This is a genomic window from Streptomyces sp. LUP47B, assembly GCF_001746295.1.
Classification (GTDB): domain Bacteria; phylum Actinomycetota; class Actinomycetes; order Streptomycetales; family Streptomycetaceae; genus Streptomyces.
The window spans coordinates 399,179-456,849 of record NZ_MJAH01000005.1 but is presented as its reverse complement, the minus strand read 5'-3'; the positions used below and the strand labels follow the sequence as shown (position 1 = coordinate 456,849).

Genomic DNA, 57,671 nt, shown 5'->3' with positions numbered 1-57,671 from the left:
CCAGCCCGAGATGAGCGGCTTCAGGCCCGAGGTGCTCCTCGACATCACCGAAGTGTGGGAGACCAAGCGCAAGGCCATGGAGTGCCTCGGCGCCCAGCAGCACCTGTGGGACTACTACACCGACCTCGCGGTCCGCCGGGGCGTCCAGCTCAAGCGCAACGCGGGCCCGAACCTGGGTCTGGCCCACAAGACCATGGCCGAGGCGTACATGCGCCCCTACCCGCAGATCGCGAAGGAGCTGGCGTGATGGGCGTGATCGTCACCAACCCGCCGAAGGCGGACCTGAAGGACGTCGACGCGCTGGCGCGGTACGGCGTGGCCACCGTCAGCGAGGTGATGGGCCGAACGGGCCTGCTGGGCCCGGCCGTTCGCCCCGTCCAGCAGGGCGTACGGGTCGCGGGCACGGCCGTCACCGTGATCGGCTGGCCCGGCGACAACCTCATGATCCACGCGGCCGTCGAGCAGTGCGGCGAGGGCGACCTCCTCGTCGTCACCACCACCTCGCCGTGCACGGACGGCCTGTTCGGCGAGCTGTTCGCCACCGCCCTGCAGCAGCGCGGGGTGCGCGGGGTCGTCACCAACACCGGCATCAGGGACACCCAGGAGCTGCGTGACATGGGCTTCGCCGCCTGGTCCCGCGCGGTCTCCTCGCAGGGCACGGTCAAGGCCACGGGCGGCTCGGTCAACGTGCCGATCGCCATCGACGGCCAGGTGATCCGCCCGGGCGACGTGATCCTCGCCGACGACGACGGTGTCGTGGTCGTCCCGCGCGAGCGGGTGGCCGAGACCGTGGAGAGGTCCGAGGCCCGCGAGGCCAAGGAGGCCGCCACCCGCGCCGCCTTCGTCGAGGGCCAACTGGGCCTGGACCGCTACGGCTTGCGGGAGACGCTGAAGAGGCTCGGGGTGGAGTACCGGACGTACGAGGAGTACGAGGGGGAGCGGCCGTGACCGAGGGGGTGCCCTGTCTGCTGATGCGGGGCGGCACGTCCAAGGGCGCCTACTTCCTCGCCGACGACCTGCCCGCCGAACCCGCCCGGCGCGACGACCTGTTGCTGCGGATCATGGGCAGCCCGGACGAGCGGCAGATCGACGGCCTGGGCGGCGCGCACCCGCTCACCAGCAAGGTCGCCGTGATCTCCCGGTCCGTCGACCCGGAGGCCGATGTCGACTACCTCTTCCTCCAAGTAGCGGTCGACCGGCCAGAGGTGAGCGACCGTCAGAACTGCGGGAACATCCTCGCCGGCGTCGGCCCGTTCGCCGTCGAGCGCGGACTAGTCCCGGCGGGGGAGCAGGAGACCTCCGTGCGGATCCGTATGGTCAACACCGGCGACCACGCGACGGCGACCTTCCCGACCCCCGGGGGCCGGGTGCGGTACACGGGGGACGCCGAGATCTCGGGCGTGCCGGGGACGGCCGCGCCCGTGGTGATCGAGTTTCCGCCGGGCGCCGGGGAGTTGTTGCCCACCGGCAAGGCCGTCGACGTCATCGACGGTGTCGAGGTGACCTGCGTGAACAACGGCATGCCGACCGTCCTGATCGCGGCGGCCTCCCTCCAGGTCACCGGCTACGAGCGGCCCCGGGACCTGGAGGAGGACCTCGCCCTCGCCGACCGGCTGCACGCCATACGGCTGACGGCGGGCCGTCTGATGGGCCTCGGGGACGTGTCCGACGCCACCGTCCCCAAGCTCACGCTGCTCGCACCGCCGCGTGACGGCGGTGCGGTCACCACCCGCACCTTCATCCCCGTGCGCTGCCACACCTCCATCGGAGTCCTGGGCGCGGCCAGTGTTGCCGCGGGCCTGCGGATCGAGGGCGGTGTGGGCAGCGGCCTCGCGGCGATCGATCCCGGCAGCGAACGCGTCCGCATAGAACACCCCACGGGATTCCTGGACATCGAGAGCAGGCTGGCCGCCACACCCGGCGGCCTGCCCTCCGCCCGGCGCACCGCCGTGGTGCGCACGGCCCGCAAGATCTTCGACGGCACCGTCTTCCCCCGGGCCGCGGACCGACCCACAGGAGGTCACCGATGACTCCGCCGCTCGGCGACATCGCCCACATCGGCCACACCCAGCTCTTCACCCCGGACCTGGATGCCAGCGTCGCCTTCTTCACCGACTACCTGGGCCTGACGGTCAACGGCCAGGACGGCGACACGGTGTATCTGCGGACCTACGACGACTACGAGCACCACAGCCTGGTCCTCACCGCCCGCGAACAGCCCGGCCTCGGCCGGCTCGCCCTGCGCACCTCCAGCGAGGAGGCACTTCACCGCCGTATCAAGGCCGTTGAGGAGTCGGGCGGCACGGGCAGGTGGGTCGAGGACGAACCCGGCCTGGGAAAGCTGTACGTCACCACCGACCCGGACGGCCATGAACACGCCCTCTACTGGGAGAGCGAGTACTACCGGGCCCCCGAGGAACTCCGGCCGGCGCTGAAGAACCAGCCGCAGGCCAAGCCCAACAGGGGAGTGGGCGTACGGCGGTTGGACCACATCAACTTCCTCGCCGCCGACGTGCTCGCCAACGCCGAGTTCCAGCAGAACATCCTCGGCGCCCGGCCCACCGAGCAGATCCGGCTGGACAGCGGGGCGATCGCGGCGCGCTGGCTGACGTACACGAACAAGTCGTACGACGTCGTCTACACCTCGGACTGGACCGGCAGCGAGGGACGGCTGCACCACATCGCCTTCGCGACCGACACCCGTGAGGACGTCCTGCGCGCGGCCGATCTCGCCATCGACACCGGCGTGTTCATCGAGACGGGCCCCCACAAGCACGCCATCCAGCAGACGTTCTTCCTGTACGTCTACGAGCCCGGCGGCAACCGCGTCGAGCTGTGCAACCCGCTCACCCGGCTGGTTCTGGCGCCCGACTGGCCGCTCGTCACCTGGACCGAGGAGGAGCGGAAGAAGGGACAGGCCTGGGGGCTGCAGACCATCGCGTCGTTCCACACGCACGGGACGCCGCCGGTCGGCTGACGGTTCGGAGCCACCCCCGCGTCGAAGCCTGAGCATCGACGGGGGTCTTCCTCAACAGTGCCCAGACGATGATCTACGCGACGATCTCGATCAGCTCCGACGCGGACAACCGGGCCACCGCGGTCGGCTGGACCTCCGGCATGTGCCGCTTCGGCGCCGTCTTCGGTCCGTGGCTCGGCGGCCGGCTCCTCGCCTCCGGCAACGGCGACTGGGGCTTCACCGCCTTCGCCATCGCCGGCCTGTCGTCCATGGTCTTCATCGGCATCGCCGCCCTGCGCGGCTCCCGCAGAACTGCCACCGACAGCGAGCGGGAACTGGTCGCCGCGCACTGACCCGCACTGCCGCCCCGGGGGCGAGGACGAACGCCGGCCACCGCGAGGACGCGGGAGCCGGCGTTCGGCGCGCCGGATCAGGTTCGGGGGCGCCGAGGGTGTCGTCGGCCGGTGGGGCGCCTCTCCTGCTCGCTCCCGCCCGCTCGGCCGTCCCTGTCGTGGGCCGCGTGGTCGCTCTCGCGTACGAGCTGCGAATCCGCGTGACTTGACGGACCGCGCTTCCGAACCGGGGGTCCCGGCGCCGGGTTGGGGGCGCGGGGAACTGCGCGGGCAGCTCCACCACCCGCACCCGCCGAACGGCCGGTCGCCCCGAGTTCTCAGGCGCTGACCGGCTCAGCGCGACACGCGCACCCCGTCCAGCGCGATCGACAACACCCGATCGCGCTGGGCGTCGTCGTCGAAGGCCGTCGCCGTGATGCCGGCGACCATCCGCAACAGGTCCACGAAGTCCATGTCCCGCCGCGCCTGACCAGCCTCCTGCGCCCGCTCGAGCAACGGCCCGCCCGCCGCGTACATCGAGTCCCGGCAGGCCGCGAAGATCTCCGACTCGTCGTTGAGGGCCTCGCGGACGGCCCGCTTGGTCACCATGTAGCCCGCGAACCGGTCGAGCCAGGCGGTAAGGGCCTGCCAGGGCTCCTGGTCGGCGACGTCCTGAGCCACCTGCACCAGGGTGTTCACGTCGTCCGCGTAGACCGTCTCGAAGAGATGGCGACGGGTGGGGAAGTTCCGGTACAGCGTGCCGATGCCCACGCCCGCCCGGCGCGCGATGTCCTCCAGCGAGGCCTCCGCCCCGTGCTCCGCGAACGCCTCGCGCGCGGCGGCCAGCAGGGCGTCGTAGTTGCGGGCGGCGTCCTTCCGGTGGGGCCGGCGGGACGCGACGATCTCGGTGACGGGGAACGACGGGGCGGTCACGGCTGCCTCCCGGAAAGGAAACGGAGGTGCACCTCCGGTACGGGTTGAAGCGGAGGCTTGCCTCCGCTAGAGTGGAGGCGTACCTCCACTTTAGCAGTCGAGGTGCCTCCATCGTCCTTTCCGCGACCGCTTCCCACGAGGCTCCGGCCGCACTCTGTGTTCGGAGAGGCTCTTCATGCCCCGCACGTCCACCCGCCTCACCTTCGCGGTCCTCGCGACCGGTGCCGGCGTGTTCTCCATGCTCCAGTCGCTGATCGCGCCGGCCCTGCCGACCGTCCAGCACGCGCTGCACACCTCGCAGTCCACCGTGACCTGGGTGATGACCGCGTATCTGCTGTCCGCCTCGATCTTCACGCCGATCCTCGGCCGCGTCGGCGACCTGATCGGCAAGAAGGGCACGCTCGTCGCCGTCCTCGTGACCGTGGCGGTCGGCTGTCTCCTCGCCGCGCTCGCGCCGAGCATCGGCGTACTCATCGTCGCCCGGGTCGTCCAGGGTGTCGGCGGTGCCCTCTTCCCGCTCTCCTTCGGCATCATCCGGGACGAGTTCGCGGCGTCCCAGGTGAGTGGCTCCATCAGCAACCTCTCCGCCGTGATCGCCGCCGGCGGTGGCGTCGGCATGGTGGCGGCCGGTCCGATCGTGACCGCGCTCGACTACCGCTGGCTGTTCTGGATCCCGGTCGCCATCGTGATCGCCGCCACCCTCATCGCCGTACGGTATGTGCCCGAGTCGCCCAACCGGGCGCAGGGGAACATCAACTGGCTCGGTGCCGTCCTGCTGTCTGCCTGGCTGGTCGCGCTGCTGCTGCCGCTCAGCCGGGCGGGCACCTGGGGCTGGGGCTCGGCCAGGGTGCTCGGTCTGTTCGGTGCGGCCGTCGTGCTGTTCGCGCTGTGGCTGTACTCCGAGGCCCGCTCCCGCAGCCCGCTGATCGACCTGAAGGTGATGCGCCTGCCCGCCGTCCGGACCACCAACGCCGCCGCGCTGCTCTTCGGCGCCGGGATGTACTCGATCTGGTCCTTCCTGCCGGGCTTCGTCCAGACGCCGTCGTCGGCCGGGTACGGCTTCGGCGCGAGCGTCACCGCCGCCGGGCTGCTCATGCTGCCGATGCTGGTGGCGATGTTCTTCTCCGGTGTGCTCAGCGGCCGTCTGGAGCCGGTCGTCGGCGCCAAGTCCCTCTTGGTGACCGGTGCCGCGCTGGGCGCGGTGGCCTGCGGCTTCCTCGCCCTCTGGCACGACGAGCAGTGGCAGATCGCCGTGGTCGCGGGCCTGTTCGGCCTCGGCATCGGGCTCGCCTTCGCCTCCATGGCCAACCTGATCGTGGGCAGCGTCCCGGCCGACCAGACCGGCGCCGCCACCGGTATGAACGCCAACATCCGCACCATCGGCGGCTCCATCGGCGCGGCCGTCACCAGCGTCCTGGTCACCGGGCAGCTGCAGTCCTCGGGACTGCCGTACGAGTCCGGCTACACCCACGGCTTCACCCTGCTGGCGGTGCTGTGCCTGGCGGCGGCGCTGGCGGCCCTGCTGGTTCCGGTACGGTGGGCCGGGCGCCGGGTCGTCACCGGGACCACGGAGCTTCGCGAGCCGGTCACCACCCGGGGCTGACCTTTCCGCCAGTCGGTCCGGCCGCGCGTGTGAGGTAGGGTTCACCTGCGCGATCACACGGAACATCCGTGGGAGACGTGGCCGGGACGTGGCGCAGCTTGGTAGCGCACTTGACTGGGGGTCAAGGGGTCGCAGGTTCAAATCCTGTCGTCCCGACGGTCGAAGGGTCTTCGCAGGCGGGAGCCTGCGGGGGCCCTTTTCACATGCGTCGGGACCGGCCCTCGGCTGCCTGTGTGCGACCGTCCACGAGGCCTCTTGTCGAGGCGAGTTCAACAGCTCGTCCAGTGGAGCCGCCAACCGGCCCTGAGGCTTCCGAGACTCCCGTCGTCGCAGGTCACGAGGTCCGCCTTGGTGGCCGAAGTACCCGCTGTGGTGATGGCTTCATCGGCCAATCTTCAAATCGTAAGCACATATTCCACACATGCCCCTCTGCAGACGGGTGTCCATGGTCTAGATTGACCTTGCTGCCCATGCTGGGACACGAGCGACAAATAGCGATCTATGGGCCTAGTGCTGCGGACGAATAAGCAGAAACGTCTCAGCTCCAGGCCCGGGGGTGATCAGTTTTTGGAGCCCGAGGGGGGCTTCGGGTGCGGGGAGCATCCGAGGTTTCGGTGGGTTCCCGCGCAACTCGAGACGCTGGCGGTACGCGCAAGTGCGCTGCCGCCAGGGTGAGTTGCTCACGTGGCGCTGAAGTGTCCGGCAGGTCATGCGCGGGGGTGCGGTGTCTCCCGGGAGAGGAACAGCGCGGCGTGGGGCGGGGGGCCCTGCGAGGGGCGGAACTTTGCGGGGGGCGGGGGCTCCCGGGGGGAGGAACGGTGTTTGGCATCCACGTCGTACCACTGGGGACCTGGGGGGTTCTGTGCGGCAGGGGGGAATAGTCAGCCCCTTTCCGTCGGCGCACGAGCGTCTGACGAAAGGGGCGATCAACCGGTCGGCAAACGACTGGGAGCAGCGGTACCGCCGTACCGTGATCATCAGCGATACCTCGGCCACCGCCTTCGTGGTGGCGGGGATCGGCAACTTCTTCGGAGCCCGGGACGCGGCCAACTGGCACGAGAAATGGGGGATACTCGCCTTCGGCACCGAACTGCTGGTGCTGGGAGCACTTGCGGTGGGCCGGGCGTGGGCTCCGGCCGTACTCGGCCAGGGTGCCGAGGAATTCCGCCGGCTGGGGCGCTCGCTGTTCGCGGCGACCGTCGTGCTGGCGCTCGGCGGGATCGCCCTCACCTCACGCAACATCAAGCTCTGGATCTTCGTCGCGATCCCCGCTATCGCGCTGGTCACCATGACCGCGCGGTATGTGCTCCGCCTCAGGCTGCACAAACAGCGTAAGGACGGACAGTGCCTGAGACCGGTGCTCGCTGCCGGGAGCCCGGCCACCGTGCGTGACCTGATCGCCCGCACCCGCAAGTTCCCGCACCTCGGCTGGCGCGTGGACGCGGTGTGCACCACCGACGGTCTCGGCATCGAGGGCGACGAACTGGACGGAGTGCGGGTCATCGGCGTGCTCGAGGACGTCGCCAAGCACGTCCACCACGACGGCTACCGGGTCGTCGCGGTCACCCCGGACCCGCACTGGTCACCGGACCGGCTGCAGCGGCTGGCCTGGAACCTCGAAGGCAGCGAGGCCGAGATGGTCGTCGCCCCCGTGCTGATGGAGGTGGCCGGCCCGCGCCTGCACGTCGACGCGGTGCTCGGGATCCCGCTGCTGCGGGTCAGCATGCCGACCTTCACCGGGGGCCGCCGGGCGATCAAAGGGGTCGTCGACAGAGTGGGCGCGGCGATCCTGTTGATGCTGTTCGCGCCGCTGATGGTGCTCGTCGCGCTGCTCGTGCTCGCGGACAGCCGGGGCGGAGCGTTCTACCGCCAGCGCAGGGTCGGCAAGGACGGCCGCGAGTTCACCATTCTCAAGTTCCGCACCATGGTCACCGGGGCCGACACGGCACGTGCCGAGCTCATCGAACTCAACGAGGGCGCGGGGCTGCTGTTCAAGCTCCGCCGGGATCCGCGGGTGACCCGGGTGGGAACGGTGCTGCGCCGGTACTCGCTCGACGAACTCCCGCAGCTTTTCAACGTATTGACCGGATCGATGTCGCTCGTCGGTCCGCGGCCTCCGCTGCCGGAGGAGTCCGCCGCGTACGGCCCGGACATCCGGCGGCGGCTGCTGGTCAAGCCCGGGCTCACCGGCCTGTGGCAGATCAGCGGACGCAGCGACCTGCCCTGGGACGAGGCGGTCCGCCTCGACCTGCGGTACGTGGAGGACTGGTCGCTGGCCCTGGACACAGTGATCCTGTGGAAGACGCTGCGTGCGGTGCTCCACGGCCAGGGGGCGTACTGATGCGCGGGGGCCGTAGACCGGTCGGCGCGCGAACCGCAGGCCACAAGGGCCTGCCTGGGGGAGGGGACGCGTCATGAAGGTCAGCGTTTTCGGGCTCGGCTACGTGGGCTGCGTTTCGGCCGCGTGCCTGGCCGGCATGGGTCACGAGGTCATCGGCGTCGACGTCAACCAGGTGAAGGTCGACCTGGTCAACGACGGCAAGGCCCCGGTGGTCGAGGAGCGGATCGGCGAGCTCATCAGCGACGTCGTGCGGACGGGAGCGCTGCGCGCCACCGCCGACGTCCGTGAGGCGATCATGGACAGCGAGGTGTCGCTGGTCTGCGTGGGCACCCCGTCGGAGCCCAACGGCAGCCTGTGCACCACCTACTTGGAGCGGGTCACCGAGGAGATCGGCGCGGCGCTGGCCGAGCGGGGCGGGCGGCACACCGTCGTGTTCCGCAGCACCATGCTCCCGGGCACCTGCCTGAACCTGCTCGTACCGATCCTGGAGAAGTACGTCGGCGGCACGGCCGGGGTGGACGTCGGGGTCGCGGTCAACCCGGAGTTCCTGCGCGAGGGCACGAGCGTGCGGGACTTCTTCGACCCGCCCAAGACCGTCATCGGCGAACTCGACCCGGCCAGCGGCGACGCGGTGCTGGCCCTGTACGACGGCCTGCCCGGCGAGGTGTTCCGGGTCCCGATCCCGACGGCCGAGGCGATCAAGTACGCGGACAACGCGTTCCACGGCCTCAAGATCGGCTTCGCGAACGAACTGGGCGCGGTGTGCCAGGCGCTCGGGGTGGACTCGCACCAGGTGATCGACGTCTTCCTGGCCGACCGCAAGCTGAACATCAGCCCCGCCTACCTGCGGCCCGGCTTCGCCTTCGGCGGCTCCTGCCTGCCCAAGGACCTGCGCAGTCTGGTCCACGCGGCACAGCGGGCCGACGTCTCGGTGCCCATCCTGGCCCATGTGCTGCCCTCCAACGCCGCACATCTGCAGCGCGCGGTGGAGCTGGTCGAGCGCACCGGCAAGCGCCGGGTGGGCCTGTTCGGGCTGTCCTTCAAACCGGGCACCGACGACCTCCGCGAGAGCCCGCTCGTCGAGCTGGCGGAGAGGCTCTTCGGCAAGGGTTACGACCTGCGGATCTACGACGCCAACGTGAGCCTGTCCCGGCTGATCGGCGCGAACCGCGAATACATCGAGACCCGGCTGCCGCACCTCGCGCAGCTGCTGGCGAGCTCCGTCGACGAGGTGCTCGAGCACGCCGAGGTGTGCCTGGTCGGGACCAAGGATCCGGCCGTCCTGTCGGCGCTGCCCCATGGCGACGGCCCGGTGATCGTCGACCTCATCCACCTTCCCGACGCCGAGAAGCGCCGGACCGAACCGGGGTACATAGGCCTTGCTTGGTAACACGTCGTTTGACGACACAGCCGGCGGCGACGGGTCGAACCGTCGCGCGCTGATCCTGGTGGAGAACCTGTCGGTGCCGTTCGACCGGCGGGTGTGGCAGGAGTGCACGACGCTGCGCGACGCGGGCTGGACGGTGCACGTCATCTGCCCCCAGGGGGAGAAGCGGGACACCGAACCGGAGGCGGAGATCGACGGGGTGCGCATCCATCGCTACCCGTTGCGCGCCGCCACCGGAGGCCCCGCCGGCTACCTGCGGGAATACGGATCGGCGCTGTGGCACACGGCCCGGCTGGCCCGCAAGGTCGGCCCGGTCGACGTGGTCCACGCCTGCAACCCGCCCGACCTGCTGTTCCTGCCGGCACTGTGGCTGAAGCGGCGCGGCGCGCGGTTCGTCTTCGACCAGCACGACCTGGTGCCGGAGCTGTACCTCTCCCGGTTCGACCGCGGCGAAGACCTGCTCTACCGCGCCGTGTGCGCGCTGGAACGGCGGACCTACCGGGCCGCGGACATCGTCCTCGCCACGAACGAGAGCTACCGGGACGTCGCGGTGCGCCGTGGCGGCCGACGCCCTGAGGACGTCTTCGTGGTGCGCAGCGCACCCGCGATCGAGCGGTTCCAACCGGTGCCGCCCGAGCCCCAATTGAAGCGCGGCAAGCCTCATCTGCTGTGCTATCTCGGGGTCATGGGCCCGCAGGACGGCGTCGACTACGCCCTGCGCGCCCTCGCGAAGCTGCGTGACGAGTTCGGGCGGACCGACTGGCACGCGGTGTTCGTCGGCGCCGGCGACGCCTTCGACGCGATGGTGGAGCTGTCCCGGCAGCTCGGGCTCTCCGAGCAGGTGCAGTTCACGGGGCGCATTCCGGACGCCGACCTGGTGCGCTACCTGTCGACCGCGGACGTGTGCCTTTCTCCCGACCCACGCAATCCGCTCAACGACGTGTCGACCATGAACAAGGTCCTGGAGTACATGGCGATGGGCCGGCCGATCGTCTCGTTCGACCTGAAGGAGGCGCGCGTCTCCGCCGGTGACGCCGCCGTCTACGCGCCCGCCAACGACGAGGCCGAGTTCGCCAAGCTCATCACGGTGCTGCTCGACGATCCGGAGAAGCGGGCCGGGATGGGCAAGATCGGCCAGGAGCGGATCAGCGGTCCGCTCTCCTGGCGGAACTCGCAGGCCTCGCTGCTCGCCGCGTACGCCGCCGCCTGCGGCACCCCGGGCTCGGCCGGCAAGGCCGTCCGGACAAGGAAGAGGCCGGGGCGTTGAACGAAGACACGATTCGTCTGGCCACGATCGGGCGGATACTCCGTCGGCGGTGGCGCCTTCTCGCCACCCTCGCATTGGTGGGCGCGCTCGTCGGCTACGGCGCCTCCGTGCTGTTCCCGCCGCGGTACACGGCCTCGGCATCGGTGCTGTTGCCGGGGCAGTGGGAGGAGCGCGAGCTGCTCACCCAGGTGGATGTCGCGACCAGTTCGACGGTGGTGGACCAGGCGGCCACCGCGCTCGACTGGAGCGGTGTCAGCGGCACCGATCTGCGGGATCGCGTGAGCGCCAAGGCCTCCGACGGGAACATCATCAAGATCTCGGGTACGGCCGACACCCCGAAGCGGGCCCAGCAGCTGTCCGACCAGGTCGCCCAGCAGTTCGTGAAGTTCGCCGCGCGGGTCTCGGGCGGCGCCGACTCCGCGGCGGCCACGGGAGCCGAGGCGCTGCGGCAGAAGGTGGCGGAGACCAACCGCCGCATCAGCGACCTGGCCAAGGCGGCCGATCCCGGGCAGACCGTGGAGAGCGTCCAGGCCCGCACCGCGCTCGAGAACCTGCGCACCTCGCTGGAGGATGCCATGCAGAAGCTGGACCAGGCCGACCCGTCGACCAACAAGGCCGGCATGGTCGTCATGGGCCCGGCACCCCGCCCGACCGGCGAGGCGCCCCCGACAAGGGTCCAGCTCGTCGTGGCCGGAGCACTGCTGTTCTTCCTGCTCGCGGTCATCGGCCATCTCGTCGCAGCCCGGATGAACCGCCGGCTGCGCACCGAACCCGAGATCGCCGCGGCGCTGGGCTCGGCGGTCCTCGGCACCGTCGACGTGCCCGGTGACTGGAGCGCGCACCGGCCGGAAGGCGGGGGCCCACGGGCCAGGATCCGCCGGTTCCTCGGTGTCGACACCCGGTGGGACCTGCCCGTCCCGCAGCGGTCCGGCGACGAGGCCGACAGGCGGATCCGCTATCGGCGGGTGTGCGCTCGACTCCGGGAACAACTGCCCACCCCTCGACGGCTGCTGGTCGTCGTACCGGACGGCGACGAGATCGCCCGCCGGGCCGCCGGACAGCTCGTCGCCGAGGCCAAGAGCGATCCGCTGCTGCGGATGGTGGAGGTCTCGGTGGACCGGCCGACGGTGCAGGACCGAGTCAACGAGTCCGGTGCCGTGGTCGTTCTCAGCGCGGGCAGCTGGACCGCGGAGGAGCTCGCCGGCATCGCCGAGGCGTGCGCGGACGGCAGGCACGAGGTCGTCGGCGTCGTCGTCGCCGGCCTGGTCCAGGCCCGCCCCACACGGTCGGGCAGCCAGCTTCCGGACGACGCCACCCTGGCGCTCGCGATGCCCGGCCACGCGACGGGAGGCTCGGCGTGACGACAAGTACAGCTTCGGAGTCGTCGGCGGCCACTCCGCTGCTCGATCTGCAGTCCCTGGTGGTGTCGGTGCGCAGGCGCCGCCGCCTCTGGTCCGCCATGGCGCTGCTCGGACTGCTGGCCGGCGCGGCGGTGGCGGTCCTGATGCCGCCGCCGCCGACCGCGGTGACCAAGTTGCTGGTCGCGCACGAGGAGGACCAGCCGAACGACCCGGGAACCCTGATCCGCACCGACGTCCAGCTGCTGGGGACCACGCGGATCGCCGAATCGGCCCTGCATTCCCTCAAGTCCTCGGAAAAGCCGGAGGACTTCATGCGGGACTACCGCGGAGCCGGCTTGACCAACAACCTGCTGCAGATCACTGTGACGGGCGACAGCGACGCGCAGGCGGTGGCCCGGGCCAAGGCGCTGGCCGACGCGTTCGTCGCGGACCATGTGAAGCGGGTGCGGGACACCGCGAAGGCCGAGGCCAACGCCCTGGTCGACCAGGAAACCCGCATGCGGAGCGAACTGGCCGAGGTCAACAAGCAGATCGGGGACCGGTCGCCGGACAGCGACCCGCAGGCCTCGGCGAGCATCGAGTCGCTCTTCGCCCGCCGCGCCGAGCTCAACTCGCGGATCGCCGACTTCGACCAGCGCGCCGCGGAGGCACGCATCGGCACGCCCAACGTCATCGCCGGCACACAGATCGTGGACGCCCCGCGCGCCGTGCGGCAGTCGCTGCCCAAGGCGGCCGCCACCGACGCCGCGATCGGGCTCGTCCTCGGGCTCGTCCTCGGGCTCGCGCTGGCCGCGGTCGGCGTCGTGGTGGCCGATCGCCCCGTGCTGCGCCGGGACATCGCGGCGAACCTGGGCGCCTCGGTCCTTGCGGAGCTGCCCCGCCGGTCGGGCAGGCTGGGGCGGCGCCGACGGACCAGGGCGACCCGCGAACGGCTCACCGCGACCCTCGCCCGCACCGTGCGCGGTTCCACGGAACCGGTGTCGCTGCTGGAACTGGGCTGTGCGCGCAGCGCGAGCGTGATCGCCCTGGACCTCGCCAGGGCGATGACGGCGGAGGTGCCCGTCTTCGTCGTCGACGGTCTGCCCGGCCCGCACCTCGCGAACCACCGCCCGAAGCCGGGAGACCCCACCGTGGTCAGCGGCGAGCGCGCCGCGGCCCTGCCGCCCGAGGAGCGCCGGCTCGGCGTCGGCTCGGTGGCGCCGGGCACGGCGTGGACCGATCTGCAGTACCTAGGCACCCAGACCGTGCTCGTCGTACGGGCCGGGCACGGCAGCGCCGCGTGGCTGCACACCGTGGCACGGCAACTCGCGGACCAGCGCATCCCGGTGATCGGTGTGGTGCTGATCGACCCCGATCCGCGTGACCGTACCGACGGCACGCTGTGGGACGGGCTGCACACCGCGCTGCGCGGCCGGAGCGAGCGGCCGTCCCGGCAGAACGGGACGGGCCGGCGGCGGTTGGAGCGGGAGCCGGTGTGGGCCGCACAGGGCCCGGACAACGACCAGGAAGCGCGGTAGGACATGTGTGGCATCGCAGGTACTTACCGATGGCCGGACGGCAAGGCCGTGACCGACCGGCTCACCGACACCCTCGCCCACCGCGGTCCGGACGGGGCCGGCCGGTACGGCCACCCCGCCGGTGACGGCGAAGTCCAGCTCGGGCACCGCCGGCTGGCCATCATCGACCTGTCCGAGACCGGCGCCCAGCCGATGGTCTCGGACGGCCTCGCCCTGACGTACAACGGCGAGCTGTACAACGCGCCCGAACTGCGTGCCGAGCTGGTGGCCGCCGGGGTGCGCTTCCGCGGTACCTCCGACACCGAGGTGCTTCTCGAGGCCTGGCGGCGTTGGGGCACGGACTGCCTGCCCCGGCTGCGCGGCATGTTCGCGTTCGGGATCTTCGACGAGCGCACCGGTGAACTGGTGCTCGCCCGCGACCAGCTCGGCATCAAGCCGCTGTTCCTGCTCCGGCGCGGCGGGGGCCTGGTGTTCGCCTCCGAACTCAAGGCGCTCGCCGCCGCGACCGGCGGGACGCTGGAGGTGGACCACGCGGCGCTGGTGGCCTCGCTGCTGTACTACTGGGTGCCGGACTCACGGTGCGCGTACCGCGAAGCGGAGAAACTGCCGCCGGGGAGCTGGCTCAGGTGCCGCCCCGACGGCCGGGTGGAGCGCGGCCGGTACTGGAACCTGAAGGACGTCGCCGCCGAGGGCCAGGAGCGGGCCCGGGCCGGCGACCAGCCGGACATCGCCGCCATCGTCGAGGAGTCGACCCGGCGCCACCTGCTCTCCGACGTACCCGTGGCGACCTTCCTCTCCGGCGGCCTCGACTCCAGCTACCTGACCGCGCTGGCGGCCCGCGACCATCCCGGGATATCCGCCTACACGATCGGGTTCCGCGCCGAGGACGCCAAATTCGAGGCGATGCCGGACGACCTGCGCTACGCCCGGCAGGTCGCCGAGCAGTTCGGCGTCGACCTGCACGAGATCGAGATCGCCCCGGACGTGCTCGACCTGCTGCCGAAGATGACGCAGCACCTGGACGAGCCGATCGGCGACCCCGCCGCCATCAACACGTTCCTGATCTGCTCGGCCGCCCGGGAGGCCGGGGTCAAGGTGATGCTCTCGGGGATGGGCGCCGACGAGCTCTTCGCCGGGTATCGCAAGCACCTGGCCAACCTGCTCGCGCTGCGCTACCAGCGCGTGCCCCGGCCCCTGCGCCGCGGGGTGTCCGCGGCCGTGGGCCGGCTGCCGGTCGCCACGAGCCGCCGGGGGCTGCGCTCGGTGCGCTTCGCGAAGCGGTTCCTGTCCTTCGCCGATCTGCCGGAGGAGACCGCGTTCCGGCGCAGCTACACCATGTACGACCGGAACGAGCTGCTCGCCCTGGTCGATCCGGACCTGGCCGACACGGTCGACGACGTGCTGACCGAACACGCGGACGTCTACCAGGACAACGACCTCGACGACTTCGTCAACCGCATGTGCCTGGGCGATGCCCGGATGTTCCTGCCGGGCCTGAACCTCGCGTACACGGACCGGTCCAGCATGGCCGCCTCGACCGAGGTGCGGGTGCCGTACGTGGACGTCGAGGTGGTCAAGGCGGCGTTCGCCGTGCCCGGTGATCGCAAGATCGTCGGACGGCAGGGAAAGGCCGTACTCAAGGAGGCGGCCACCTCGATCCTGCCCCGGGAGATCGTGTACCGGCCCAAGGGTCTGTTCAGCGCCCCGCTGCGGGCCTGGATGAGCCGCGATCTGGCACCGCTGGTGCGCGAGGTGGTGAACGACGGAGTGCTCGTCAACTCCGGGATCCTGCGCCGCGACGCGCTGGCGCGGATGGTCGCCGAGGACGCCGCGGGACAGCAGGACTTCTCCAAGCATCTGTGGCATGTGCTGACGCTCGAGTACTGGTATCGCGACGCGACCTCCGGCTCCGGCCGGAGCCAAGCCGCCTGACGACGTGGAAACAAGAGGAGCTCGGGTGAAGCAGGTTGTTCAGAACTACAAGAGCGGCGAGCTGGCGGTGCTCGACGTGCCGGTGCCGGGGTGCAAGCCGGGCGGTGTGCTGGTCCGCAGCGCCTACTCGCTGATCTCGACCGGGACCGAGCTCATGAAGGTGTCCGAGGCCGGCATGTCGATGCTGGGCAAGGCCCGCTCCCGGCCGGACCAGGTGGCCAAGGTCATGCAGAGCGTGGCCACCAACGGGGTGCCCGCCACGTACCGCAAGGTGATGGGCAAGCTGGACTCCTACACGCCGCTGGGCTACTCGCTGTGCGGGGTGGTCGAGCAGGTCGGCGCCGGTGTCGACGACGTGAAGGTCGGCGACCTCGTGGCCTGCGCCGGCAACGAGCACGCGCTGCACGCCGAGCTGAACTGGGTGCCGAAGAACCTCTACGCCCCGGTGCCGGACGGCCTCTCGCCGCGGCATGCCGCCTTCGGCACCGTCGGGTCGATCGCGATGCAGGGCGTCCGTCAGGGCGAACCGCAGCTCGGCGAGGTGGCGCTGGTCATCGGCCTCGGGCTGATCGGGCAGCTCGTGGTGCAGCTCCTGACCGCCTCGGGAGTCCGCGTCGTCGGGGTCGACCCCGACCCGGCGCGCTGCGAACTGGCCGAGCGCCTGGGCGCCGCGGCCTGCGGCGATCCCGAGTCCGCGGCCGTGGAGGCCGCCGTCGCCGAGCTCACCGACGGTCACGGCGTGGACCAGGTGTACCTGGCCGCCGGCGGTGGCAGCAACCAGCCCGTCGAGCTGGCCGCCCAACTCTGCCGGGACCGCGGCCGGGTCGTCGACATCGGCAAGTGCCGCCTGGACCTGCCGTGGAACGCGTACTACGAGAAGGAGCTCGACGTCCGGTTCTCCCGCAGCTACGGCCCCGGGCGCTACGACCCGGCGTACGAACTGGAGGGCCGGGACTACCCGATCGGCTACGTGCGCTGGACCGAGCGCCGCAATCTGGCCTGCTTCCTCGACCTCGCCGCCCGCGGCAAGGTCGACGTGGAGCCCCTGATCTCCCACGTCGCCGACTTCGACGACGCCGTCGAGACCTACCAGAGCCTGAAGAACGGCGACCTGAAGGCCATCACCGCGCTGTTCCGATACCCCGAACAAGAGGTGGAAGCGGAATCTCCGGCGGTGGCCGTGCCCACGGTGAACGTGAAGCCGAGTCCGGCCCGGTCCGCCAAGACGCCGGTGCGCCTCGCGTTCGTCGGCGCGGGGAACTACGCCACGTCGATGCTGCTGCCGCACCTGACACAGCGCGAGGGCGTCGAGTTGTCGACCGTCGTCACCACGACCGCACTGTCCGCGGCCAACGCGCAGCGGAAGTTCGGCTTCGCCGAGGCGACCACCGATCTCGACGCCGTGCTCGGCGACAAGTCCATCGACGCTGTGTTCGTGGTCACCCGGCACAGCTCGCACGCCGACCTGACCCGGAAGGCGCTCCTCGCCGGCAAGACGGTGTTCGTGGAGAAGCCCCTGGCGCTCACCGAGGACGAGCTGGCCGGTGTGCTCGCGGCGGTGGAGGAGTCCGGCAACGACCGGCTGCAGGTGGGCTTCAACCGCCGGTTCGCGCCGCTGCTGCAGGAGGCCAGGCAGCGGTTCGGCGCCCGGACCGGTCCGGCGAGCCTGCGCTACCTGGTCAACGCGGGCACCCTGACGCACGGCAGCTGGTACCTCCAACAGGGCACGGAGGGCTCGCGGTTCGCCGGCGAGGGCGGACACTTCATCGACACGGCGAGCTGGCTGCTCGATGCCGATCCGATCTCGGTGTACGCGGTCGCCCCGGCCGGCAACGAGGACCTGCAGATCGTCCTGCGCTACCCGGACGGGTCCACCGCCGCCATCAGCTACGTCACCACCGGCGCGCCCGGCTTCCCCAAGGAGACGCTGGACCTGGTCGCCGACGGCAAGGTGCTGCGGCTCGACGACTTCGTCCGTGCCTCGGTCTACGGCCGCAAGCGCTGGGTGAGTTCACGGCTGCCCAAGGCCCGGGACAAGGGCCAGAACGCCGAGCTGGCCGCGTTCATCAAGGCCGTGCGGACCGGCGGCCCGATGCCGGTGCCGCTGGAGTCGCTGGTCGCCACCACGGCGGCCACCCTCGCCGTGCAGGCCGGCCTGGCGGGCGGCGCGCCGGTGACGCTGGCGGGGGCGCGATGACTGTGAGTTCGGGGAGTGCGGGCTGGTACCTGCGGCGGCTGTCCCGGATGGGACCGCGGGAGGTCGGCGGCCGGGTGGGCGACACGGTGCGCAGGCGGCGGTGGCGCTCGGCGCCGCCGAACTGCCCCGACATGCCCGGCGCCCGGTTCACCGCGGTACTGCCCGCGGGGACGATCGCCGCGATACCTCCGGACGCCGCGAAGCGCCTCGTCGCCGAGGCGGACCGGCTGATGGACGGGCACGCCGAGTTTTTCGGAGTGGTCCGCGACGACCTGACCGACCCGGACTGGTGGCGCGACCCGAAGACCGGTCGCCGGGCTCCGGCGGGCTACGCCTTCGACGTGCCGTACCGGAACGAGGACGCGGTCGGGGACATCAAGCAGATCTGGGAGCCGTCCCGGCACCAGTACCTCACCGTGCTCGCCGCCGCCTACGCGGTCACCGGGGACGAGCGGTACGCCGAGCGGGTGGCCGCGCATCTGCGGTCGTGGTGGGAGACCAACCCACCGCTGCGCGGCGTGCACTGGATCAGCGGTATCGAGCTGGGGATCCGGCTGCTGTCCTGGGTGTGGATCCGCCGGCTGCTCGACGGCTGGTCCGGTGCGGCCGGTCTGTTCGAGGGCAACCCGGTGGCCCTGAACCAGATCTGGCACCATCAGCGCTGGCTGGCGGCCTTTCCCAGCCGGGGGTCTTCGGCGAACAACCACGTCATCGCCGAGGCCGCCGGGCAGTTCGCGGCGGCCTGCGCGTTCGACTGGTTCCCCTCGTCGGAGCGTTGGCGGGCCGGCGCGCTGCGGTCGCTGGAGCGGCATCTGCGCGGCAACACCTACCTCTCCGGCCTCAACCGCGAGCTGGCGACCGAATACCACGGGCTCGTGCTGGAGCTCGGCCTGGCCGCGGTGGCCGAGGCGGACGCCGCGCGCGTGCCGATCCCCCCGACCGTCCGGCTCGTACTCCTGCGGATGACCGACGCGCTCGCGGCCGTCGTGGACAACCGGCTGCGGCCGCCGCGCCAGGGAGACGCGGACGACGGACACGGTCTGATCGTCGACGGCGCGGGTACCGACCGCTGGGCCTCGCTGCTGGCCACCGGGGACGCCGTGTTCGGCCGGCTCGCCTGGTGGCCGACGGTGACCGGCACCGATGTGCGCACCCCGCTGCTGGCCGCGCTGATCAAGCCCGGCGGACCGGCGGTGGCCCGCCCTGAGGGCCGCCCGGCCCACTTCGCCGACGCCGGCATGACCATCCTGCGCGGCCCGGAGGAGATCTGGTGCCGCTGCGACGGCGGGCCGCACGGCTTCCTGTCCATCGCCGCGCACGCCCACGCGGACGCGCTGTCCGTGGAGGTCCGGCACGACGGCGTCGACGTGCTCGCCGACCCGGGGACGTTCTGCTACCACGGGCAGCCCGAGTGGCGGCAGTACTTCCGCTCGACCCTCGGCCACAACACCCTGCAGCTGGACGGCGGTGACCAGTCCGTCTCCGGCGGCCCGTTCCTGTGGACCCGGCATGCCGAGAGCCGCGTCCTGGTCAGCGACACGTCAGGCACCTCCGACGGGGGAACCGCCCGCTGGTGTGCCGAACACGACGGTTACCAGGGCAACGTGCACCGCCGCACGGTGGAACTGAGCGCTGAGCGCCAGGAGTTGCGGGTGGTCGACGAGGTGCGCGGCCCGCGCCGGGACGTACGCCTCGCGTTCCACCTCGGTCCGGCGATCGCCGCGGACCTGGTGGGGAACAGGGCGGTGCTCACCTGGATCGTGGACGGCGAAGGACGCTCCGCGGTGCTCGACCTGCCCGGGCAGCTGTCCTGGCGGGCCCACCGCGGCGAGACCGACCCGCCCCTCGGCTGGTACTCCGCCGGATTCGGGCGCAAGGAACCCTCGACGACGCTCGTCGGCACCGGTGTCACCGACGGCACGGGGGGCTTCACCACCGTGCTCGGGTTCCGCGGCTTGGGGGTGTCGTGAAAGTCCTGCGCCATGCCCGCGGTGTCCGGTGCCTGCCCTCGGCGTTCCGGACGAAGGCCCTCGACGGCGGCCCCTCGCTTCGAGTGAAGCCGAGAGTGGGGGAGACGCTGCTCGGGTCTCTGACCGGTGTGGCGAGGGTGCGTGCCGGGCGCCGTGGGCGCTGTACGGGACTTTCACAGCAGGGGCGCGGGGGGAGGATCACGGTGCGGCACTGGGCGTGGGCCGTGGCACCGCTGACGCTGGCCCTGCTGGCGACCGGCTGTGACAGCACCTCAGGCGCCTCGGGCGCCCGGGGCTCGGAGCCGACCGTCACGCCGTCCACGTCCGGCGTCCGAGCCGTGGCCCGGGTGTGCGCCGACCCCGCGGCCGGGCCGGCGACGGCTCCGGCGGGCGCCGTGACGGTCGACCCCGCGGTGATCGGTGACCTGGCGGCGAAGACCAGGAGCAACCCCCCGCACACCACGTTCTGGCTTCGACCGGGCAGACACAGGCTCGACCCGGACCGCTACGCCCAGGTCTTCCCCAAGGAGGGGGATCGCTACCTCGGTGCGCCCGGTGCGGTGCTCGACGGCCGGAAGAAGAACCAGTACGCGTTCAGCGGCACCGCCCGCGACGTCACCATCAGCTACCTGACCGTGGAGCGTTTCGTGGCACCGCCGGACGAGGGCGTGGTGAACCACGACTCGGCCGACGGGTGGGTGATCGAGCACGCGACCATCCGGGACAACTCCGGCGCCGGACTGATGGCGGGCGCCCGCCAGCAGGTCCGCGCCAACTGCCTGCGTGACAACGGCCAGTACGGCATGAACGCGTACAAGGCCACAGGCCGTATCACCGGTCTGGTGGTCGAGGACAACGAGATCGTGGGCAACAACACCGGCGACTGGGAGCGGCGGCGCAAGGGCTGCGGCTGCACCGGAGGCATCAAGTTCTGGGCCGTCGACGGCGCCGACGTGCGCGGCAACTGGGTGCACGACAACCGCGGCACCGGGTTGTGGGCGGACACCAACAACAACGACTTCCGCATCGAGAACAACGTGATCGAGGCCAACGACGGCGCCGCACTGATCTACGAGATCAGCTACAACGCGGTCATCCGGAACAACACGATCCGGCGGAACAACTGGGTCGAGGGCCGCGCTGCGGCCGAGAGCGGCGACAACTTCCCGTTCGCGACCGTCTACCTGTCCGAGTCCGGTGGTGAACCACGGATCAAGGCCCGCACGAACAAGATCGAGATCTATCGGAACCTGCTGGAGGATAACTGGTCGGGGATCACCCTGTGGGAGAACGCCGACCGGTTCTGCAACAGCCCTGCCAACACGTCGTCCGGTGACTGCACCCTGCTGGTGAAGAACACCCACCGCTGCGCGAAGGCGGCGATCGCCAAGCCACCGCTCTACGACGACTGCCGGTGGAAGACCCAGCGGGTGGACATCCACGACAACCGCTTCGTGCTGGACGAGTCCGTCGTCAAGTGCACGGAGATGTGCGACCGCATGGCGGTCCTCTCCAACTACGGCACCTATCCCGACTGGTCGCCGTACAAGGGCGAGAAGGTGGCCGAGGCGATCACCCAGAAGCAGCACAACCGCTGGCACCACAACGTCTACCTCGGACCGTGGAAGTTCGTCGCCCACGACCCGAGCCAGGTGCTCACCTTCCAGGAGTGGCGGGGCACGCCGTACCAGCAGGACGTGGGCAGCACCTTCCGCGTCCGGGCAGGTGGTTGAGATGGGCGAGGACCTGCGACGCGGCGCGCTGCCGGGCACAACGGACCCGGCGGGCACGCGGCCCGGCGCCGAACCGCGGCCGGCCGGCACACCGAAGATCGTCGGGACGGTCTGGGGGCTGCTGATCCTCAACACGCTCGGCTCCGCCGGGGCGAAGACGATCATCCCGCTGCCCCGTTCCCTCATCCAGATGGTCACCATGGGCGCACTGGTCGCCGCGTTCGCGCTGGCGCTCGCGGTCAATGCCCGGCTGCGGATCCGAGCCAGCGCCTACGTGCTACTGCTCACCCTCCTCCTGGTGGCGAGCGTGATCTCCAGCGCGCACCTGGAGTCCGGGTTCGGCGCACTGTTCCGCTGCTTCCGGCTGGCTCTGTTCGTCGGCACGCTGTGGCTGCTCAGCCGCTGGTGGGACGGCGGCCTGACGTTCGTCCGGCACCACATCCGGATGTACTTCGCGGTGCTCGGATCGGTGGCCGCCGGCCTGGCCGTCTCGCCGGGCGCGGCCTTGCCCGACATCTACGGCGGACGCCTCGTCGGCGCCTTGTGGCCGCTCACCCCGCCGCAGATCGGACAGTACGCCGCGGTGATCATCGGCCTCACCGTGCTGCTCCTGCTGGGCCGCCGGACCGACCGGGTGAGCGCGGCGGTCGTCATCGTGCCGTCGCTCGTCCTGCTCGCGTTGACCCATACCCGTACGGCCACGCTCGGCCTGCTCCTGGGGCTCGTGCTGGCGATCGGCTCGCTCATCCTGACCAGCGCCGCCGCCCGCCGGTTCTTCACCTGGGCGGTGCTGATCGCCACGGTGTCCGCGGTGGGGTTCGCCTCCGCGCTGCAGGCGTGGTTCCTGCGCGGGCAGAGCAAGGAGAACTTCTCCAGCCTCACCGGCCGGGCCAAGGTCTGGGACGCCCTGCTGGCCGCGCCCCGGTCGACCTCGGAGCAGTTGTTCGGCGTGGGCCTGGGCGACAAGTCGTTCGGTGGGCTGCCGATCGACAACAGCTGGCTGGCCGTCTACAACGAACAGGGCCTGATCGGTGTCAGTCTCGTCGCGGCGATCATCATCGTGCTGGGCGGCGTCGCGCTGCTGCGGCCACCGTCGCTGCAGCGGGCCTGCGCCATCTTCCTGATCAGCTACTGCGCGATCGCGTCGTACACCGAGGCCGGCCTCGGCGACGCGTCACCGTATCTGCTGCACCTGGCTCTGGCCGCCTCGCTCCTCGCGGCACCCGCCGAGCCCGCTCCGCTCTCGACGCCCGACGTCCCTCGACGACGCGTCCCGCGCTGGGCCCAGAGATCGGAGGCGATCTGAGCATGCACGTCCTCGTGGTGCACAACCGTTACGCCTCGGCGCAGCCGAGCGGAGAGAACAAGGTCGTCGACCAGGAGGTGGAGCTGCTGCGCGCGGCCGGCCACCGGGTCGAGGTGTTCGAGCGGCGCAGCGACGACATCGGCGACCGGTCCCTGCTCGGCAAGGTCGCGGTGCCGCTCCTCGTGCCGTGGAACCCGGGGGTCCGCAAGGAGCTCACCGCCAGGCTCCGCGCCGAGCGGCCGGACGTGGTCCACGTCCACAACGTCTTCCCGCTGCTGTCGCCCGCGGTGCTGGCCGCCTGCGCCGACGCCGGCGTGCCCGTGGTCGCCACGCTGCACAACTACACCCAGGTCTGCCCGCCCGGCACGCTGCAGCGGGACGGCCGGCCGTGCACCGAGTGCGTCGGCTCCACGCCGCTGCCCGCCGTCCGGCACGGCTGCTACCGCAACTCCCGCCTGGCGACCGTGCCGCTCGCGGTCAGCCTCTCGGTCAACCGGCGGCGATGGTGGTCCGGCGTGGAGCGGTTCTTCTGCATCTCCGCGGCGCAGCGCGACGTCCTGGTGCGGTCCGGCATGCCGGCCGAGAGGCTGGCGGTGAAGCACAACTTCGTGCCGGAGCCGGACATGTCCCGAGCGGGTGACGGCGAGCACGTGCTCTATCTCGGCCGGCTCGCCGAGGCCAAGGGCGTGCGGCTGCTCATGACCGCGTGGGACGAGATCGCGGCGGGCGGCGGGGTGGGCGTGCCGCTCGTGATCGCCGGTACGGGTCCGCTGGAGCGCGAGGTGACCGCCTGGGCGGCGGGCCGGGACGACGTGCGGTACGCCGGTCTGCTGGACACGGCGGAGTGCCGGAAGGCCATCGCGGGGTCGGTCGCCGTGGTGGCTCCCTCGACCTGGCTCGAGGCGTTCGGCCTGGTGGTCGTCGAGGCGATGGCGGCAGGGGTGCCGACCGTCGCCGCCGGTCACGGCGCGTTCGTCGAACTCGTCGAGGACGGCGTGACCGGACTGCTGCACCGGCCGGGCGAGGCAGCCTCGCTCGCGTCCCGCATACGCCGGATTGCGGCCGAGCCGGCCCGCAACCGGGAGATGGGCCAGGCGGCCCGACGTCGTTACGAGCAGGGCTTCAGCCCGGCCGTCGGCCTCGAGCGCCTGGTGGAGGGGTACCGCACCGCGATCGCGGGTCGGACGGAATCAATGGGGGACGAATCAATGGGGGGCCGTAAATGACACGATGCCGACTCTGCGGCTCGACGACGCTGGCGAGCGTCGTCGATCTGGGGGCGACCCCGCCGTGCGAGAGCTTTCTCGCCGCGGACGAACTGGACCTGCCGGAACCGGCGTACCCGCTGCACCTGCGGGTCTGCACGGACTGCTGGCTGGCGCAGATCCCGCCGCTGATCACACCGGAGGAGACGTTCAAGGAGTACGCGTACTTCTCCTCGTTCTCGACCTCCTGGGTGGAGCACGCGCGCACCTTCGTCGCCGATGCCGCACAGCGGGTGGGTCTCGGCCCGGACGCTTTCGTGGTCGAGGTCGCGAGCAACGACGGCTATCTGCTGAGGCACGTGGTGGACCAGGGGATCCGCTGCCTGGGCATCGAGCCGTCGGTGAACGTCGGCGCAGCGGCGCGGGACGCGGGTGTGCCCACGCTCACGGAGTTCCTGAGCCCGGACACCGGTGCGGCCGTCCGCGCGGAGCACGGCCCGGCGGACCTGGTCGTGGCCAACAACGTGTACGCGCACATCCCCGACGTGGTCGGCTTCACCCAGGGACTGCGCGCCCTGGTCGCCGACGACGGCTGGGTCTCCATCGAGGTACAGCACCTGCTGACCCTGATCGAGGAGAACCAGTACGACACGATCTACCACGAGCACTTCCAGTACTACACGGTCGCGTCCGCGATCCGAGCCCTCGCGAGCGGCGGACTCGCGCTCGTGGACGTGGAGTTGCTGCCCACCCACGGCGGCTCCATCCGGCTGTGGGCCCGGCCGGCCGAGGTGGCCGGTGAGCCGACCGAGCGGGTGGCCGACGTACTGGCCCGCGAGAAGGCCGCCGGGCTGCAGGAGCTGTCCGGCTACACCGAGTTCTCCGCCCGCGTGGCCAAGGTGCGCCGGGACCTCCTCAAGTTCCTCATCGAGGCGGCCGAGCGCGGCGAGACGGTCGTCGGCTACGGCGCCCCGGGCAAGGGGAACACCCTGCTCAACCACTGCGGCATCCGGCCCGACCTGCTCGCGTACACGGTCGACCGCAACCCCTACAAGCACGGCAGGTTCACCCCGGGCACCCGCATCCCGATCCTGCCGCCCGAGCAGATAGCCGCCGACAAACCGGACTACGTCCTCGTCCTCCCGTGGAACCTGCGGGCCGAGCTGGTCGAGCAGCTGTCCTTCGTGCACGACTGGGGCGGCCGGCTGGTCTTTCCCATCCCGGAACTGAGCATTGTCGACGTCGCCTTGAAAGAGGTCACAGCATGAAGGTCGTTCTGTTCTGCGGCGGTTACGGGATGCGGATGCGCAACGGAACCTCCGACGACGTGCCCAAGCCGATGGCGATGGTCGGCCCCAGACCGCTGATCTGGCACGTCATGCGCTACTACGCGCACTTCGGGCACACCGAGTTCATCCTGTGCCTCGGGTACGGGGCGGACCACATCAAGAAGTTCTTCCTCAACTACGAGGAGACCGCGTCCAACGACTTCGTGCTGCGCGGCGGGCGGACCGAGCTGCTGTCCACCGACATCTCGGACTGGACGATCACCTTCGTGCAGACCGGCATCGAGTCACCGATCGGCGAGCGGCTGCGCCGGGTGCGCCACCACCTGGACGGCGAGGAGATGTTCCTCGCCAACTACGCCGACGTGCTCACCGACGCCCCGCTGGACGAGATGATCGAGAAGTTCGCGCAGCGCGACGCCGGTGCGTCGATGATGGTCGTACCGCCCCAGTCCTCCTTCCACTGCGTGGAGTTGGGCGAGGACGGCCTGGTCGGCGGCATCACCGCGGTGAGTGAACTGCCGTTGTGGGAGAACGGCGGCTACTTCGTGCTCCGCCAGGAGGTCTTCGACCACATACCGGAGAACGGCGACCTGGTCGCCGACGGATGCGCCCAGCTCGCCAAGAGCGGGCGGCTGGTGGCGCACCAGCACCGCGGCTTCTGGAAGCCGACCGACACCGTGAAGGAGCGGGCCGCGCTCGACGAGGCCTACGCCCGGGGCGACCGGCCGTGGGCCGTGTGGGAGCGGGACGACGCCGGGGTCGGCGCGTGATCCGCCTCGGGGCCGGCCGCCTGGACCGGATCGTCGCGGTGGGCGCGCACTGCGACGACATCGCCATCGGCGCCGGCGGCACACTGCTGACGATGTGCCTCGCGCACCCCGGTACCCGCGTCGACGCGCTGGTGCTCACCGGCGGTGGCAGCGAGCGCGAGCAGGAGGAGCAGGCCGCGCTCGCCGCCTTCTGCCCGGGCGCCGACCTGCGGCTGACCGTGCACAAGCTGCCGGACGGCCGGCTGCCCGTGCACTGGGACGAGGCCAAGGCCGCCGTCGAGGAACTGCGCGCGCAGACCGACCCGGATCTGATCCTGGCCCCGCGTACCGATGACGCGCACCAGGACCACCGCGGCCTGGCGAAGCTCATTCCCACCGCATTCCGCGACCACTTGGTCCTCGGCTACGAGATCGTCAAGTGGGACGGCGACCTCGGCCGCCCGACGGCGTACCAGCCGCTGTCGCCGGAGATCGCCGAACAGAAGGTACGGCTGCTGCAGGAGCACTACCCCTCGCAGCGGCACCGGCCCTGGTACGACCGCGAGGCCTTCCTCGGCCTCGCACGGATTCGCGGCATCGAATGCCACGCCCGCTACGCCGAGGCGTTCGCCGCCGGCAAACTCACGCTCAACCTGGGGGACTGAACCTTGCGTGTACTACTGACCGGACACCAGGGATACCTGGGCACCGTCATGGCCCCTGTCCTCACCGCCGCCGGGCACGAGGTCGTCGGCCTCGACTCCGGCCTGTTCGCCGACTGCGTGCTGGGCGAGCAGCCCGCGGACCCGCCGGGGCCCCGGGTGGACCTCCGCGACGTCACAGCCGAACACGTGGCCGGGGTGGACGCCGTGATCCACCTGGCCGCGCTGTCCAACGACCCGCTGGGATCGCTGGCGCCGGACCTCACCTACGACATCAACCACCACGCGTCCGTCCGGCTGGCGCGGCTGGCCCGCGACGCCGGAGTGCGACGCTTCCTGTACGCGTCGACCTGCTCGGTCTACGGCGCCGCCGGCGGCGACGACCTGGTCGGCGAGGACGCCCCGTTGCGCCCGGTGACCCCGTACGCGGAGTCCAAGGTGCGGGTGGAGGACGACCTGCACGCACTGGCCGACGGCGACTTCACCCCGGTGTTCATGCGCAACGCCACCGCCTTCGGCTACTCGCCCCGGCTGCGCGCCGACATCGTGCTGAACAACCTGGTGGGCCACGCCCTCCTGTCCGGCGAGGTCCTGGTGCTCTCCGACGGCACCCCGTGGCGCCCGCTGGTGCACGCCGCCGACATCGCACGGGCCTTCACGGCCGCGCTGACCGCGCCGCGCGAAGCGGTGCACGACCGGGCGTTCAACATCGGCAGCGAGACCAACAACGTCACGGTCGCCGAGATCGCCGAGCAGGTCGCCGAGGCGGTGCCCGGCTCCAAGGTGCGGATCACCGGGGAGAACGGGGCCGACCCGCGCTCCTACCGGGTGGACTTCTCCCGGTTCCGCGCCGCCGTCCCCGGCTTCGACATCGAGTGGTCGGTCAAGCGCGGCGCACTCGAACTCGCCGACGCCTACCAGAAGTTCGGGCTGACCAAGGAGGACTTCGACCAGCGCTTCACCCGCCTCGCCGTGCTCCGCGCGGCCTCCGACGCCGGCACCGTCGACGACACCCTGCGGCGGCGCCCGTGACCCAGATCGGCGAGGAGATGTACGCGCTGGTGGAGCGGCTGTACCCGCTCTGCCGGAGCATCACCGGCGACGGCGTGCGCGCCACCCTGGACATCGTCGGCGAGTACATCCCGCTGCAGGTGCACGAGGTGCCGACCGGCACGCAGGTGCTCGACTGGACGGTGCCGCAGGAGTGGAACATCCGGGACGCGTACGTCGCCGACGCCTCGGGCAACCGGGTCGTCGACTTCGCCGCGTCCAGCCTGCACGTGCTCGGCTACAGCGTGCCGGTGTCGGCGACCATGCCGCTGGCCGAACTGCGCGAACACCTGCACACCCTGCCGGACCACCCGGCCTGGGTGCCGTACCGCACCAGCTACTACAAGCCGGACTGGGGGTTCTGCCTGGCCCAGGACACCCTGGACGCCATGCCGGACGGCGAGTACGAGGTACGCATCGACTCCACCCTCGCCGACGGTCACCTCACCTACGCCGAGCATGTCGTGCCCGGGCAGGTCGCCGACGAGGTGATCGTCTCCTGCCACGTCTGCCACCCGTCGCTGGCCAACGACAACCTGGCCGGCATCGCGGTGGCGACCTTCCTGGCCCGGGCGCTGGCGGAGCAGAACCCGTACTACACCTACCGGTTCATCTTCGCGCCCGGCACCATCGGGGCGATCACCTGGCTGGCCCGCAACGCGGAGCGGGTGGAGCGGGTCAAGCACGGGCTCGTACTGGCCTGCGCCGGCGACCCGGGCCGGCTGACGTACAAGCAGAGCAGGCGCGGCGACGCGGAGATCGACCGGGTGCTGCGGCACGTGCTGGCCGCCTCCGAACGCCCGCACCACATCACCGAGTTCACTCCGTACGGCTACGACGAGCGGCAGTACTGCTCGCCCGGGTTCAACCTCGGGGTGGGTTCCCTCACCCGGACCCCGTACGCCGGCTACCCCGAGTACCACACCTCCGCGGACAACCTGGACTTCGTCTCCCCTCAGTCGATGGCGGACACCCTGGCCGTCTGCCGCGAGGCGTCCGCCGTCCTCGACCGCAACCGGCAGTACGTCAACCTCAGCCCCTACGGCGAGCCACAGCTGGGCCGGCGCGGGTTGTACGACGCGGTGGGTGGCCGCAGCGACACCAAGCAGGCCCAGATGGCCATGCTCTGGGTGCTCAACCTCTCCGACGGCGAGCACAGTCTGCTGGACGTCGCCGAGCGGTCCGGGCTGCCGTTCGGCGCCGTCGCCGACGCGGCCGACGCCCTTCACGAGGCCGGGCTGATCAAGACATGACGTCGATGCCCGTCGAGGGGGAGAATCCGCAGACCGCGGCGCCACCGGCCCGGTCCGCCAAGCGTGCCCTCGTCGGCAGGCTGTCCTGGGGACTGGCCGACCAGGCGGCCTCCAGCGTGTCCAACTTCGCGGTGGGCATCTACGTGGCCCGCTCGCTGGGGGTGACCGCGTTCGGTGTGTTCAGCCTGGCCTGGGTGACCTACGGCGTGGTGCTCAACGTCTCCCGCGGCCTGTCCACCGACCCGCTCGTGGTGCGCTTCAGCGGTGTGCCGGACGCGTCCTGGCGCGGGGCGGTGGCCCGGTCGACGGGTACCGCACTCGGCGTCGGTACGGCCATAGGTGCCGCGTGTCTGGCGGTCGGACTCGCTCTCGGCGGCCGGCTGGGGCCCGCGTTCGCCTGCCTCGGCGTCATGCTGCCGGGGCTGCTGCTGCAGGACGCCTGGCGGTTCTCGTTCTTCGCCGCAGGCGCCGGGCGCAAGGCGTTCGTCAACGACGTCGTGTGGGGTGTCGCGCTCGTCCCGGCCATGGTCGTCGCGGACCGCATGGGCAGCGTGGCCGCTTTCGTGCTCGCCTGGGGCGCGTCCGCCACGGTGGCGGCGGGCTACGGCTACGTCCAGTCCGGCATCCGGCCCCGGATGACCGAGGCGCGCGGGTGGCTTCGCGAACAGCGCGATCTCGGCTACCGCTACCTGGTCGAGAACGTCAGCCTCAGCGGCGCGAGCCAGCTGCGGGCGTACGGGCTCGGCGCGATCGTCGGGATCGGCGCCGTGGGCGCGGTGCGGGGCGCCGAGCTCCTGATGGGTCCGTTCCTCGCCGTGCTGATGGGCCTGTCGCTGGTCACTGTCCCGGAGGCGGCACGGGTGCTGCGACAGGCCCCGCAGCGACTCGGGAAGTTCTGCCTGCTCCTTGGTGGCGGACAGGCCGCCGCCGCGCTGCTCTGGGGCGGGGCGCTGCTGCTGATGCCGGACCGGCTCGGCGAACTCGCGCTCGGCAACGTCTGGCACTCCGCCTCGCAGCTCATCGCGCCGATCACCTTCAGCGTCGCGGGCGCCGGCCTCGGCACCGGCGCGGCGGCCGGGCTGCGCGCGCTCGGCGCGGCCCGGCGCAGCCTGCGCACCCAGCTGTTCGCCTCGGCCTGCTATGTCAGCGGCGGGCTCGGCGGGGCGGCCGTGGCCGGCACGGTCGGCTCGGCCTGGGGTGTCGCCGCCGCGACCGTCAGCGGCTCGGCCGTGTGGTGGCTGCAGCTGCGGTCCGCCCGGCGCGAGCGCCACCACAACCCCGTCCCCGAAGTGAGGACCCCATGACCGCTCAACCCCGGCTGAGCATCGGCCTGCCCGTCTACAACGGCGAGGAGTACCTGGCCGAGTCGCTCGACGCCCTGCTCGGCCAGACCTACGCGGACTTCGAACTGGTCGTCTCCGACAACGCCTCGACCGACGGGACCGAGGAGATCTGCCGCAAGTACGCCGCGCAGGACTCCCGCATCCGGTACATCCGGCTCCCCCGCAACGTCGGCGCCACGCCGAACCACAACTACGTGTTCACCGAGTGCCGCGGTGAGCTGTTCAAGTGGGCCTCGCACGACGACCTGTACGCCCGGGATCTGCTGCGGCGCTGCGTCGAGGCGCTGGACGAGCGGCCGGACGTCATCCTCGCGCACGCCGACCAGGCGGTCATCGACGCCGACGGCCAGGTGACGGTTCCGTACGAGTACACGCTCGCCACCGGCTCGCCGCACGCACCGGAGCGCTTCCGCAGCCTGCTGTTCGAGCCCGGCGGTGACGACTTCTACGGGGTGATCCGGGCCGACGCGCTGCGCCGGGTGAAGCCGATGGACAGCTACCACCACGCGGACCGCACGTTCGTCGCCGAGATCGCCCTGCACGGGCGCTTCCACCAGGTGCCCGAACTCCTGTACTTCCGCCGCGACCACCCCACCCGCGCCGAGCGGGCGAACCCGTCCAAGCGCTCCCGGTGCGTCAACCTGGACCCGCGTCGGGCAGGCCTGCTGCACCCGACTCCCCGGCTGCTGGCGGAGTACGTCTGGGGCTTCGCCTCGGCGATCCGGCGGGCCCCGCTGTCCGCGGCCGAGCGGCGTGAGTGCTACCGCCACCTGGGCGCGTGGATGACCAGCCGGGTCCGGCCGGGCGCCGGTGAGCGGGTCGAGGACCGCGCCCCGGTCGACCCGGCCAAGCTGACCGTCTCCGTCGACGCCCTGGTCGCCGGCCGTGAGGGGAGGCGGGCATGACGTCGACGGACGAGACCCCGGTGCGCGTCGGGGTGTTCGGCCTGCTCGGCTCCGGCAACCTCGGCAACGACGGATCGCTCGAGGCCGTCCTCGGATACCTCCGCGCCGAGCATCCGGAGGCGGTCGTGGACGCGCTGTGCGGCGGAGCCGAGACCGTCACGGCCCGGTTCGGGATCCCCGCGACACGGCTGCACTGGTACCGCGGGGAGTACCGGACCGCGTCACGCGCGGCGGCCATCGTGGGCAAGGGCGTGGGCAAACTCGTCGACGTGTTCCGCACCGCCGCCTGGGCGCGCCGGCACGACGTGGTGATCGTGCCGGGGATGGGCGTCCTGGAGGCCACGCTGCCGCTGCGGCCGTGGGGCTTCCCGTACTCGCTGTTCCTGCTCTGCGCGAGCGGCCGGCTGCTGCGCACCCGGGTCGCGCTGGTCAGCGTAGGCGCCGCCGAGATCGGCAACCGGCCGACCCGGGCCCTGATGCGCTGGTCGGCGCGGCTGGCCACGTACCGGTCGTACCGGGACACCCAGTCCCGTGACGCGATGCGGGCGATGGGCGTGGACACCGCGCGCGACGAGGTCTACCCGGACCTCGCGTTCTCGCTGCCCGCGCCCCGGGCGAGCGCGCCCTCGGGTTCGCCGGGCCCGGTCTGCGTCGGTGTCATGGACTTCCATGGCAGCAACGACGACCGCGCCCGGGCCGAGGAGATATACCGGCGCTACCTCGACGGGACGATCCGGTTCGTCCGCGCACTGGTCGAGGAGGGCAGGCCGGTCCGGCTGCTCACGGGCGACCAGTGCGATCTGTCGGTGGTCGCCGCGATCCTCGACGCCGTCGACTCACCGCTGGTCACCGCGGCCGAACAGGCCTCCCTGGCCGACCTGATGAAGGAGATGGCGGCCGCCGACACGGTGGTGGCCGTCCGCTACCACAACCTGATCTGCGCGCTGCGGACCGGAACACCCGTGCTCGCCGTCTGCTACGCGGCGAAGAGCAACGCGCTCATGGACCGGATGGGCCTCGGCGCGTACTGCCACCCGGCACGCGAGGTCGACGCCGACCGGCTGCTCGAGCAGTTCCGGGACCTGGAGAAGCACTCGGCTGACCTACGGCAGACCCTGTCCGGGCGAAACGAGGTCGTCGCACAGCAACTCGCCCAGCAGTTCACCGCCCTGACCACGACCTTGTTCCCCGCGAACACCCACGCCCCGCGGAAGGCTCCATGAAAGCGACCGAAGTCCCCGAGATCGCCGGCGCGTTCCTCTTCGAGCCGACGCCGTACGCCGACGAACGCGGCTTCTTCTGCCGCACCTTCGACGTCGACGTGGTCCGCTCGGTGGGTCTCGACCCGCACGCCTTCGTCCAGGACAGCCTGTCCCGGTCGGTCCGGGGCGTGCTGCGCGGCCTGCACCTGCGTTCCGGCGCCGGCGAGGCCAAGCTGGTGCGGTGCTCGTACGGGCAGATCTTCGACGTCGTCGTGGACCTGCGGCCGAAGTCGCCCACCTACCTGGGCCGGGCCTTCTTCGAGCTGTCCGGCGAGACGCAGAAGACCGTGTACATCCCGGCGGGGTGCGCGCACGGCTTCCAGGCGCTTACCGAGACCGCCGACACCTCGTACCGTATCGACCGTCCGCACGATCCGGCCGAGGACGTGACGATCGCCTTCGACGACCCGGACCTCGCCATCCCCTGGCCACTGCCGGCCACATCGATGTCCCAGCGGGACCGGGAGGCACCGAGCCTCGCCGAAATCCTCAAGCACATAGAAGGGTGAAGTCGGCTTGCACAGCGAAGACTTCCAACTGCCCCGGTCGCGTGCGGCCAACGAACGGCTGCACGCCCTGATCCCCGGCGGCGCGCACACCTACGCCAAGGGCGACGACCAGTACCCCGAGAACCTGGCCCCGGTCATCAGCCACGGCCGCGGTGCCCACGTGTGGGACATCGACGACAACCGCTACATCGAGTACGGGTCCGGCCTGCGGTCGGTCAGCCTCGGCCACGCCCACCCCCGCGTGACCGAGGCGGTGCGGCGGGAACTCGACCGCGGCAGCAACTTCGTCCGCCCCTCCATCGTGGAGCTCGAGGCCGCGGAACGCTTCCTGGCCACGGTACCGACCGCCGACATGGTGAAGTTCGCGAAGAACGGCTCCGACGTCACCACCGCCGCGGTACGCCTCGCCCGCGCCGTCACCGGGCGCCCGCGGGTGGCCATCTGCGGCGACCATCCGTTCTTCTCCGTCGACGACTGGTTCATCGGCACCACGCCGATGTCCGCCGGCATTCCGGCGGCGATCACCGAGCTCACCGTCGGGTTCCCCTACGGAGACCTGGCCGCCACGGAGGCGCTGCTGACGCGGTACCAGGACGAGGTCGCCTGCCTGATCCTCGAACCCGCAGGCCACAACGAGCCGCCGCCCGGATACCTCGCGGGCCTGCGCGAACTGGCCGACCGGCACGGCTGCCTACTGATCTTCGACGAGATGATCAGCGGCTTCCGCTGGTCCGAGGCGGGCGCCCAGGGCCTGTACGGCGTGGTCCCCGACCTCTCCACCTTCGGCAAGGCGCTGGGCAACGGGTTCGCCGTCTCGGCGCTGGCCGGGCGGCGCGAAGTGATGGAACCGGGCGGACTGCGTCACTCCGGCGACCGGGTGTTCCTGCTGTCGACCACGCACGGCGCGGAGACACACTCCCTGGCGGCCGCGATGGCCGTGCAGGCCACCTACGTCGAGGAGGGCGTCACCGCGCGGTTGCACGCCCTCGGCGAGCGGCTCGCAGCCGGTGTCCGTGACGCGGCGGCCGGCATGGGCGTCGGCGATCACGTCGTCGTCCGGGGCCGGGCCAGCAACCTGGTCTTCGCCACCCTCGACGAGAACCTGCAGCCCTCGCAGGAGTACCGCACGCTGTTCCTGCGCCGGCTCCTCGCGGGCGGGGTGCTGGCGCCGTCGTTCGTGGTGAGCAGCGCGCTCAGCGACGCCGACATCGACCGCACCGTCGAGGTCGTGGCACAGGCGTGCGCGGTGTACCGGAAGGCGCTGGACTCCGCCGACCCCACCCCCTGGCTGGCCGGACGACCGGTGAAGCCGGTGTTCCGCCGCTTGGCGTGAACGGACGTCAGCGGCGCGCCCGTGGACCGGCGTCGGCCGGCCGGTCGGCGATCCGGTCGATGAGCCAGGCGGTCGCCGGTACCACCGCGAGCGCGGTGCACCAGCCGCCGAGGGCGTCGGTCGGGTAGTGCGCGCCCAGGGCGACCTCCGCCCATCCCATCGCGGCGCCGGCGACCAGCGCCGCGGCGAGCACGAGTGTCGTGCCTGCCGTACGGCCGAGGCCGAGCCGTTCGGTCGCGAGCAGCGCCGCGACGAAGGCGAGCGCGGTGAGGAAGGCGGTGTGTCCGCTCGGGTAGGACAGGTTGCCCGGGCCGTGGATGGTGCGTCCCACCACGTGCTTGAGCAGCGTCGCCGTTCCCACGGCGAGGCCGGCGCCGGCGACCACGAGTACGGCCGCGCGAGGACGCCGAAGCAGCAGGCAGCCCGTCACGGCGGCCACGATCACCATCGCGGATCCCGCGGGTTCCCCCAGGAAGTCCAGGGTCAGGGCGACGTACCGCCACGGCGGCCCCACGCTGTCCGCCGTCGGCGGGATGATCCACCTGTCCACCCTGCCGGACTGGCTGTGGCCGGCGTACATGACCGCGACGACGACGACCACCAGCGCGGCGAGGGCCGCGATCAGCCCGAGCCGCGCACGCAGCGACGGGGGCAGCACCGCGGGCGCCGGCCGGCCGGTCACGCGACCACCTCGCCGCCCTGCCGTCGCTGCGGGAGGGCGACAGGACGCTGACCGCGTCGGCGGAGCGAGTGACCGCGCGCTCGCTGTCGACGCGCCACCTTGCCCTCGATCCCGCCCGTGATCACGGTCGACACGTTATCCGACGCCGCAGGCAGCCGTGGCCGGTCGGTCACATCGGCGGCACCGCCACCGCGGCGGCCGTCGTCAGGCGTCATGCGCGCTCGACGAGCCGGCCGTCCGTCTCGTCGTACAGCGCACCGGACTCCGGGCACTCCCAGCCGCCCGGCTCGCCGTCCCGTCCGACCAGCCGGACGCCGGCCCGGCCGACCCAGCCGATCCGGCGCGCGGGGACTCCGGCCACCAACGCGAAGTCCGGTACGTCCTCGGTCACCACGGCGCCCGCCGCGACCAGCGCCCACCGGCCGACGCGCACCGGCGCCACACACACCGAACGGGCCCCCAGCGACGCCCCCTCGGCCACCTCCACCGCCACGGCCTCCCAGTCGCCGCCGCGCTTCGGCCGGCCCTTCGGGTCCACCGCACGGGGGAAGCAGTCGTTGGTGAGGACGGCCGCCGGGCCGACGAACACCCCGTCACCCAGGACCGCGGGTTCATAGACCAGCGCGTAGTTCTGGAGCTTCACGTTGTCGCCGATCCGCACCCCCGGGCCGACATAGGCCCCCCGGCCCACCACGCACCCGCTGCCCAGCCGGGCGTCCTCCCGGATCTGGGCCAGCTCCCAGACCGTCGTCCCGTCACCGATGGTGGCCGTCTCGTCGACCTGGGAGGTCGGCTGCATCCTGAAGTTCATGGGCTGAACCCTTCTCGCGGTGTCAGGGATGGACAGATGGCATCCGCGCCCGTTGTCCGCCCGGAAAACGCTTGGACGCCGGTGGGACCGTCGCGGGACACTCCCCTTCCCTGGCCTGCACGAACCAGCGACCCCAGGATCGGAATGGGATTAACCGAAGCACGCGTGGCCACGCCGCGCAGGGGCTCCGTGCTCCTCGCGCTTCGCTACTACGGACAGGAGCTGGCCCGGCTCCGTCGCCTCACCGCGCCCGCGGTTCTGCTGCCGGCGCTGGGCAACATCGGTCTGAACTACATCGCGCCGCTGCTCGTCGCCAAGCTCGTCGGCCGTATCTCCGGCGACCCCGGCATCGGCGTCGGCGCGACGCTGCCGTACGTCCTCGGCTTCGCCGGTGTCATGCTGCTGGCGGAGGGCGCCTGGCGTATCGGGCTGCACTGCCTCAACCGCGTCGACGCGCTCGGCATCGAGCACCTGTACGTGATCGGCATGGACGAACTGTTCGCCAAGGACGCCGCGTTCTTCCACGACAACTTCGCCGGAGCGCTGACCAAGCGGGTGCTGAGCTTCGCCTCTCGCTTCGAGGAGTTCGCCGACACCCTCACCTTCAACGTCGTGGGCAGCCTCGTACCGCTGCTGTTCGGTGCTGTCGTGCTGTGGCGCTACGAACCGCTGCTCGTCGTCGGGCTGTTGGCGATGATCGCGCTGACGGCGCTGTGCGCCGCGCCGCTCATCCGTCGCCGCCAGACGCTCGTCGACCGGCGCGAGGAGGCGATCGCGCGGGTGTCGGGGCATGTCGCCGACAGCCTGATGAACATGGAAACGGTCCGGGCGTTCGCCGCCGAGCGGCGCGAGGCCGCCGAGCACCGCAGGCGCGTCGCCCACTCGCGCCGGCTCACGCTGAAGTCGTGGGACTACGGCAACCTGCGCATCGACACGCTGGTCGCGCCGATGTGGGCGCTGACCAACGTCCTGGGCCTGCTGCTCGCGGTGGCGCTCGGCGGGGGCAGGCACGGGGTGGAGGAGGTGGTGGTCGCCTTCACGTACTACACCAACGCGACGAAGATCATGTTCGAGTTCAACCAGATCTACCGTCGTCTGGAGAGCTCGATGACGGAGGCCGCGCAGTTCACCGAGTTGCTGCTGGTGCCGCCGACCGTGCTCGACCCGGTGTCGCCTCAGCCCGTGCGGCCGGGACCCGCCGACGTCCGCTTCGAGCAGGTGACCTTCGCCCACGGGGGAGGGAAACCGCTTTTCGAGGGCCTTGACCTGGCCGTCTCCAGCGGGACGAAGATCGGTCTCGTCGGCCGGTCCGGCGGCGGCAAGACCACGCTGACGCGGCTGCTGCTGCGGATGATGGACATCGACGCGGGCCGGATCCTGGTCGGCGGTCAGGACATCAGCCGGATGCGCCAGGCCGACCTGCGCGGTCTGATCGCCTATGTGCCGCAGGACCCGGCGATGTTCCACCGCACGCTGCGGGACAACATCGCCTTCGCCCGGCCGGACGCCACCGACGCCGAGATCCGCCGCGCGGCCCGGGCGGCGCACGTCACGGAGTTCGCCGACGCGCTGCCGGACGGCTTCGACACCATGGTCGGCGAACGCGGCGTCAAGCTCTCCGGCGGCCAGCGCCAACGCGTCGCGCTGGCCCGGGCGATCCTGCGTGACGCCCCCATCCTGCTGCTCGACGAGGCGACCAGCGCGCTGGACTCCGAGAGCGAGATCCTCGTCCAGGAAGCCCTGTGGCGGCTGATGGAGGGACGCACCGCGCTCGTGGTCGCGCACCGGCTGAGCACGGTCGCCGGCATGGACCGGCTCGTCGTCCTGGACCGGGGCCGGATCGTCGAGCAGGGCACCCACCAGGAACTCCTCGCCTCGGACGGCGCCTACGCCAAGCTGTGGCAGCACCAGTCGGGAGGCTTCCTCACCGACGACATCGACGACGCCGACGACACGGGCGACACCCACGACACGGACGGCACCCACGACACGGACGGCACTCACGGCACGGACGGCACTCACGGCACGGGCCTCACCCACGACACGGACGGCACTCACGGCACGGACGGCACCCACGACGTCGACGACCGCCCGGCCGGCGCAGACCTGCGCTGAACCGCATCGCCCGGCCGCCGAATCGACATCGCCTGGCATCGAACGGCCGGACAACGGCGGTGTCCCGCCGCCGAACACGCGATATCCGTCGACTCCTGTCAAGACCCGAAGACCCGGACAACCCGCCGATAGCTTCCTCGTGTTGTCACACCGGTGATCGTCGCCGTGTGACGCCGGGGAAGCCGTGCGGAGGTGCGTGAATGGATCCGGGGACACTGGTGGCGCAGGCCCTGACCGCGGGGGTGGGCGCCGGTCTGAGCGGTGCCGCCTCATCCGCGGTCTCCGACAGCTACGCCGCGCTGAAGCAGGCCCTCGTCCGGCGGCTCACGGGCAGGCCCGGGGCCCTGGAGCGCATCGAGCTGCTGGAACGCCGGCCGAGCGGGTCGGCCGAAGGGCTCGCCCACGATCTCGTCATGGCCGGTGCCGTCGACGCCGAGGTGATGGAGCACGCCCAGCGGCTGTTGGCCCTGATCGACCCGGACGCGGGCCCGCGCGCGAGGTACCGGGTCGATCTGCGGGAGGCCCGAGGCGTGCAGGTCGGCGACGGCAACACCCAGCACAACACGTTCGGTTAGGTGCCCGACCGACACCCACGGGCCGCAGAAAGCACCACGATGACGAGGAACAGCCGGACCAACGGCGTCCAGGCCGGCGACGGCAACACACAGCACAACACCTACCTGCCGCCGCAGAAACCCACGCACCGCCGTTCACGGGACTACGCGCCCACGGCGACCGTGACCGCGGGCGACCACTCCACGGTCACGCAGAAGAACACCCACCTGAGGTTCTCGATCCCCGTGATCGGACCGGTGCTCGGCATGGCCTCCGCCCATCCCGTGATCGCCGGCGTGGCGGCGGTGACGATCATCGGGGGAGGCGGTCTCGCGACCAACGCCGCGCTGTCCGGCCCGCAGCCCTCCGTCTCGACGACGCTGGTCCGTGGGTTCCGCATGACGGACACCGGGGCAACGCCGACCGGTTACGACTTCACCCGCACCCCGCCCGTGCCGGCGGGCACGACCACCGACGCCATCTACGTCTCGGGCGGGTACCTGGTCGCGAGCAACGGCAAACTGGCCCCCTGGAGTTCCACCGAGCTTCCCACCGGGGCCGACTGCCGCCGGGCGGTGGCCGAACATCCCGTGCGCCAGACCGTGGTCGGCGCCCGATACCTCACCTGCTACGTCGACCGCAACGGCAACCCCGGGTACATCCTGGTGACCGCCACGGCCACCGGATACACGACCGTCGACACCGCTCATCTCCGCTGACCCACCGGAAACGTCCATCGGGCCGTCCGCGATGCGGGACGGCCCCCTTGACGTGGTTCCCGGTCGGATCGACACTCACTGAAGGAATCCTAGTGAACAGGTAGGGAAACATGAGGCGCCTTGAACCGGTCACCGTCCGAGTGGTCCGTTCGCCTCTTCTGACCTCGCGCCGCCACATCGATCTGCTGCGTGTCTGCAGCGCGATCGGACCCCGGGGCTGAGCCGCCGCCCTTCCCGCGCCGACTGTGCCTTTCCGGCCGACCCCGTCCGGCGCACACGGGTGAGCCTTGCCCCCACGGCCTTGCCGCCGCCCCATTCCCGCCTGCTCGACGTCGCTTCCGCCGCGCGCACGTCCGCGCCCGCTCCCGGGGAGAGTCATGACCGTCACACCACTGGCCGCCCACACGACCGACCGACCCGCGCCCGCCTTCCGGGGCCGCATCGGACAGGACGCGCGCAGCGGCCACTACGCCGTGCCGCGCCGCTACCGGCTGCACCTGGCCGCCGCCTGCGCGGACGGTCTGCGCATCGCCGTCGTGCACAGCCTGCTCGGCCTCGACGACATCTGTCCCGTGACCCTCCTGGACCCGGTCCCGGACTGTCCCGACGGCGGGCATTCCGCGCTGCGCCCGCTGTACGAGGCCAGCGCGCACCGGTACACCGGCGCGGCCGTCGCACCCGTGCTCAGCGACGACTGGTCGGGACGGATCGTCAGCACCCACGCCACCGACATCACCCGCGACCTGGCCCGGCACTTCGGCGGCGGGCGTCCGGCGCTCTACCCGTGCGGAGCGGAGTCGGAGACCGAGGCCGTGGAGCGGATGAGCAGGGGGATCGCGCAGTCCGCGCAGCAGGCCGGGTCGGCGGGCGGTGACGACGTGAGCCGTGTCGCCGCCCTGGAACAACTACTGGACTCCTTGGGCTCGTTGGATCAATGGCTGGTGGACCGCGAGTACCTGATCCGGGATCATGTCACCGCCGCTGATGTCGAGTTGTGGGCCACGCTGGTGCAACTCGACACCGTGCACCGCCACCACCTCGACGCCGCCGCAGTCCAGCGCATCGCCGACCATCCCACGCTGTGGGCCTACGCCCGCCGTCTGACCGCCCACCCGGCCTTCGGTACCCACCTCGACCTCGACGGCATCGCCCGCCGGCACCACGCCCACTGCCAGGGCCTGGAGGCCGCCGGGGCCGCCGTACAGATCCTGGACTGGGCCTCGTACGCCGCCCGCTCGTCCTGAGGGTTCCACCTGATGGACCCGGATTGACATTCGTTCGGGCAATTGTCTTAACTACGGCCCAGAACGGTCATGAGTGTCAGCGACAAGCCCTGGCTTGCTGACCGGCAACCCTCGCTCCGCGGTGGGGTGCCCCAGGTGACGACCGGACCGGATGACGTTTCGGTAAGCGCGAGTGGCCCCAGGGGCCGGAAGAGCACGGTGACGGACATGTACGCAGTCTCCAGGACGGCCACGCGCCGCTCCCCGGGCTGCGTACAGCCGTACACGAACGTGCTCGTGGCCGACCGGAGCGTCGATCTGCTCCGCGTGAGCAGCGCACTGTGTACCGCACCGGGCCGTGCCCGCTGTCGGGGCTGACCTTCCTTCCCAGCCCCCGCGTTTCTGACGAACGCCGCGTTCGCGGTGTGCCGTCGTCCGCCCAGCCCCCGGTGCCCGAGCGTCACGTACTGCCGTCGTAGTACGCCGTGTTGGCCGTGCACAGGGGAAACCCGACTCCGCCGGAGCCCCCTCATGAGTGAACCCCCAGGTGCCGCCGTGTCCGTCACCGAGGCACCGCCGCAGCCCGACGCCCCGTCAAAGCCCCTCTCGGCGCAGAGAGTTCTGCCGCTGAGGCGACCGGGCCGCTGGATCGCCACCGCCGTCGTCCTGGTTCTGGCGGCCCAGTTCGTCCACGGCCTGGTGACCAACCCGTTCTACCAGTGGGACCGGTTCGGCTACTGGTTCCTGCGGCCGACCGTCCTCGACGGGCTGTTGATCACCCTCGAAGTCACCGCCTACAGCGCGGTGCTGGGCCTCCTCGGCGGCATTCTGCTCGCCCTGGCCCGGCTCTCGAAGAGCCCGGTACTGCGGGCAGTGAGCTGGACCTATGTGTGGGCCCTGCGCTCCATTCCCCTGATCGTCCTCCTGCTGTTCCTCTACAACTTCAGCGCCCTGTACAAGACGCTCAGCGTCGGCGTCCCCTTCGGGCCGGCCTTCTTCTCCTTCGACGAGTCCCGGCTCGCCACCGACATGGTCATCGCGGTCATCGGCCTCAGCCTCAACGAGGCCGCCTACGCCGCGGAGGTCGTCCGTGGCGGCATCCTCTCCGTCGACCAGGGCCAGCACGAAGCGGCCTCGGCACTCGGTCTGCCGAAGGGCTACCAGTTCCGGAAGATCGTCTTCCCGCAGGCGCTGCGCTCGATCACCCCGAACTACGTCAACCAGCTCATCGGCCTCATCAAGAGCACCTCGCTGGTCTTCTACGTCTCCCTGCTCGACCTGTTCGGCACCGTGCAGTCCATGGGCTCCACCTACCCCGGAGACATCGTGCCGCTGCTCCTGGTCGCCACCGTCTGGTACCTGATCCTCACCAGCGCCGTGTCCGTCGTCCAGTTCTACGTCGAGCGGTACTACGCCCGGGGCGCCACCCGCTCCCTGCCGCCGACCCCGCTCCAGAAACTGCGCGCCGGTCTCACCGACCTCAGGGCGCGTGTCCGCAGGGAGACCGCGATATGACCGTCACCGACATCACCCCCGTCGCGCTCGAAGTGCACGGCGTGCACAAGTGGTACGGCACCCACCGGGTCCTGGACGGCGTCGACCTGACCGTGCGGCCCGGCGAGGTCACCGTGATCCTCGGCCCGTCCGGCTCCGGGAAGTCCACCCTGCTGCGGGTCATCAACCACCTGGAGAAGCCGGAGATCGGCCATGTCAGCGTCAACGACGAGCTGATCGGCGTCCGCCGGCAGGGCGACCGGCTGAAGGAGCTCAGCGAGCGCGCCATCCTGACCCAGCGCAGCCGCATCGGGTTCGTCTTCCAGAACTTCAATCTCTTCCCGCACCTGACCGTCCTCGACAATGTGGCCGCCGCCCCGGTGGCGACCGGACAGCTCACCAGGACGCAGGCGCAGGAACTGGCCCGCGAACTCCTCGGCCGGGTCGGCCTGGCCGACAAGACCGGTGCCTACCCTCGGCAGTTGTCGGGTGGGCAGCAGCAGCGCGTTGCCATCGCCCGCGCCCTCGCCCTGCGCCCGGGCGTCATCCTCTTCGACGAGCCGACCTCCGCCCTCGATCCCGAACTCGTCGGTGAAGTGCTCGCCGTCATCAAGGACCTGGCGACCAGCGGCACCACGCTCGTCATCGTCACCCACGAGATCGGCTTCGCCCGCGAGATCGCCGATCGGGTCGTCTTCATCGACGGCGGACGCATCGTCGAGCAGGGCCCGCCCTCCGAGGTCCTCGACCGGCCGCGCAACGAGCGGACTCGGGACTTCCTGAGCAAGGTCCTCTGAAACCCTCTCTCCCCACTCCTGTTTCTCCCAACTCTTAAGGACAGCCATGCCTTTTCACCCGTCCCGACGCAGCCTGACACGCGGCATCGCCGCGGCGACCACCGTCGCCGGCCTCGCAGGCGGGCTCGCGGCCTGCGGCGGTGACAGCGACGCCGCCACCAGGACGACCGACAGCGCCGGCACGGTCACCGTGGGCCGGTTGTCCAACGGCGCCGCCAAGGAGACCACGCTCAAGGTCGCCGAGGTGAAGTCCCTCAGCGCCGAACTGCCCGACGCCGTCAAGAAGAGCGGCAAGCTCGTCATCGGCTCCGGCACCCTCCCCTCCGGCTCCCCGCCGCTGGGCTTCGTGGGCAGCGACCAGAAGACCCTCACCGGCTCCGAGACCGACCTGGCCCGCCTGGTCGCCGCCGTCCTCGGCCTGGAGCCCGAGGTCAAGCGGTTCACCTGGGAGAACCTCTTCGTCGGTATCGACAGCGGCAAGGTGAACGTCGGCTTCTCCAACATCACCGACACCGAGGAGCGCAAGCAGAAGTACGAGTTCGCCTCCTACCGCAAGGACGACCTCGCCTTCGAGACGCCCAAGACCTCGAAGTGGAGCTTCGACGGCGACTACGAGGCCCTTGCCGGCAAGACCGTCTCGGTCGGCGCCGGCACCAACCAGGAGCGGATCCTGCTGGAGTGGCAGGCCAAGCTGAAGAAGGAGGGCAAGAAGCTCACCATCAAGTACTTCCAGGACACTCCCAGCGTCTACCTGGCCCTCGCCAGCGGCAAGATCGACGCCTACCTGGGCCCCAGCCCCAACTCCTCCTACCACGTCACCCAGACCGCGAGCACGCCCAACGCGACCCGCATCGCGGGCCAGTACTCCGGTGCCGGCGAGACGCTCCAGGGCCTGATCGCCGCGACCGCGAAGAAGGGCAGCGGCCTCGCCAAGCCCCTCGCCGACGCGATCAACTACCTGATCGACAACGGCCAGTACGCCAAGTGGCTCGCCGCGTGGAACCTCTCCAACGACGCCGTCTCGAAGGCGGAGGTCAACCCGCCCGGTCTGCCGCTCGACAACTCCTGACCCGTCCTCGGCGAACCCGGTAGGAAAGGACTCCGCCTCCGTGGCCCAGCAGACCGACCTCCGCGCAGGCGGAGCCTCCCTGAGACCCGCCGCCACCATCGCGCCCTCCGCGCACGACACCTCCGTTCTCGACAACGCCGTATGGGCCGCCCTAGACGGCCCGCACGCCCACCTCGCCGAACGCGTCGGCCGCGCCGCCCGCTACCCGGACGACGTCTACGCCTTCGCCGCCCTCGCCGATCCCCGCGACCCGGCCGCGTGGGCCGACCTGCTCACGCTCGTCGGGCCCGGAACCACCGTACGGATCAAGCCCGTTGAGACGGTCCCGGACGGCTGGGAGGTCGTCGGCGGGGGAGTAGGCGTCCAGCTCGTCGACACCGCGCTGCGCGCCGAAACTGCCCCCGAAGCGGTACGGCTGGGCCCCGACGACGTACCCGAGATCCTGGACCTGGTCGCCCGCACCAGGCCGGGACCCTTCCTCAAGCGGACCATCGCACTCGGCGCCTACCTCGGCATCCGCGACCGGGGACGGCTGATCGCCCTGGCCGGAGAGCGGATACGGCCGCCCGGCTGGACCGAGATCAGCGCGGTCTGCACCGACCCCGCGTACCGGGGCCGGGGCCTCGCCACCCGCCTGGTCCGCGCGGTCGCCGCCGGCATCCGGGAGCGCGGCGACATCCCGTTCCTGCACGCCGCGGCGGACAACGTCAACGCGATCCGGCTCTACGAGTCGATCGGTTTCACCCTGCGCCGCCGCTCGCCCGTCCTCCTGGTCCGCAGCCCAGGAACATCCCACCAGGGTGCGGTGTTGTGACTCACGACGAGATCCGCCGGGCGCCGTCGCGCGCCCAGAAGCAGGAGGTGACGGGCGTGATCAGCACCCTCCGCTCCGCCCACCTCCACTCACGGGCCCACATCGATCTCCTGCGCGTCTCCACCGCGCTCTGTTGTTCCTGACCCGTCAGCCGCCCCAGCCGCCGTGCCCTGCCCACCCGCGGGCCGGCGCTCTCGTACGGATTCCCAGGAAGGCACCCACCTGTGTCCCCTTCGCCCTCCCCACTGCATCTCGCCGTCGCCCTGGACGGCACCGGCTGGCACCCCGCCTCCTGGCGTGAGCCGGTGGCCCGGCCCCGTGATCTGTTCACCGCCGGATACTGGGCCGACCTGGTCGCCGAGGCCGAGCGCGGCCTGCTCGACTTCGTCACCATCGAGGACGGCCTCGGCCCGCAGTCCTCTCACTTCCTCGACCCCGACGAGCGCACCGACCAGGTACGCGGCCGGCTCGACGCCGTCCTGATCGCCTCGCGCATCGCCCCGCTCACCCGGCACATAGGCCTGGTCCCGACCGCGGTGGTCACCCACACGGAGCCGTTCCACATCTCCAAGGCCGTCGCGACCCTGGACTACGTCAGCACCGGCCGCGCGGGCCTGCGGGTCCAGATCACCGCGCGCCCGGGCGAAGCAGCGCACTTCGGCCGCCGTACGATCCCCCCGATCGAGGGATATGACAGCCCGGTGGTGACCGACCTCTTCGACGAGGCCGCCGACTACGTGGAGGCCGTGCGCCGGCTCTGGGACAGCTGGGAGGACGACGCCGAGATCCGCGACGCCGCCACCGGCCGCTTCATCGACCGGGACAAGCTGCACTACATCGACTTCGAGGGGAAGCACTTCAGCGTCAAGGGCCCCTCCATCACACCCCGCCCACCGCAGGGCCAGCCGCTCGTCACCGCCCTCGGCCATCAGACGGTCCCCTACCGGCTCATCGCCCGCCAGGCCGACGTCGGCTACGTCACCCCGCACGACGCCGGCCAGGCCCGCGCGATCGTCGCCGAGATCCGCGCCGAGCAGGAGACCGCCGGGCGGGGCGACGAACTCCTTCATGTCTTCGGCGACTTGGTCGTCTTCCTCGACGACGACCCCGCCGCGGCCGCCGCCCGCCGGGACCGCCTCGACACGCTCGCGGGCGAGCCGTACCGGAGCGACGCCCGCATCTTCACCGGCAGCCCTTCCCAACTCGCGGACCTGCTCGGTGAGTTCCAGGAAGCCGGCCTCACCGGCTTCCGGCTGCGGCCCGCCGTCCTCGGCCACGACCTCCCGGCGATCACCCGCGGTCTGGTCCCCGAACTCCAGCGCCGGGGCACCTTCCGCACCGGCTACGAGGCCGACAGCCTGCGCGGCCTGCTGGGCCTCGCCCGCCCCGCCAACCGCTACGCCACCGCCTGAGCCGGAAGGACCGCACCGACATGAGCAAGCCGCAGAAGCAGATCCATCTGGCCGCGCACTTCCCGGGCGTCAACAACACCACCGTGTGGAGCGACCCCGAGGCCGGCAGCCACATCGAGTTCAGCTCCTTCGCGCACTTCGCGAAGACCGCCGAACGCGCCAAGTTCGACTTCCTGTTCCTCGCCGAGGGCCTGCGGCTGCGGGAACAGGGCGGCAAGATCTACGACTTGGACGTCGTCGGCCGCCCCGACACCTTCACCGTCCTCGCCGCGCTGGCCGCCGTCACCGAGCACCTCGGTCTGACCGGCACCATCAACTCCACGTTCAACGAGCCCTACGAGGTGGCCCGCCAGTTCGCCAGCCTCGACCACCTCTCCGGCGGCCGCTCCGCGTGGAACGTCGTCACCTCCTGGGACGCCTTCACCGGCGAGAACTTCCGCCGTGGCGGCTTCCTGCCCCAGGAGGAGCGCTACTCCCGCGCCAAGGAGTTCCTCGCCACCACCCAGGAGCTCTTCGACTCCTGGCACGGCGACGAGATCCTCGCCGATCAGGAGTCGGGCGTTTTCCTGCGGGACGCGAAGGCCGGCTCCTTCGTGCACACCGGCCGGCACTTCGACATCCACGGTCAGTTCAACGTCCCGCGCTCCCCGCAGGGCCGCCCGGTCGTCTTCCAGGCCGGCGACTCCGAGGAGGGCCGCGAGTTCGCAGCCTCGTCCGCCGACGCGATCTTCAGCCGGTACGCCACCCTCAAGGAGGGCCGGGCCTTCTACACCGACGTCAAGAACCGCCTCGCCAAGTACGGCCGCCGTCATGACCAGTTGCTGATTCTGCCCGCCGCCTCCTTCGCCCTCGCGGACACCGACGCGGAGGCCGAGGAACTGGCGCGGACCGTCAGGCGCCAGCAGGTCAGCGGTGCCACCGCGCTGAAGCACCTGGAGTTCGTCTGGAACCGGGACCTGTCGTCGTACGACCCCGAAGGGCCGCTCCCCGACATCGACCCGGACGTCAGCGACAACCACATCTCCAAGGGGCGTGCCCAGGTCCGCATGTACCGGGACCCGCTGGCCACCGCCCGCGAGTGGCGCGAACTGGCCGCCGCCAACAAGTGGTCCATCCGCGACCTGGTCATCAACACCGGCAACCGGCAGAACTTCATCGGCTCACCGGAGACGATCGCCCGCACGATCAACGAGTATGTGCAGGCCGACGCGAGCGACGGCTTCATCCTCGTCCCGCACATCACCCCGACCGGACTCGACGCCTTCGCCGACAAGGTCGTCCCGCTCCTGCAGGAACAGGGCGTCTTCCGCACCGAGTACGAGGGCCCGACCCTACGCCACCACCTCGGCCTCGCCCACCCGGACGACGTCCAGGACGAGCAGCGGGTCGCGTCGTGAGGCGAGGTCACTCCTCCCAGTCGAGCTGATGCCCGGGCGTCCCGACCGACCGCCCGTACGCCACCGCTTCGGCGCGGCCCGCCTCGTCGCCGCGCCGATAGCGGAACACCTTCCCCGCGAAGACGACCACGCGCTCGTTCCCGGCGGTGAAATCGGCGTACCAGCCGAGCTCCGGCTCCAACGCCTCGGCGAGCGCCTCCGCCAGGGCACCGACGTCCTCGCCGTCGGCCTCCCACTCGACGAGCGTCCACACCGGCGGCTGCGCGTCGCTCGCCCCACCGATCTCGACCCTGCTGACCTTCCGCAACCGCAGCCCGCGCGGCTCGAACACCGCGCCGACCCGAAGACTCTCGCCGATGACGTATCCGGTGACCATGTGCTGTCTCCTTGCTGATCGGGGCTTTGCGGACGACGAAGGCAAGCTTGGACCAACTCCCTGTCACGATACGTCCGTCGACGGCAGGGCTCGCCGCACATCCGGCCGACGTCCGCAGGGAGTCGGCGGAGACGGCTCGTCGTACGGCCGACCGCTACCGGAACGCCTCCGACACCGTGCCATGATCGACGCCATGGCCGTCCGAATCGACCTCGCCGATGTCAGCGACCTCCACCAGGTCCTGGCGGACCACACCCGCTACTGGGGCGAGCGCGACCTGCGCTCCCTCCATCTTCCGGCGCTGGTGCGGGAGTTCGGGGCCACCTGTCTGGTCGCCAGAGCCGAGGACGGCATCCGCGGCTACCTCTTCGGATTCGTCACCCCCGACCACACCGGCTACGTCCACCTGATCGCCACCCGCGACGACACCCGCGGCACCGGCCTCGGCCGTACCCTCTACGAGGCGTTCACCGAAGCCGCCCGCGGTCAGGGAGCGGTCCGCCTCAAGGCCATCACCTCGGTCACCAACGAGGGCTCGATCGCCTTCCACCGCAGCCTCGGCTTCGACGCCCGTGAGGTGGAGGACTACGACGGCCCCGGCCGCCCCCGCGTCGTCTTCACCCGCGCCCTGCGATGAGAATCGCATCGAGCAGCGGGCCCAGCGAATCCTCGGGCTCCTGGCCCGCGGTGTCGACGACGACGCGGTCCCGCTGCCACGGCTCGTACTCCCGGTCGACGATCTGCTGCCAGGTGGGCAGCGGCAGGTCGGGGATGTCCACCGAGCGCGAGTCCACACGGCGCCGGTGCTCGTCCGGATCGGAGCAGACGACCTCCACCTCGACCACCGGAACCCCGGCCCTCGTCGCCGCGTCGCACCAGGCATCGCGCGTGATCGGCAGCGGGTTGACGGACTCCGCGATCACCGTGAGTCCCTGTCGCAGCTGCTCCTCGGCCAGGGCGTACCCGACGACATAGCCCACCGGCCCCACGGGATGCCGGGCCAGCCCGGAGCGGACGACAGCCTGCTCGATGGTGTCGACCCGCAGATGGACCGCGCCCGTCCGGAGGGCCAGGAGCCGCGCGAGGGTGGTCTTGCCGGTGGCGGGCAGGCCGCCGATGACGATCAGCATGCCCCACTCTTTCACCCGGAACTCCCGCTGAACGCCGTGTGGCCGGCGCACGTCTCCCTCCCCCGAAGGTGACGTGCGCCGGCCATTCCCCCGGCGCCGGACAGCGGTCCAGCCTCGCCCGTGCGGCCCGTCTGTGCTGTCACCAGCACATGACCGCGGTTTCCCCCGAACCCCACGCGGAGTACAGGCGCACACGGACGAAGTAGCGGCGGCCCTTCACGAGACGGGCCCTGATCGTGGCGTTGCGCGGAGTGCCTCCGTCGTCCCGGCCGGTGAGATAGCGGGGTTCCCCGTCCCGCTCCTCGAAGACCACGACCACGGTGTCGCTGTCGCCGAAGGTGCCCACCGTGTACTCGCGGGTCTCCGGCGGTTCCACGGTGAAGTCGGCCTGCTCACCCGGTCCGAGCCCGAGCGGCGCGGACCGGAAGGGCACCAGCGCCGGCGGCCGGACCTGCTCGGTCGGCGGGTACCGGCGCAGGACGTACTCCTTGTCGGCGGCCGACAGCGTGCCGGGCGGGTTCAGGCCCGCGCGGAACTGCTCCGGCTCCAGGATCAGCCCCGCCTCGAAGGCGTACTCCATGATCGACTGCGGGTCCCAGACGGTGCCGTTCACCTCGTCCGGGTCGAGCTTGCGCAGGATGTTGAAGAACGTCCGGTCCCGGCTCCAGAAGTTCGGCGCGCCCGCCAGATCGGCGTAGACGGCCTCGTCGTCCCAGTGGATCCCGGCGAACGGACTCTGGTGCTCGTGCAGCATGCCGAGCGCGTGCCCGATCTCGTGCAGGGCCGTCCCGCGCTCCCCGGGCGCGGTCAGGTCCCAGCCGAAGTTCATGGTGCGCTCGTACAGACCGACCCGGAGCGCGTCCCTGCCCACCGTCGACCAGGAGCCGTCGCCGAGCTGGAACCCGATGCGCAGTTCGGCCTCCGAGCGGTCGCCGACCTCGGTGACCGTGACGCCGATCCCCAGGTCCTGCCACTCCTGGAAACACTCGCGCACCACGTCCCGCTGCTCCTTGCCGCCGACCCACGACACCCGACGGGACTGCCCCGTCCCCGGAACCGGAATGACCGACCCGTCGGTGTCGCCGTCGAAGAAGCAGTAGTGCAGGACCGTGCCGTTGACCCACGTCCGGCTGCCGCCGACGAGCGCACTCAGCCGCTCGGCGGCCAGCCCCGGGGCGAACGCCGGAGCCGGCTGCTGCGCGAGTGAGCAGTAGCGTGCGGTCATGGGGTTCAGCGTGCCGTGAGGCGTCTCGGGGCGCCTGAGTCGGGGGCTACTCAAGTCCCCCTGTATCAGGACTGAGTAGCGGTGCTCTTGCTTCCGTGATGACATTCGAACGGGACGCGAAGACCCTGGAGCTGCCCTGGCCGTTCACCGGGCGGGAGGACGAACTCGAGCTGGTCCGCAGGTCCGTCGCCGGAGGACGGCACGGCATCGTGGTCACCGGTCCCGCGGGCCGGGGCAAGACCCGGCTCGTCACGGAGGCCGTGCGCGGCACCGACTGCGCCAGGGTGGCGGGCACGCCCGAGACCCGCGGCCTCCCGTTCGCCGCCTTCGCGCACCTCGTTCCGGAGACCGCGTCCCTGCATCGCGCGGTCCACCTGCTGTCAGGCATACGGCTGTTGCTCGTCGACGACGCCCATCTGCTGGACGACGCCTCGGCGGCCCTGGTCCACCAGCTCGCCGTGCACGGCCGCACCCGCCTCCTGGTCGTCGCCACGGAGGGCGCCCGCGCGCCGGGCGCGATCTCGCGCCTGTGGACCGGAGAGCTCCTGCCGCGCCTCGCCCTGGAGCCGTTGCCGCGCGAGGAGACCGCGCAGTTGCTCGCGGCCGGCGTCGGCGGCCTCGAAGCCCTCACCGTCAACCGGCTGTACCGCCTGTGCCAGGGCGATCTGCGACTGCTGCGCGAGTTGATGGACGCGGTGCGCGAGCGGGGGCTGCTGAGCCAGGTACAGGACTCGACCGAGTGGGCGTGGCGCGGCCCGGTGCCGGTCACCGCGACCGTGCGCGAGCGCACCGCGCACCTCCTCGATCGCCCGCGTTCCGGCGAGCGCGAGACCCTGGACCGCCTGGCCTTCGGCGAGCCGCTCCCCGTGGACGCCGCCACGCTCGACCTGGACGCCCTGGAACGCCTGGAGGCCGACGGTCTGGTCCACGTCGACGAGCAGGGCACCGCCCGACTCGCCCACCCGCTCCACGCCCCGGTGCTGCGAGCCGCCGCCGGACGCCTGAAGACTCTGCGCCTGGCCCGCACCCCGGCCGACTGCGCGGCGGCCCTGGAGGCCGAGACGGCCACGCTGGTCCGGGCGATCGGCGAGAGGGACGTACGGGCCGTCGCCGCGCCGGTGGGGGAGTGGCTCCTGGACGAGGGCGCCGGAGTACCGGCCCGGCACGCCGCGGTACGGGCACGGTTCGCACGCCTGCGGGGGGAACTGCGGGAGGCCGCGGCCTGGGCGAGGGAGGGACTGCGGGCCGCTGCCGATGACCCGGCCTGCCGTCACGAACTCGCCCTGGCCGCGGCACAGTCGGGTCACCCGGAGCCCGCGGCACCTCCGGCCGCCTCGGGCGTCGACCGATCCCCCGAGCCGCCCTGGACCGGATCCGACGACAACGGTTCCGCCGTCGTCCCGCCCGGGCCCACGGCACCGGAATCCGCCGAGTCCCGAGTCCGGCCCGGCGACAGCCGACTCACCGGCCCGCTACAACCGTCCACGCCCGTCGTCGACTCCGGCGATCTCCAACCTTCCGTGCCCGTCGTCGATTCCGGCGATCTCCAACCGTCCACGCCCGTCATCGATTCCGGCCCCCTGCAACCGTCCGTGCCCGTCGATTCCGGCGATCTCCAACCGTCCACGCCCGTCGTCGACTCCGGCCCCCTCCAACCACCCACCCCCGTCGGCGACTCCCGCACCCCCCAACTCACCGCGCCCCCGACCGACTCCAGCAGCGCAGCCGACTTACGGGAGGTCGTGGGTGGTTCGGCGGTCACCTGGTGGGCCGCCGCCCGCGGGGATCTCGACGCGGCGCTCGGCGCGGTCGGCGAGGATCCGTACGACGCCGTGCGGCTCGGCGCGCCCGAGCGGGCGGGCGGACGGCTGACCGGTGTCTTCGCCGAACACGCCGAGGCGCTCGCCCACGACGACGGTCCCGCCCTCGACCGGGCGGCGCAGGCGCTGGAGGAACGTGGTTTCCTGCTCTTCGCCGCCGAGGCGTACGCCCAGGCCGTACGGGCGCACCGCGACCCCAGCGCCGCCCGCGTCTCACGCACCCGAGCCGTCGCCCTGGCCCGGCGCTGCCAAGGCGCCCGCACCCCGGCCCTGTCCGGCCTCGTCCTCGGCGAACTCACCGCGCGCCAGCGGCAGATCGTCACCCTCGCGGCCGCCGGCCTGAGCAACCGCCAGATCGCGGAGAAGCTCACCCTGTCGATCCGCACCGTCGGCAACCACCTCTACAGCGCGTACGCCCGCCTCGGCGCGAGCGACCGCGACGCGCTGCCGTGCCTGGTGGAGCTGCCGGAGGCCCAGCCGGCCTGAGCCGTACACCGGACCGGGGCGGTCTGACCCCCAGTATTCGGGGGAGGGGTCAGGCCGCCCCACACATCACGCACCCCTTGGGCATCACGCCGCCCCGAACGCCGAGAACGCCCACCCCGTCGCCTGATGCACCGAGTCCCCCGGCAGCGAGGCCCGCGCGTCGCGCAACGCCTCCGCCATGGACGCCCCCGCACTGAGCCCCTTGTGCAGCGTGAGCATCAACGGCACCACCGCCTCGTCGTTGACCGGCGCGCTGCACGCCACCACTCCGGCCGTGCCCAGCGGCAGCAGCGCGGTGACCAGACCGAGCAGTTCGTCCGCGCCCACCGAGGCGAACCGGGCGGTGTCGCAGCAGGACAGGATGATCCGGTACGGGCTGCGGTCCAGGCGCTCGAAGTCGTGGACGATCAGCGGCCCGTCGGCCATCCGCAACGCCGAGAACAGCGGGCTGTCCGCACGGAACGTGCCGTGCGCGGCGATGTGCGCCAGCGCCGCCCCGTCCAGTTCCGCCAGCACCCGCGGCACGCGCGCGTCGTCGTGCTCCAGGACGGTCGCGGTGCCGTAACGGCCGGCCAGTTCGGACACCTCGGCGCCCCCGCTCGCGAGGCCGGGCCCGCGAACGAGCACCTGACGCCCGCCCGGCGCCGGCACGGTCTCCCGCGCCCGCAGCCAGCTGCTCGCCGACGGCGACACACTGAACACCCGTTCCCGCAGCGAGGGCAGCAGCGCCCACGGCACCCGGTGCAGCCGCCCCGGCGGCACCACCACGACCGGACCGGAGCCGAGCTGCGCCGCGGCCGGCCCGAGCAGCAGCTCCTCCAGCCGCCGTCCGGCCGCCTCCACTACCGGAAGCCGCGCCTCCGCCCCCGGATGGGCCAGCCGCCTGAGCCCCGCCTGAACGTGCTCCGCCTCACGTTCGGCGTCGGCCAGCAGTCCGCCCTCGTACCGCCGCACCCGCCCCTGCGCGCACAGCAGCACCTGAACCCGCCCGTCGAGCACGGCCAGTTCGACCAGCCGTACGTCGTCACCGAGCCGTTCCAGGAGCCTGCGCGGGTCGAACCGGTAGCCGTCACCGGGCGCGTCCCCGCGCATGTGGAGGGTCCGGGAGCGGATCTGCCGTTCCAGGCGCCGCTGTTCACGCTCCAGCGTCGGCACCGGCCGGCCCTCCATCCGGGCCGCCTCCGCCCGGGCGGCGATCTCCCGGAACGCGGTCAGTCCACTGAGCAGTTCGGGATCGGCCGGCGGGCGGGTCGCCGGGGCGGACAACACCGTGGCCCGCCAGCGCTCGCTCCACACCAGCAGCCGCCGCGGCCCGCCCGAGGCGAGCGAGGCCCGCGCGGCGAGCCCGGCCAGCTCGGCGCCCTGAGCGGTGGCCCGCGCCCGGAGTTCGGAGGCACCGAGCGTCGTACGGTGGTCGTCGAGCACGTCCAGACCCCGGCGACAGGCCTCCAGCACCCGCCGGTCGGAGCCCACGGCCCGCGCCCACAGCGCCTGCGCCGCCCACCCCGTCATCCGAGCCAGCGGCGGCCCGCTGTGCCGGCTGCGGGCCGCCACCTCCAGATGCCGCTGGGCGTCCTCCCGCCACCCCAGTCCGAGCGCGATCCGGCCCGCGAGCAGCGAGGCCTCCGGGGCGGCCGGCGCGCCGAAGGAGGCCAGCCGGTCGGCGACCGCGGCCGCGTCCGCGACCAGCCGGCCCGAGCCGCGCCCGGCGGCGACCCGCGCCTCGATCAGCACCAGCCGGGCATGCGTCTCCCACCAGGTGCGCCGCTGACCGGCGAACAGTCGTACGGCCATGTCGGCGCGCGCGATCGCGGTGTGGGCGTCACCCGCGAGCCGGGCCGCCCGCGCGGCGGCGAGCAGCAGCTCCGCCTTGAGGGTGGACTGTCCGCCGATCCCGTCGAGCACCTTGATCGCCGCGTCCGCCTCCGCGAGCGCTTCCGGGGCGAGCCCCGCGGCCATCAGGACCTCGCAGCGCCGGATGGTGAGCATGAACGTCGGCGTGCCGAGCTTGGCGTACCGCTCCTGCGCCTCGTCGAGCAGTCGCAGCGCTGCGGGTATGTTCCCCGACCGGTACGCGGCAAGCCCCCGGCTCTCCACCGCGTCGGCCTTGTCGTGCTCCTGGCCCGTGGTGTCCCACAGCGCCTCCGCCGCCGTGAAGTCGGCGTCCGCCCGCTCCACCGCCCCGAGCGCCAGATGCACGGTGGCCCGCAGGGTCAGCGCCCGCGCCGTCCAGATCACGTCGTCGGCCTGCCGCAGCACCGGAACCGCCCGCCGTACGTCCTCCAGCGCCGCCCGGTGATGCCCGAGGACCCAGGACGCGTAGGCCCGCCGGAACAGGACGCGCGCGCGGGTGTGCCCGCTGCCGACCTCGACACCCCGCTCCAGCGCCGCCAGCCCCTGCCGGGTCCGCCCCGCGACCACCAGCGCCACCCCGAGCGCGGCCAGCACGTCCGCCTCCCGGTCTGCCGACTCCGAGCGCGCCGCGAGATCGCGGGCGCGGCGAAGATGCTCCAGGGCGATCCGCATGTCGCCCCAGTCCCGCTGCCAGATGCCGATCACCTGGTGGGCGACGGAGGCGTGCAGCGGTGAGGGATCCGAGCCGAGTACTTCCTCCGCCCTCGCCAGCGCCTGGTTGGGGGCGGCGAACACCATCGGCAGAAGTTCGAGAACCGAGTCGCTTCCCGCTGTCACTCCATGGATGGTAGTGGCCCAGGTGGCAGGCCACACCGGTTTGGCGCTGTATCAATCACCGGCCCCGCGGCTCTGACTGACGACCGCCGCCTCAGTGGGAGGGAACGCCATGGCACCTCAGCGATTCCACGAGCAGTTCGACCAGATCCAGCGCTCCATGCCCGACGTCCCGCTGGCACTGGGACCTGACGACGCCTCCGAGTTCATCTACGAGAAGGGCGTGGTCCTCGCCCGCGACGGCCGCGACGCTGCGCTCGTCGAGGAGACCGTCCGCACCCATTTCACCGAGGCGACCGGTCTGACCGGCGACTACGTGCGCCGGGACAGCCCCGAGACCAACCGCTCGGGCATCACCCGGATCAAGGTCGGCGACCCGGGCCACGGCGACCGGCGCGGCGACCGTGCCGTCACCCACGCCCTGCGCGCCATGAGCGAACGCGAGGGACGCGCCGGACACCGGCTGATCAGCCGCAACCACGTGGTGTCGATCGCGGTCAACTCCTGCCCCGGCGACGAGCCCGTGCCCGCCGCGCTCAGCCAGGGCACCAACCCGGCCCCCGCGGAAGCCGGTCACGACCCCGACACCGCCGTGGGCGTCCTCGTCGTCGACAACGGTCTCACCCACGACCACGGCCTCGTCCCGCTGCTCGCCCACGTCGAGGGCGACCTGCACGGCACCGAGACCGACGGGGCCGGCAACCTCCTCCAGTACGTCGGCCACGGCACGTTCATCGCCGGTGTCCTCGCGGCCGTCGCGCCCAACACCGACATCACCGTCCGCAGCACCCTCAACGACGCGGGCGCCATCCTGGAGTCCGAGCTCGGCGAGAAGCTCTTCGAGGCCGTGGCCGACGGCTGGCCCGACCTCATCAGCCTCTCCGCGGGCACCTCCAACGGCCGCAGCGACGGACTGCTCGGCATGGACGCCTTCATGCGGGAACTGCGCGCCCACGGCACCCTGTTGGTCGCCGCGGCCGGCAACAACGCCAGCGCCAGCCCCTTCTGGCCCGCCGCCTACGCCGACCTGCCCGAGTACCAGGACGTCGTCCTGTCGGTCGGCGCACTGCGCGGCGACGGCGAGTTCGGCGCCTGCTTCAGCAACCACGGCTCCTGGGTGAAGGTCTACGCCCCCGGCGAGCGGCTCACCAGCGCCCTGACCGGCTTCGACGCGCCCGTGCCGTACCTGTACCAGCACTCCACGTACGAGGCCTGCAGGTTCGGCTTCACCTACGTGTGCACCTGCCAGTCCCCCTCCCACATCGGCGTGTTGAGCGAGGACGGCACCACGGCCAAGCCCGACCAGGTGATGTTCGAGGGATACGCGCACTGGAGCGGCACCTCCTTCGCGACCCCGGTCGTGGCAGGTCTGGTCGCCGCCCACATGACCGCGAACAAGGAGACCGACCCGCGCGCAGCCCGGCAGCAACTGCTCGCCACCAACACGCAGTTCGCCGAAGTGCGCGGGGCGCACGTACCGGCGCTGAGGCCGGCCGGCTGGCGCCCGGTGCCGGTCGTGCAGCGCCCTGTCGGCGCATGACGGCCGGAGTGGTCCCTTCCACGGCGTACGATGACTTGCCGTACACGAGGGGTGGGACCGTGGACCGAGCAGATGTCGGTGCGCTGGTCCAGTCCGCCGTCGACGGTGACGCGGCGGCCTGGAAAGCGCTCGTGGAAGGGCTGAGCCCACTGGTGTGGTCCGTGGTGCGCGCGCACCGGCTCTCCGACGCCGACGCGCACGAGGTGTACCAGACGGTGTGGTTCCGCTTCGCCCAGCATCTCGGGCGGATCCGCGAACCCGACAAGGCCAAGTCGTGGCTCGCGAGCACCGCGCGCCACGAGTGCCTGAAGGTGCTCAAGAGCTTAAGGCGGCTGACCGTCACGGACGATCCGCAGCTCCTGGACCGGATCAGCGAGGACCGTACGCCCGAGCAGTCGTTCATCGACTCCGAGGAGGCCGCCGCCCAGAGCGAGCGCGTCCGGTACCTGTGGCAGGAGTTCGAGGAACTCGGCGAACGCTGCCGGCAGTTGCTGCGCATCCTGATGGCCTCGCCGAAGCCCGGCTACCAGGAGGTGTCCGCCGCCCTGGGGATCGCGGTGGGCAGCATCGGACCACTGCGCCAGCGCTGCCTGAGGCGGTTGCGGGCGCGGCTCGAAGCCCGGGGGGCGGTATGAGCGACATGAACGACGATCTCGACGCGGTGTTCGACGAAGAGGCGTCGCCCGACGAGGAGTTCGCCCTCGAACTGCTGGAGGAGGAGCTCCGGCAGGCGACGGCCATCCTGGACCCCGTACCGCCGGCCCTGCGGCAGATCGCCGTCGAGGCCTTCGCGCTGCACGACCTGGACAGCCGGATCGCCGAACTCGCCTTCGACTCGGTGGTGGACGCCCTTCCGGTGAGGGGAGCGACGGGGGCGCCGCGGATGCTGACCTTCCACGCGGGCGAGGTGACGATCGACGTCG

General features: G+C 71.6%; 50 protein-coding genes, 1 tRNA gene, 1 pseudogene and 1 riboswitch (2 of these 53 running past the window's edge). Of the genes and pseudogenes, 45 read left to right on the top strand and 7 right to left on the bottom strand.

The window, feature by feature from the left end; all coding sequences use genetic code 11:
- The 5 genes and pseudogenes from BFN33_RS18165 to BFN33_RS18145 form a co-directional block, all read left to right on the top strand.
- On the top strand, positions 1 to 247 hold the 3' portion of the coding sequence (locus BFN33_RS18165; RefSeq protein ID WP_069761103.1) for a PIG-L deacetylase family protein. It extends 503 nt beyond the left edge of the window; only the last 247 of its 750 coding nucleotides appear in the window; the start codon falls outside the window, past its left edge; it ends in the stop codon at positions 245 to 247.
- Positions 244 to 948: a 4-carboxy-4-hydroxy-2-oxoadipate aldolase/oxaloacetate decarboxylase gene (locus BFN33_RS18160; RefSeq protein WP_069761102.1), complete on the top strand. Its 705-nt coding sequence runs from the start codon at positions 244 to 246 to the stop codon at positions 946 to 948. Before BFN33_RS18165 ends, BFN33_RS18160 begins: the two co-directional genes overlap by 4 nt.
- Positions 945 to 2,030: a 4-oxalomesaconate tautomerase gene (locus BFN33_RS18155; protein WP_370743298.1), complete on the top strand. Its 1,086-nt coding sequence runs from the start codon at positions 945 to 947 to the stop codon at positions 2,028 to 2,030. Before BFN33_RS18160 ends, BFN33_RS18155 begins: the two co-directional genes overlap by 4 nt.
- Positions 2,027 to 2,977, top strand: a complete 951-nt coding sequence (locus BFN33_RS18150; protein WP_069761101.1) for a catechol 2,3-dioxygenase — start codon at positions 2,027 to 2,029, stop codon at positions 2,975 to 2,977. Before BFN33_RS18155 ends, BFN33_RS18150 begins: the two co-directional genes overlap by 4 nt.
- Before the next feature lie 38 nt (positions 2,978 to 3,015).
- Positions 3,016 to 3,309, top strand: a pseudogene (locus tag BFN33_RS18145) (MFS transporter); the annotation flags it as partial.
- A gap of 333 nt (positions 3,310 to 3,642) precedes the next feature.
- On the opposite strand, the gene BFN33_RS18140 reads toward BFN33_RS18145, so the two are convergent.
- On the bottom strand, positions 3,643 to 4,221 hold the full coding sequence (locus tag BFN33_RS18140; RefSeq protein ID WP_069761099.1) for a TetR/AcrR family transcriptional regulator: 579 nt from the start codon (positions 4,219 to 4,221) through the stop codon (positions 3,643 to 3,645).
- A gap of 175 nt (positions 4,222 to 4,396) precedes the next feature.
- Between BFN33_RS18140 and BFN33_RS18135 the strand changes: the two genes are divergently transcribed.
- The 23 genes from BFN33_RS18135 (at position 4,397) to BFN33_RS18025 (ending at position 34,395) form a co-directional block, all read left to right on the top strand.
- Positions 4,397 to 5,824 (top strand): MFS transporter, encoded by a 1,428-nt coding sequence (locus tag BFN33_RS18135; protein WP_069761098.1) that lies wholly within the window; start codon positions 4,397 to 4,399, stop codon positions 5,822 to 5,824.
- A gap of 82 nt (positions 5,825 to 5,906) precedes the next feature.
- A tRNA-Pro gene (locus BFN33_RS18130) sits at positions 5,907 to 5,980 on the top strand.
- Between the two features lie 706 nt (positions 5,981 to 6,686).
- Positions 6,687 to 8,165 (top strand): sugar transferase, encoded by a 1,479-nt coding sequence (locus BFN33_RS18125; RefSeq protein ID WP_079140872.1) that lies wholly within the window; start codon positions 6,687 to 6,689, stop codon positions 8,163 to 8,165.
- Between the two features lie 73 nt (positions 8,166 to 8,238).
- A complete protein-coding gene (locus BFN33_RS18120; protein WP_069761096.1) occupies positions 8,239 to 9,555 on the top strand; it encodes a nucleotide sugar dehydrogenase in 1,317 nt (438 codons plus the stop codon).
- Positions 9,545 to 10,819: a glycosyltransferase family 4 protein gene (locus tag BFN33_RS18115; protein ID WP_069761095.1), complete on the top strand. Its 1,275-nt coding sequence runs from the start codon at positions 9,545 to 9,547 to the stop codon at positions 10,817 to 10,819. Before BFN33_RS18120 ends, BFN33_RS18115 begins: the two co-directional genes overlap by 11 nt.
- Positions 10,816 to 12,180 carry a Wzz/FepE/Etk N-terminal domain-containing protein gene (locus BFN33_RS18110; RefSeq protein ID WP_069761094.1) on the top strand — a complete coding sequence of 455 codons (1,365 nt, stop codon included), beginning with the start codon at positions 10,816 to 10,818 and terminating at the stop codon, positions 12,178 to 12,180. The genes BFN33_RS18115 and BFN33_RS18110 overlap by 4 nt, the downstream gene beginning before the upstream one ends.
- Entirely contained in the window at positions 12,177 to 13,697 is a 1,521-nt protein-coding gene (locus BFN33_RS18105) for a Wzz/FepE/Etk N-terminal domain-containing protein (protein ID WP_069761093.1), read from the top strand. The genes BFN33_RS18110 and BFN33_RS18105 overlap by 4 nt, the downstream gene beginning before the upstream one ends.
- A 3-nt stretch (positions 13,698 to 13,700) precedes the next feature.
- The gene (gene asnB, locus BFN33_RS18100; RefSeq protein ID WP_069761092.1) at positions 13,701 to 15,629 is read left to right on the top strand and encodes an asparagine synthase (glutamine-hydrolyzing); all 1,929 of its coding nucleotides are present in this window, start codon (positions 13,701 to 13,703) and stop codon (positions 15,627 to 15,629) included.
- Positions 15,630 to 15,654: 25 nt separating this feature from the next.
- Complete coding sequence (locus BFN33_RS18095; protein ID WP_069761091.1) at positions 15,655 to 17,826, top strand: bi-domain-containing oxidoreductase; 2,172 nt, start codon at positions 15,655 to 15,657, stop codon at positions 17,824 to 17,826.
- Positions 17,823 to 19,796 carry an alginate lyase family protein gene (locus BFN33_RS18090; RefSeq protein ID WP_069761090.1) on the top strand — a complete coding sequence of 658 codons (1,974 nt, stop codon included), beginning with the start codon at positions 17,823 to 17,825 and terminating at the stop codon, positions 19,794 to 19,796. The genes BFN33_RS18095 and BFN33_RS18090 overlap by 4 nt, the downstream gene beginning before the upstream one ends.
- Before the next feature lie 203 nt (positions 19,797 to 19,999).
- Positions 20,000 to 21,529: a right-handed parallel beta-helix repeat-containing protein gene (locus BFN33_RS18085; RefSeq protein ID WP_256122789.1), complete on the top strand. Its 1,530-nt coding sequence runs from the start codon at positions 20,000 to 20,002 to the stop codon at positions 21,527 to 21,529.
- A gap of 1 nt (position 21,530) precedes the next feature.
- Positions 21,531 to 22,835: a hypothetical protein gene (locus BFN33_RS18080; RefSeq protein WP_069761089.1), complete on the top strand. Its 1,305-nt coding sequence runs from the start codon at positions 21,531 to 21,533 to the stop codon at positions 22,833 to 22,835.
- Between the two features lie 2 nt (positions 22,836 to 22,837).
- Positions 22,838 to 24,061, top strand: coding sequence for a glycosyltransferase (locus BFN33_RS18075; RefSeq protein WP_069761088.1), 1,224 nt, complete (start codon positions 22,838 to 22,840; stop codon positions 24,059 to 24,061).
- A complete protein-coding gene (locus tag BFN33_RS18070; protein ID WP_069761087.1) occupies positions 24,058 to 25,308 on the top strand; it encodes a class I SAM-dependent methyltransferase in 1,251 nt (416 codons plus the stop codon). The genes BFN33_RS18075 and BFN33_RS18070 overlap by 4 nt, the downstream gene beginning before the upstream one ends.
- Positions 25,305 to 26,099 carry a sugar phosphate nucleotidyltransferase gene (locus BFN33_RS18065; RefSeq protein ID WP_069761086.1) on the top strand — a complete coding sequence of 265 codons (795 nt, stop codon included), beginning with the start codon at positions 25,305 to 25,307 and terminating at the stop codon, positions 26,097 to 26,099. Before BFN33_RS18070 ends, BFN33_RS18065 begins: the two co-directional genes overlap by 4 nt.
- Positions 26,096 to 26,743 carry a PIG-L deacetylase family protein gene (locus BFN33_RS18060; RefSeq protein ID WP_069761085.1) on the top strand — a complete coding sequence of 216 codons (648 nt, stop codon included), beginning with the start codon at positions 26,096 to 26,098 and terminating at the stop codon, positions 26,741 to 26,743. Before BFN33_RS18065 ends, BFN33_RS18060 begins: the two co-directional genes overlap by 4 nt.
- Positions 26,744 to 26,746: 3 nt before the next feature.
- Entirely contained in the window at positions 26,747 to 27,772 is a 1,026-nt protein-coding gene (locus BFN33_RS18055) for an NAD(P)-dependent oxidoreductase (RefSeq protein WP_069761084.1), read from the top strand.
- 17 nt (positions 27,773 to 27,789) lie between these two features.
- Positions 27,790 to 29,043, top strand: coding sequence for a DUF4910 domain-containing protein (locus tag BFN33_RS18050; protein WP_069761149.1), 1,254 nt, complete (start codon positions 27,790 to 27,792; stop codon positions 29,041 to 29,043).
- Positions 29,040 to 30,347 (top strand): hypothetical protein, encoded by a 1,308-nt coding sequence (locus BFN33_RS18045; RefSeq protein ID WP_069761083.1) that lies wholly within the window; start codon positions 29,040 to 29,042, stop codon positions 30,345 to 30,347. The genes BFN33_RS18050 and BFN33_RS18045 overlap by 4 nt, the downstream gene beginning before the upstream one ends.
- Complete coding sequence (locus BFN33_RS18040; RefSeq protein ID WP_069761082.1) at positions 30,344 to 31,291, top strand: glycosyltransferase family 2 protein; 948 nt, start codon at positions 30,344 to 30,346, stop codon at positions 31,289 to 31,291. Before BFN33_RS18045 ends, BFN33_RS18040 begins: the two co-directional genes overlap by 4 nt.
- Positions 31,288 to 32,514, top strand: a complete 1,227-nt coding sequence (locus BFN33_RS18035; protein WP_069761081.1) for a polysaccharide pyruvyl transferase family protein — start codon at positions 31,288 to 31,290, stop codon at positions 32,512 to 32,514. The genes BFN33_RS18040 and BFN33_RS18035 overlap by 4 nt, the downstream gene beginning before the upstream one ends.
- Positions 32,511 to 33,062 (top strand): dTDP-4-dehydrorhamnose 3,5-epimerase family protein, encoded by a 552-nt coding sequence (locus tag BFN33_RS18030; protein WP_069761080.1) that lies wholly within the window; start codon positions 32,511 to 32,513, stop codon positions 33,060 to 33,062. The genes BFN33_RS18035 and BFN33_RS18030 overlap by 4 nt, the downstream gene beginning before the upstream one ends.
- Before the next feature lie 7 nt (positions 33,063 to 33,069).
- Entirely contained in the window at positions 33,070 to 34,395 is a 1,326-nt protein-coding gene (locus BFN33_RS18025) for a glutamate-1-semialdehyde 2,1-aminomutase (protein ID WP_069761079.1), read from the top strand.
- Positions 34,396 to 34,402: 7 nt separating this feature from the next.
- Here BFN33_RS18025 and BFN33_RS18020 read toward each other — a convergent pair whose 3' ends face one another.
- Positions 34,403 to 35,077 carry a phosphatase PAP2 family protein gene (locus BFN33_RS18020; RefSeq protein ID WP_069761078.1) on the bottom strand — a complete coding sequence of 225 codons (675 nt, stop codon included), beginning with the start codon at positions 35,075 to 35,077 and terminating at the stop codon, positions 34,403 to 34,405.
- Positions 35,078 to 35,288: 211 nt separating this feature from the next.
- Positions 35,289 to 35,888, bottom strand: coding sequence for an acyltransferase (locus BFN33_RS18015; protein ID WP_069761077.1), 600 nt, complete (start codon positions 35,886 to 35,888; stop codon positions 35,289 to 35,291).
- Between the two features lie 144 nt (positions 35,889 to 36,032).
- On the opposite strand from BFN33_RS18015, the gene BFN33_RS18010 reads away from it, so the two are divergent.
- From BFN33_RS18010 to BFN33_RS17965, 12 genes are all read left to right on the top strand, one after another.
- The gene (locus BFN33_RS18010) at positions 36,033 to 38,003 is read left to right on the top strand and encodes an ABC transporter ATP-binding protein (protein WP_088245351.1); all 1,971 of its coding nucleotides are present in this window, start codon (positions 36,033 to 36,035) and stop codon (positions 38,001 to 38,003) included.
- Between the two features lie 200 nt (positions 38,004 to 38,203).
- The gene (locus BFN33_RS18005) at positions 38,204 to 38,578 is read left to right on the top strand and encodes a hypothetical protein (RefSeq protein WP_069761076.1); all 375 of its coding nucleotides are present in this window, start codon (positions 38,204 to 38,206) and stop codon (positions 38,576 to 38,578) included.
- A 39-nt stretch (positions 38,579 to 38,617) separates the two neighbouring features.
- Positions 38,618 to 39,277 carry a hypothetical protein gene (locus BFN33_RS18000; RefSeq protein ID WP_069761075.1) on the top strand — a complete coding sequence of 220 codons (660 nt, stop codon included), beginning with the start codon at positions 38,618 to 38,620 and terminating at the stop codon, positions 39,275 to 39,277.
- Between the two features lie 110 nt (positions 39,278 to 39,387).
- Positions 39,388 to 39,498, top strand: a complete 111-nt coding sequence (locus BFN33_RS55500) for a putative leader peptide (RefSeq protein WP_366916560.1) — start codon at positions 39,388 to 39,390, stop codon at positions 39,496 to 39,498.
- A 156-nt stretch (positions 39,499 to 39,654) separates the two neighbouring features.
- Positions 39,655 to 40,521, top strand: a complete 867-nt coding sequence (locus BFN33_RS17995) for a glutathione S-transferase C-terminal domain-containing protein (RefSeq protein ID WP_069761074.1) — start codon at positions 39,655 to 39,657, stop codon at positions 40,519 to 40,521.
- 65 nt (positions 40,522 to 40,586) lie between these two features.
- A riboswitch (SAM riboswitch) is annotated at positions 40,587 to 40,696 on the top strand.
- 335 nt (positions 40,697 to 41,031) lie between these two features.
- The gene (locus BFN33_RS17990; protein ID WP_069761073.1) at positions 41,032 to 42,015 is read left to right on the top strand and encodes an amino acid ABC transporter permease; all 984 of its coding nucleotides are present in this window, start codon (positions 41,032 to 41,034) and stop codon (positions 42,013 to 42,015) included.
- Positions 42,012 to 42,791, top strand: a complete 780-nt coding sequence (locus tag BFN33_RS17985; RefSeq protein ID WP_069761072.1) for an amino acid ABC transporter ATP-binding protein — start codon at positions 42,012 to 42,014, stop codon at positions 42,789 to 42,791. Before BFN33_RS17990 ends, BFN33_RS17985 begins: the two co-directional genes overlap by 4 nt.
- A 46-nt stretch (positions 42,792 to 42,837) precedes the next feature.
- Positions 42,838 to 43,860: a transporter substrate-binding domain-containing protein gene (locus tag BFN33_RS17980; protein WP_069761071.1), complete on the top strand. Its 1,023-nt coding sequence runs from the start codon at positions 42,838 to 42,840 to the stop codon at positions 43,858 to 43,860.
- Between the two features lie 40 nt (positions 43,861 to 43,900).
- Positions 43,901 to 44,674 carry a GNAT family N-acetyltransferase gene (locus BFN33_RS17975; RefSeq protein WP_079140871.1) on the top strand — a complete coding sequence of 258 codons (774 nt, stop codon included), beginning with the start codon at positions 43,901 to 43,903 and terminating at the stop codon, positions 44,672 to 44,674.
- Positions 44,671 to 44,817 carry a hypothetical protein gene (locus BFN33_RS53175; protein WP_176742408.1) on the top strand — a complete coding sequence of 49 codons (147 nt, stop codon included), beginning with the start codon at positions 44,671 to 44,673 and terminating at the stop codon, positions 44,815 to 44,817. Before BFN33_RS17975 ends, BFN33_RS53175 begins: the two co-directional genes overlap by 4 nt.
- A gap of 81 nt (positions 44,818 to 44,898) precedes the next feature.
- Positions 44,899 to 46,086: an LLM class flavin-dependent oxidoreductase gene (locus BFN33_RS17970; RefSeq protein ID WP_079140870.1), complete on the top strand. Its 1,188-nt coding sequence runs from the start codon at positions 44,899 to 44,901 to the stop codon at positions 46,084 to 46,086.
- Positions 46,087 to 46,106: 20 nt separating this feature from the next.
- Positions 46,107 to 47,483 (top strand): NtaA/DmoA family FMN-dependent monooxygenase, encoded by a 1,377-nt coding sequence (locus tag BFN33_RS17965; RefSeq protein ID WP_069761069.1) that lies wholly within the window; start codon positions 46,107 to 46,109, stop codon positions 47,481 to 47,483.
- A 7-nt stretch (positions 47,484 to 47,490) separates the two neighbouring features.
- Here the strand turns inward: BFN33_RS17965 and BFN33_RS17960 are convergent, their stop codons facing one another.
- A complete protein-coding gene (locus BFN33_RS17960; protein ID WP_069761068.1) occupies positions 47,491 to 47,859 on the bottom strand; it encodes a hypothetical protein in 369 nt (122 codons plus the stop codon).
- Positions 47,860 to 48,052: 193 nt separating this feature from the next.
- Between BFN33_RS17960 and BFN33_RS17955 the strand changes: the two genes are divergently transcribed.
- On the top strand, positions 48,053 to 48,496 hold the full coding sequence (locus BFN33_RS17955; RefSeq protein WP_088245356.1) for a GNAT family N-acetyltransferase: 444 nt from the start codon (positions 48,053 to 48,055) through the stop codon (positions 48,494 to 48,496).
- Here BFN33_RS17955 and BFN33_RS17950 read toward each other — a convergent pair.
- Complete coding sequence (locus tag BFN33_RS17950; protein ID WP_069761066.1) at positions 48,477 to 48,989, bottom strand: AAA family ATPase; 513 nt, start codon at positions 48,987 to 48,989, stop codon at positions 48,477 to 48,479. The two genes, BFN33_RS17955 and BFN33_RS17950, sit on opposite strands and share 20 nt — an antisense overlap.
- 139 nt (positions 48,990 to 49,128) lie before the next feature.
- Positions 49,129 to 50,214 (bottom strand): M12 family metallopeptidase, encoded by a 1,086-nt coding sequence (locus BFN33_RS17945; protein WP_069761065.1) that lies wholly within the window; start codon positions 50,212 to 50,214, stop codon positions 49,129 to 49,131.
- Positions 50,215 to 50,312: 98 nt separating this feature from the next.
- On the opposite strand from BFN33_RS17945, the gene BFN33_RS49840 reads away from it, so the two are divergent.
- Positions 50,313 to 52,520, top strand: a complete 2,208-nt coding sequence (locus tag BFN33_RS49840) for a LuxR C-terminal-related transcriptional regulator (RefSeq protein WP_256122788.1) — start codon at positions 50,313 to 50,315, stop codon at positions 52,518 to 52,520.
- An 84-nt stretch (positions 52,521 to 52,604) separates the two neighbouring features.
- Here the strand turns inward: BFN33_RS49840 and BFN33_RS17935 are convergent, their stop codons facing one another.
- Positions 52,605 to 55,172 (bottom strand): CHAT domain-containing protein, encoded by a 2,568-nt coding sequence (locus tag BFN33_RS17935; RefSeq protein WP_069761064.1) that lies wholly within the window; start codon positions 55,170 to 55,172, stop codon positions 52,605 to 52,607.
- Positions 55,173 to 55,320: 148 nt separating this feature from the next.
- On the opposite strand from BFN33_RS17935, the gene BFN33_RS17930 reads away from it, so the two are divergent.
- The 3 genes in view from BFN33_RS17930 to BFN33_RS17920 are tightly spaced (at most 59 nt apart) and all read left to right on the top strand, a layout consistent with a single transcriptional unit that may run on beyond the window.
- Positions 55,321 to 56,748, top strand: coding sequence for a S8/S53 family peptidase (locus BFN33_RS17930; protein WP_069761063.1), 1,428 nt, complete (start codon positions 55,321 to 55,323; stop codon positions 56,746 to 56,748).
- A 59-nt stretch (positions 56,749 to 56,807) separates the two neighbouring features.
- On the top strand, positions 56,808 to 57,383 hold the full coding sequence (locus BFN33_RS17925; RefSeq protein WP_057617915.1) for an RNA polymerase sigma factor: 576 nt from the start codon (positions 56,808 to 56,810) through the stop codon (positions 57,381 to 57,383).
- 5 nt (positions 57,384 to 57,388) lie between these two features.
- Positions 57,389 to 57,671, top strand: partial view of a hypothetical protein gene (locus BFN33_RS17920; protein ID WP_069761062.1) — the 5' portion only. It continues 203 nt past the right edge of the window; only the first 283 of its 486 coding nucleotides appear in the window; the start codon lies at positions 57,389 to 57,391; its stop codon lies beyond the right edge, outside the window.

Bases quoted from the DNA above. Each gene is read 5' to 3' on its own strand.
- BFN33_RS18150 (WP_069761101.1), top strand. From the start codon at position 2,027: ATGACTCCGCCGCTCGGCGACATCGCCCACATCGGCCACACCCAGCTC.
- BFN33_RS18135 (WP_069761098.1), top strand. From the start codon at position 4,397: ATGCCCCGCACGTCCACCCGCCTCACCTTCGCGGTCCTCGCGACCGGT.
- BFN33_RS18120 (WP_069761096.1), top strand. From the start codon at position 8,239: ATGAAGGTCAGCGTTTTCGGGCTCGGCTACGTGGGCTGCGTTTCGGCC.
- asnB (WP_069761092.1), top strand. From the start codon at position 13,701: ATGTGTGGCATCGCAGGTACTTACCGATGGCCGGACGGCAAGGCCGTG.
- BFN33_RS18090 (WP_069761090.1), top strand. From the start codon at position 17,823: ATGACTGTGAGTTCGGGGAGTGCGGGCTGGTACCTGCGGCGGCTGTCC.
- BFN33_RS18080 (WP_069761089.1), top strand. From the start codon at position 21,531: ATGGGCGAGGACCTGCGACGCGGCGCGCTGCCGGGCACAACGGACCCG.
- BFN33_RS18075 (WP_069761088.1), top strand. From the start codon at position 22,838: ATGCACGTCCTCGTGGTGCACAACCGTTACGCCTCGGCGCAGCCGAGC.
- BFN33_RS18070 (WP_069761087.1), top strand. From the start codon at position 24,058: ATGACACGATGCCGACTCTGCGGCTCGACGACGCTGGCGAGCGTCGTC.
- BFN33_RS18065 (WP_069761086.1), top strand. From the start codon at position 25,305: ATGAAGGTCGTTCTGTTCTGCGGCGGTTACGGGATGCGGATGCGCAAC.
- BFN33_RS18050 (WP_069761149.1), top strand. From the start codon at position 27,790: ATGTACGCGCTGGTGGAGCGGCTGTACCCGCTCTGCCGGAGCATCACC.
- BFN33_RS18045 (WP_069761083.1), top strand. From the start codon at position 29,040: ATGACGTCGATGCCCGTCGAGGGGGAGAATCCGCAGACCGCGGCGCCA.
- BFN33_RS18040 (WP_069761082.1), top strand. From the start codon at position 30,344: ATGACCGCTCAACCCCGGCTGAGCATCGGCCTGCCCGTCTACAACGGC.
- BFN33_RS18035 (WP_069761081.1), top strand. From the start codon at position 31,288: ATGACGTCGACGGACGAGACCCCGGTGCGCGTCGGGGTGTTCGGCCTG.
- BFN33_RS18030 (WP_069761080.1), top strand. From the start codon at position 32,511: ATGAAAGCGACCGAAGTCCCCGAGATCGCCGGCGCGTTCCTCTTCGAG.
- BFN33_RS18015 (WP_069761077.1), bottom strand. From the start codon at position 35,888: ATGAACTTCAGGATGCAGCCGACCTCCCAGGTCGACGAGACGGCCACC.
- BFN33_RS18010 (WP_088245351.1), top strand. From the start codon at position 36,033: ATGGGATTAACCGAAGCACGCGTGGCCACGCCGCGCAGGGGCTCCGTG.
- BFN33_RS18005 (WP_069761076.1), top strand. From the start codon at position 38,204: ATGGATCCGGGGACACTGGTGGCGCAGGCCCTGACCGCGGGGGTGGGC.
- BFN33_RS18000 (WP_069761075.1), top strand. From the start codon at position 38,618: ATGACGAGGAACAGCCGGACCAACGGCGTCCAGGCCGGCGACGGCAAC.
- BFN33_RS55500 (WP_366916560.1), top strand. From the start codon at position 39,388: ATGAGGCGCCTTGAACCGGTCACCGTCCGAGTGGTCCGTTCGCCTCTT.
- BFN33_RS17995 (WP_069761074.1), top strand. From the start codon at position 39,655: ATGACCGTCACACCACTGGCCGCCCACACGACCGACCGACCCGCGCCC.
- BFN33_RS17990 (WP_069761073.1), top strand. From the start codon at position 41,032: ATGAGTGAACCCCCAGGTGCCGCCGTGTCCGTCACCGAGGCACCGCCG.
- BFN33_RS17985 (WP_069761072.1), top strand. From the start codon at position 42,012: ATGACCGTCACCGACATCACCCCCGTCGCGCTCGAAGTGCACGGCGTG.
- BFN33_RS17980 (WP_069761071.1), top strand. From the start codon at position 42,838: ATGCCTTTTCACCCGTCCCGACGCAGCCTGACACGCGGCATCGCCGCG.
- BFN33_RS17965 (WP_069761069.1), top strand. From the start codon at position 46,107: ATGAGCAAGCCGCAGAAGCAGATCCATCTGGCCGCGCACTTCCCGGGC.
- BFN33_RS17960 (WP_069761068.1), bottom strand. From the start codon at position 47,859: ATGGTCACCGGATACGTCATCGGCGAGAGTCTTCGGGTCGGCGCGGTG.
- BFN33_RS17955 (WP_088245356.1), top strand. From the start codon at position 48,053: ATGGCCGTCCGAATCGACCTCGCCGATGTCAGCGACCTCCACCAGGTC.
- BFN33_RS17950 (WP_069761066.1), bottom strand. From the start codon at position 48,989: ATGCTGATCGTCATCGGCGGCCTGCCCGCCACCGGCAAGACCACCCTC.
- BFN33_RS17945 (WP_069761065.1), bottom strand. From the start codon at position 50,214: ATGACCGCACGCTACTGCTCACTCGCGCAGCAGCCGGCTCCGGCGTTC.
- BFN33_RS49840 (WP_256122788.1), top strand. From the start codon at position 50,313: ATGACATTCGAACGGGACGCGAAGACCCTGGAGCTGCCCTGGCCGTTC.
- BFN33_RS17935 (WP_069761064.1), bottom strand. From the start codon at position 55,172: ATGGTGTTCGCCGCCCCCAACCAGGCGCTGGCGAGGGCGGAGGAAGTA.
- BFN33_RS17930 (WP_069761063.1), top strand. From the start codon at position 55,321: ATGGCACCTCAGCGATTCCACGAGCAGTTCGACCAGATCCAGCGCTCC.